Annotated in this window: 48 protein-coding genes and 1 riboswitch (1 of these 49 only partly in view); of the genes, 31 read left to right on the top strand and 17 right to left on the bottom strand. The window is 64.7% G+C overall.

From position 1 onward, the window contains the following. From groL to AC1DE1_RS17065, 5 genes are all read left to right on the top strand, one after another. Window positions 1-1,613, top strand: partial view of a chaperonin GroEL gene (groL, locus tag AC1DE1_RS17085; RefSeq protein ID WP_477166425.1) — the 3' portion only. The gene continues 31 nt to the left of window position 1, outside the view; only the last 1,613 of its 1,644 coding nucleotides appear in the window; its start codon lies beyond the left edge, outside the window; it ends in the stop codon at window positions 1,611-1,613. Window positions 1,614-1,774: 161 nt separating this feature from the next. Further along, window positions 1,775-2,911 (top strand): VirK/YbjX family protein, encoded by a 1,137-nt coding sequence (locus AC1DE1_RS17080; RefSeq protein WP_477176637.1) that lies wholly within the window; start codon window positions 1,775-1,777, stop codon window positions 2,909-2,911. Continuing rightward, window positions 2,911-3,465: an RNA polymerase sigma factor gene (locus tag AC1DE1_RS17075; protein ID WP_477179155.1), complete on the top strand. Its 555-nt coding sequence runs from the start codon at window positions 2,911-2,913 to the stop codon at window positions 3,463-3,465. The genes AC1DE1_RS17080 and AC1DE1_RS17075 overlap by 1 nt, the downstream gene beginning before the upstream one ends. Beyond that, a complete protein-coding gene (locus AC1DE1_RS17070) occupies window positions 3,462-4,454 on the top strand; it encodes a FecR family protein (RefSeq protein ID WP_477176635.1) in 993 nt (330 codons plus the stop codon). Before AC1DE1_RS17075 ends, AC1DE1_RS17070 begins: the two co-directional genes overlap by 4 nt. A 118-nt stretch (window positions 4,455-4,572) precedes the next feature. Continuing rightward, window positions 4,573-6,960, top strand: a complete 2,388-nt coding sequence (locus AC1DE1_RS17065) for a TonB-dependent siderophore receptor (RefSeq protein WP_477176634.1) — start codon at window positions 4,573-4,575, stop codon at window positions 6,958-6,960. 65 nt (window positions 6,961-7,025) lie between these two features. Here AC1DE1_RS17065 and AC1DE1_RS17060 read toward each other — a convergent pair whose 3' ends face one another. Both AC1DE1_RS17060 and AC1DE1_RS17055 read right to left on the bottom strand, forming a co-directional pair. After that, on the bottom strand, window positions 7,026-7,319 hold the full coding sequence (locus AC1DE1_RS17060) for a hypothetical protein (protein ID WP_441604806.1): 294 nt from the start codon (window positions 7,317-7,319) through the stop codon (window positions 7,026-7,028). 243 nt (window positions 7,320-7,562) lie between these two features. After that, window positions 7,563-9,464 (bottom strand): LTA synthase family protein, encoded by a 1,902-nt coding sequence (locus AC1DE1_RS17055; RefSeq protein ID WP_477176633.1) that lies wholly within the window; start codon window positions 9,462-9,464, stop codon window positions 7,563-7,565. A gap of 239 nt (window positions 9,465-9,703) precedes the next feature. Here AC1DE1_RS17055 and glnE point away from each other — a divergent pair, with 239 nt between their 5' ends. Further along, window positions 9,704-12,556: a bifunctional [glutamate--ammonia ligase]-adenylyl-L-tyrosine phosphorylase/[glutamate--ammonia-ligase] adenylyltransferase gene (gene glnE, locus AC1DE1_RS17050; protein WP_477176632.1), complete on the top strand. Its 2,853-nt coding sequence runs from the start codon at window positions 9,704-9,706 to the stop codon at window positions 12,554-12,556. Window positions 12,557-12,562: 6 nt separating this feature from the next. Here glnE and AC1DE1_RS17045 read toward each other — a convergent pair whose 3' ends face one another. Next, the gene (locus tag AC1DE1_RS17045) at window positions 12,563-13,543 is read right to left on the bottom strand and encodes a mitochondrial fission ELM1 family protein (RefSeq protein ID WP_477176631.1); all 981 of its coding nucleotides are present in this window, start codon (window positions 13,541-13,543) and stop codon (window positions 12,563-12,565) included. Between the two features lie 131 nt (window positions 13,544-13,674). Here AC1DE1_RS17045 and AC1DE1_RS17040 point away from each other — a divergent pair, with 131 nt between their 5' ends. Further along, a complete protein-coding gene (locus AC1DE1_RS17040; RefSeq protein WP_441604802.1) occupies window positions 13,675-14,268 on the top strand; it encodes a malonic semialdehyde reductase in 594 nt (197 codons plus the stop codon). A gap of 52 nt (window positions 14,269-14,320) precedes the next feature. Continuing rightward, window positions 14,321-14,914 (top strand): YceI family protein, encoded by a 594-nt coding sequence (locus AC1DE1_RS17035; RefSeq protein ID WP_441604801.1) that lies wholly within the window; start codon window positions 14,321-14,323, stop codon window positions 14,912-14,914. Window positions 14,915-14,972: 58 nt separating this feature from the next. Here the strand turns inward: AC1DE1_RS17035 and AC1DE1_RS17030 are convergent, their stop codons facing one another. Continuing rightward, the gene (locus tag AC1DE1_RS17030; protein WP_477176630.1) at window positions 14,973-16,112 is read right to left on the bottom strand and encodes a Yip1 family protein; all 1,140 of its coding nucleotides are present in this window, start codon (window positions 16,110-16,112) and stop codon (window positions 14,973-14,975) included. Window positions 16,113-16,334: 222 nt separating this feature from the next. Here AC1DE1_RS17030 and AC1DE1_RS17025 point away from each other — a divergent pair, with 222 nt between their 5' ends. From AC1DE1_RS17025 to AC1DE1_RS17005, 5 genes are all read left to right on the top strand, one after another. After that, window positions 16,335-16,541, top strand: coding sequence for a zinc-finger domain-containing protein (locus AC1DE1_RS17025; RefSeq protein ID WP_046970205.1), 207 nt, complete (start codon window positions 16,335-16,337; stop codon window positions 16,539-16,541). Between the two features lie 97 nt (window positions 16,542-16,638). Continuing rightward, window positions 16,639-17,766: a glycosyltransferase gene (locus AC1DE1_RS17020; RefSeq protein WP_477176629.1), complete on the top strand. Its 1,128-nt coding sequence runs from the start codon at window positions 16,639-16,641 to the stop codon at window positions 17,764-17,766. Between the two features lie 69 nt (window positions 17,767-17,835). Beyond that, window positions 17,836-19,107, top strand: a complete 1,272-nt coding sequence (locus tag AC1DE1_RS17015) for an O-antigen ligase family protein (protein WP_477176628.1) — start codon at window positions 17,836-17,838, stop codon at window positions 19,105-19,107. Further along, window positions 19,104-19,883, top strand: a complete 780-nt coding sequence (locus tag AC1DE1_RS17010) for a glycosyltransferase family 2 protein (protein ID WP_477176627.1) — start codon at window positions 19,104-19,106, stop codon at window positions 19,881-19,883. Before AC1DE1_RS17015 ends, AC1DE1_RS17010 begins: the two co-directional genes overlap by 4 nt. 560 nt (window positions 19,884-20,443) lie before the next feature. Beyond that, complete coding sequence (locus tag AC1DE1_RS17005; protein WP_477176626.1) at window positions 20,444-22,732, top strand: S53 family peptidase; 2,289 nt, start codon at window positions 20,444-20,446, stop codon at window positions 22,730-22,732. Window positions 22,733-22,777: 45 nt separating this feature from the next. Here AC1DE1_RS17005 and AC1DE1_RS17000 read toward each other — a convergent pair whose 3' ends face one another. Together AC1DE1_RS17000 and lpxL are read right to left on the bottom strand one after the other, a co-directional pair. Continuing rightward, window positions 22,778-23,692, bottom strand: a complete 915-nt coding sequence (locus AC1DE1_RS17000) for a VirK/YbjX family protein (RefSeq protein ID WP_477176625.1) — start codon at window positions 23,690-23,692, stop codon at window positions 22,778-22,780. 94 nt (window positions 23,693-23,786) lie between these two features. Continuing rightward, window positions 23,787-24,704 (bottom strand): LpxL/LpxP family Kdo(2)-lipid IV(A) lauroyl/palmitoleoyl acyltransferase, encoded by a 918-nt coding sequence (gene lpxL, locus AC1DE1_RS16995; protein ID WP_477176624.1) that lies wholly within the window; start codon window positions 24,702-24,704, stop codon window positions 23,787-23,789. A gap of 115 nt (window positions 24,705-24,819) precedes the next feature. Here lpxL and waaA point away from each other — a divergent pair, with 115 nt between their 5' ends. Beyond that, the gene (gene waaA / locus AC1DE1_RS16990; protein ID WP_441604793.1) at window positions 24,820-26,085 is read left to right on the top strand and encodes a lipid IV(A) 3-deoxy-D-manno-octulosonic acid transferase; all 1,266 of its coding nucleotides are present in this window, start codon (window positions 24,820-24,822) and stop codon (window positions 26,083-26,085) included. An 81-nt stretch (window positions 26,086-26,166) separates the two neighbouring features. On the opposite strand, the gene AC1DE1_RS16985 is transcribed toward waaA, so the two are convergent. Both AC1DE1_RS16985 and AC1DE1_RS16980 read right to left on the bottom strand, forming a co-directional pair. Next, on the bottom strand, window positions 26,167-27,501 hold the full coding sequence (locus AC1DE1_RS16985) for a TolC family outer membrane protein (RefSeq protein ID WP_477176623.1): 1,335 nt from the start codon (window positions 27,499-27,501) through the stop codon (window positions 26,167-26,169). Window positions 27,502-27,528: 27 nt separating this feature from the next. Beyond that, entirely contained in the window at window positions 27,529-28,188 is a 660-nt protein-coding gene (locus AC1DE1_RS16980) for a protein-L-isoaspartate O-methyltransferase family protein (protein WP_441604791.1), read from the bottom strand. Window positions 28,189-28,803: 615 nt separating this feature from the next. Between AC1DE1_RS16980 and AC1DE1_RS16975 the strand changes: the two genes are divergently transcribed. From AC1DE1_RS16975 to AC1DE1_RS16960, 4 genes are all read left to right on the top strand, one after another. After that, window positions 28,804-29,454 (top strand): TetR/AcrR family transcriptional regulator, encoded by a 651-nt coding sequence (locus AC1DE1_RS16975; protein ID WP_477176622.1) that lies wholly within the window; start codon window positions 28,804-28,806, stop codon window positions 29,452-29,454. A 68-nt stretch (window positions 29,455-29,522) separates the two neighbouring features. Further along, a riboswitch (TPP riboswitch) is annotated at window positions 29,523-29,618 on the top strand. A 143-nt stretch (window positions 29,619-29,761) separates the two neighbouring features. Next, complete coding sequence (gene thiC, locus AC1DE1_RS16970; protein WP_477179154.1) at window positions 29,762-31,639, top strand: phosphomethylpyrimidine synthase ThiC; 1,878 nt, start codon at window positions 29,762-29,764, stop codon at window positions 31,637-31,639. A 229-nt stretch (window positions 31,640-31,868) separates the two neighbouring features. Further along, entirely contained in the window at window positions 31,869-32,465 is a 597-nt protein-coding gene (locus tag AC1DE1_RS16965) for a ferritin-like domain-containing protein (RefSeq protein ID WP_441604787.1), read from the top strand. A gap of 63 nt (window positions 32,466-32,528) precedes the next feature. Further along, window positions 32,529-32,714, top strand: a complete 186-nt coding sequence (locus tag AC1DE1_RS16960; protein WP_441604786.1) for a hypothetical protein — start codon at window positions 32,529-32,531, stop codon at window positions 32,712-32,714. Window positions 32,715-32,760: 46 nt separating this feature from the next. On the opposite strand, the gene ppa is transcribed toward AC1DE1_RS16960, so the two are convergent. The 4 genes from ppa to AC1DE1_RS16940 all read right to left on the bottom strand — a co-directional run bounded on the left by ppa (window position 32,761) and on the right by AC1DE1_RS16940 (window position 39,080). Continuing rightward, window positions 32,761-33,300: an inorganic diphosphatase gene (ppa, locus tag AC1DE1_RS16955; RefSeq protein ID WP_441604785.1), complete on the bottom strand. Its 540-nt coding sequence runs from the start codon at window positions 33,298-33,300 to the stop codon at window positions 32,761-32,763. A gap of 124 nt (window positions 33,301-33,424) precedes the next feature. After that, the gene (locus tag AC1DE1_RS16950; protein ID WP_477176620.1) at window positions 33,425-34,261 is read right to left on the bottom strand and encodes a 2OG-Fe(II) oxygenase; all 837 of its coding nucleotides are present in this window, start codon (window positions 34,259-34,261) and stop codon (window positions 33,425-33,427) included. Between the two features lie 58 nt (window positions 34,262-34,319). Further along, complete coding sequence (locus tag AC1DE1_RS16945; RefSeq protein ID WP_477176619.1) at window positions 34,320-36,428, bottom strand: prolyl oligopeptidase family serine peptidase; 2,109 nt, start codon at window positions 36,426-36,428, stop codon at window positions 34,320-34,322. A gap of 603 nt (window positions 36,429-37,031) precedes the next feature. Beyond that, window positions 37,032-39,080: a sodium-translocating pyrophosphatase gene (locus AC1DE1_RS16940; RefSeq protein WP_477178516.1), complete on the bottom strand. Its 2,049-nt coding sequence runs from the start codon at window positions 39,078-39,080 to the stop codon at window positions 37,032-37,034. A 461-nt stretch (window positions 39,081-39,541) separates the two neighbouring features. Between AC1DE1_RS16940 and AC1DE1_RS16935 the strand changes: the two genes are divergently transcribed. Both AC1DE1_RS16935 and AC1DE1_RS16930 read left to right on the top strand, forming a co-directional pair. After that, the gene (locus AC1DE1_RS16935) at window positions 39,542-40,354 is read left to right on the top strand and encodes a class I SAM-dependent methyltransferase (protein WP_477176617.1); all 813 of its coding nucleotides are present in this window, start codon (window positions 39,542-39,544) and stop codon (window positions 40,352-40,354) included. A 506-nt stretch (window positions 40,355-40,860) separates the two neighbouring features. Further along, on the top strand, window positions 40,861-42,786 hold the full coding sequence (locus AC1DE1_RS16930) for a hypothetical protein (RefSeq protein WP_477176616.1): 1,926 nt from the start codon (window positions 40,861-40,863) through the stop codon (window positions 42,784-42,786). Window positions 42,787-42,822: 36 nt separating this feature from the next. Here AC1DE1_RS16930 and AC1DE1_RS16925 read toward each other — a convergent pair whose 3' ends face one another. Then, the gene (locus AC1DE1_RS16925; protein WP_441604779.1) at window positions 42,823-43,230 is read right to left on the bottom strand and encodes an RcnB family protein; all 408 of its coding nucleotides are present in this window, start codon (window positions 43,228-43,230) and stop codon (window positions 42,823-42,825) included. Window positions 43,231-43,402: 172 nt separating this feature from the next. Here AC1DE1_RS16925 and AC1DE1_RS16920 point away from each other — a divergent pair, with 172 nt between their 5' ends. Then, entirely contained in the window at window positions 43,403-44,170 is a 768-nt protein-coding gene (locus AC1DE1_RS16920; RefSeq protein ID WP_477176615.1) for an alpha/beta hydrolase, read from the top strand. Between the two features lie 3 nt (window positions 44,171-44,173). Here AC1DE1_RS16920 and AC1DE1_RS16915 read toward each other — a convergent pair whose 3' ends face one another. Together AC1DE1_RS16915 and AC1DE1_RS16910 are read right to left on the bottom strand one after the other, a co-directional pair. Beyond that, complete coding sequence (locus AC1DE1_RS16915; RefSeq protein ID WP_477176614.1) at window positions 44,174-45,442, bottom strand: 6-phosphofructokinase; 1,269 nt, start codon at window positions 45,440-45,442, stop codon at window positions 44,174-44,176. A 6-nt stretch (window positions 45,443-45,448) separates the two neighbouring features. Next, on the bottom strand, window positions 45,449-45,877 hold the full coding sequence (locus AC1DE1_RS16910; protein ID WP_477176613.1) for a VOC family protein: 429 nt from the start codon (window positions 45,875-45,877) through the stop codon (window positions 45,449-45,451). Window positions 45,878-46,098: 221 nt separating this feature from the next. On the opposite strand from AC1DE1_RS16910, the gene AC1DE1_RS16905 reads away from it, so the two are divergent. From AC1DE1_RS16905 to AC1DE1_RS16870, 8 genes are all read left to right on the top strand, one after another. Next, a complete protein-coding gene (locus AC1DE1_RS16905; protein ID WP_046973153.1) occupies window positions 46,099-46,683 on the top strand; it encodes an adenylate kinase in 585 nt (194 codons plus the stop codon). Window positions 46,684-46,762: 79 nt separating this feature from the next. Then, on the top strand, window positions 46,763-48,118 hold the full coding sequence (gene mpl, locus AC1DE1_RS16900) for a UDP-N-acetylmuramate:L-alanyl-gamma-D-glutamyl-meso-diaminopimelate ligase (RefSeq protein WP_477176612.1): 1,356 nt from the start codon (window positions 46,763-46,765) through the stop codon (window positions 48,116-48,118). Window positions 48,119-48,252: 134 nt separating this feature from the next. Continuing rightward, a complete protein-coding gene (locus AC1DE1_RS16895) occupies window positions 48,253-48,855 on the top strand; it encodes an LON peptidase substrate-binding domain-containing protein (RefSeq protein ID WP_441604774.1) in 603 nt (200 codons plus the stop codon). A 68-nt stretch (window positions 48,856-48,923) separates the two neighbouring features. Continuing rightward, window positions 48,924-49,742, top strand: coding sequence for an SDR family oxidoreductase (locus AC1DE1_RS16890; RefSeq protein ID WP_477176611.1), 819 nt, complete (start codon window positions 48,924-48,926; stop codon window positions 49,740-49,742). A gap of 5 nt (window positions 49,743-49,747) precedes the next feature. Further along, complete coding sequence (locus tag AC1DE1_RS16885) at window positions 49,748-50,203, top strand: HIT family protein (protein ID WP_441604772.1); 456 nt, start codon at window positions 49,748-49,750, stop codon at window positions 50,201-50,203. Then, the gene (locus tag AC1DE1_RS16880) at window positions 50,200-50,619 is read left to right on the top strand and encodes a VOC family protein (protein ID WP_441604771.1); all 420 of its coding nucleotides are present in this window, start codon (window positions 50,200-50,202) and stop codon (window positions 50,617-50,619) included. Before AC1DE1_RS16885 ends, AC1DE1_RS16880 begins: the two co-directional genes overlap by 4 nt. 296 nt (window positions 50,620-50,915) lie before the next feature. Further along, a complete protein-coding gene (locus tag AC1DE1_RS16875) occupies window positions 50,916-52,256 on the top strand; it encodes a sigma-54 dependent transcriptional regulator (RefSeq protein WP_441604770.1) in 1,341 nt (446 codons plus the stop codon). Window positions 52,257-53,108: 852 nt separating this feature from the next. Then, window positions 53,109-54,344 carry an acetylornithine transaminase gene (locus AC1DE1_RS16870; RefSeq protein ID WP_477176610.1) on the top strand — a complete coding sequence of 412 codons (1,236 nt, stop codon included), beginning with the start codon at window positions 53,109-53,111 and terminating at the stop codon, window positions 54,342-54,344. A 51-nt stretch (window positions 54,345-54,395) separates the two neighbouring features. Here the strand turns inward: AC1DE1_RS16870 and hemL are convergent, their stop codons facing one another. Next, window positions 54,396-55,682: a glutamate-1-semialdehyde 2,1-aminomutase gene (hemL, locus tag AC1DE1_RS16865; protein WP_477176609.1), complete on the bottom strand. Its 1,287-nt coding sequence runs from the start codon at window positions 55,680-55,682 to the stop codon at window positions 54,396-54,398. Between the two features lie 10 nt (window positions 55,683-55,692). Continuing rightward, window positions 55,693-56,316, bottom strand: coding sequence for a thiamine phosphate synthase (thiE, locus tag AC1DE1_RS16860; RefSeq protein ID WP_441604767.1), 624 nt, complete (start codon window positions 56,314-56,316; stop codon window positions 55,693-55,695). A gap of 94 nt (window positions 56,317-56,410) precedes the next feature. Here thiE and AC1DE1_RS16855 point away from each other — a divergent pair, with 94 nt between their 5' ends. Then, window positions 56,411-56,608, top strand: a complete 198-nt coding sequence (locus AC1DE1_RS16855) for a rubredoxin (RefSeq protein ID WP_046973142.1) — start codon at window positions 56,411-56,413, stop codon at window positions 56,606-56,608. Between the two features lie 115 nt (window positions 56,609-56,723). Further along, the gene (locus tag AC1DE1_RS16850; protein WP_477176608.1) at window positions 56,724-56,921 is read left to right on the top strand and encodes a hypothetical protein; all 198 of its coding nucleotides are present in this window, start codon (window positions 56,724-56,726) and stop codon (window positions 56,919-56,921) included. Window positions 56,922-57,396 lie beyond the last annotated feature (475 nt).

Below are 57,396 nucleotides of genomic sequence, written 5' to 3'. Positions count from 1 at the left end.
ACGTCCGCGCACGCATGCTCAAGGGTGTGAATACCCTGGCCAACGCTGTGAAGGTCACCCTGGGTCCGAAGGGCCGCAACGTGGTGATCGAGAAGAGCTTCGGCGCACCGACCGTGACCAAGGACGGCGTCTCCGTCGCCAAGGAAATCGAACTGGCCGACAAGTACGAGAACATCGGCGCGCAGATCGTCAAGGAAGCCGCTTCCAAGACCTCCGACGTCGCCGGCGACGGCACCACCACCGCCACCGTGCTGGCCCAGGCGTTCATCCAGGAAGGCCTCAAGGCCGTCGCTGCCGGCATGAACCCGATGGATCTCAAGCGCGGTATCGACCAGGCCGTCAACGCCGCGGTTGCCGAGCTGAAGAAGCTGTCCAACCCGACCGCTGACGACAAGGCGATTGCCCAGGTCGGCACGATCTCCGCCAACTCCGACGCCAACATCGGCGACATCATCGCCACCGCGATGAAGAAGGTCGGCAAGGAAGGCGTGATCACGGTCGAGGAAGGCTCGGGTCTCGAGAACGAACTCGACGTCGTCGAAGGCATGCAGTTCGATCGCGGCTACCTGTCGCCGTACTTCATCAACAACCAGCAGTCGCAGCAGGTTGAACTGGACGACCCGTTCATCCTGATCCACGACAAGAAGGTCTCCAACGTCCGCGAGCTGCTCCCGGTGCTGGAAGCCGTCGCCAAGGCCGGCAAGCCGCTGCTGATCGTGGCCGAGGAAGTGGAAGGCGAAGCCCTCGCCACCCTCGTGGTCAACACCATCCGTGGCATCGTCAAGGTTGCCGCCGTGAAGGCGCCGGGCTTCGGCGACCGTCGCAAGGCCATCCTGGAAGACATCGCCATCCTCACCAATGGCGTGGTGATCTCCGAGGAAGTGGGTCTGGCCCTCGAAAAGGCCACGATCACCGACCTGGGCCGCGCCAAGCGCGTGGTGATCACCAAGGAAAACACCACCATCATCGACGGCGCCGGCGAAGCTGAGCGCATCCAGTCGCGCATCGGCCAGATCAAGGCGCAGATCGAAGAGACCTCTTCGGACTACGACCGCGAGAAGCTGCAGGAGCGCGTGGCCAAGCTGGCTGGCGGCGTGGCCGTCATCAAGGTTGGCGCCGCCACCGAAGTGGAGATGAAGGAAAAGAAGGCCCGCGTCGAAGACGCCCTGCACGCCACGCGCGCAGCCGTTGAAGAAGGCGTGGTCCCGGGCGGCGGCGTCGCGCTGATCCGTTCGCTGAAGGCGCTGGAAGGCCTGAAGGGTCAGAACACCGACCAGGACCTGGGCATCGCCATCACCCGTCGTGCGCTGGAAGCGCCGCTGCGCGCCATCGTCTCCAACGCCGGTGACGAGCCGTCCGTCGTCCTGAACAAGGTGAAGGAAGGCAACGGCAACTTTGGTTACAACGCTGCCAACGGCGAGTTCGGCGACATGATCGCCTTCGGCATCCTGGACCCGACCAAGGTCACCCGTTCGGCCCTGCAGTTCGCCGCCTCGGTGGCCGGCTCGATCATCACGACCGAAGCGGCCGTGACCGAAGTGCCGAAGAAGGACGAAGGCCATTCGCACGGAGCGCCGGGCGGTATGGGCGGCATGGGCGGCATGGACTTCTAAGTCCTCGCCTCCAGGCATCGCAACAGAAGGAAAACCCCGCCTCGTGCGGGGTTTTTCTTTTTGGCGGAAAGAAAATTCAAAAAAATGGCGCTGACCATTTCCGTTTTGACTCGCCTGGCCGTCTTAGTCCTTGTCACAGTCACCATGCGGGTCGGCGAGCCTTGAACGAACGGAATCTTCAGCCAGGAGAGGAGCCCCTGGACGCCGATCTGGTGTTCGCCGCTAGCGGCTGCGCTTACGCGGCGCAACGCTCCCTGGAGCGCGAACTCTGGTGGGCGGGCTTGCCCGACCCGCAGGTGACTGGACCCAAGGAGAGTGCGGCCAAGGAAGGCCACCCTGGGCTGTCCGTATGGTGGCGTTCGTTGTGGGGACGCACCGATTGGCGTGGGCATCTGGGGCAACGCGTGCTGGCAGCGGCGAAATACGTGGCGCGCGCGCTATCGATGCCGGTGTTGCACCAGTGGTACCTCGCGTTCCTGCAGTCGGACCCGCTGTTGCAGGCCTGCGTGGACCGCGATCCGCGGCTGCAGGAGCGACATCTGCATCGTTTCGTCAATCGTCAGTGGCATCGCGTGGATCGCGTGCTGGCCGTGCAGGCGCACTACCGGCTGTTGCTGCAGCGCTGGTCGGCGGAGCTGTTCGAGGCGGTGTACGTGGGCGGCCGCGCCACGCTTGGTTCCCTGCGGCTCAAGGACGGCAGCGAACTGCGCCTGCATCTGTGCCCGAGTGTGCTCAAGTCATGCGAGGGCGAGCTCACCGTCGAGCTGACCGATGCGTACGACCGAACGCTCTATCGCCTAGTGATGACGCTAATCGATGACGACACGCTGGCCCTCGGCTGCATCCAGGGGCCCGCCGGCGTGGATGCGCGCGAGGTCGTGCGCGAGCTCACGCGCCAGATGCACGGCATGCGCCCCAAGCAGCTCTTGTTGGTACTGGCGTATGCATTCGCGGGCCAGTGCGGCCTGCGCCGGATCCTGGCGGTCGGCAACGTGGCGCACCCGTTGCAGGGACGCACGCGGATGTTTTCCGATTACGATGCCTATTGGCTGGAGCAGGGTGGTGTCGCCGTGCAGGGCGGTTGGTTCCTGCTGCCGGCCAGGTTGCACCACCGCACGGAAGTGGAGACGGAAAGCAAGCGCCGCGCCATGTTCAGGCGCCGCGCGGAGCTGCGCTGGGAAGCGGTCAAACTATTGAATGACGCATTGCGCCCGGTACCGTGGTGGCGCGATGCAACGGAGGCAGCGGCCGATCCGGCATCGTTGCCGCCGCTCCCCGACGTAACCAGGGCAGCCTAGTGGATAGACCCTCCAACACGCCTGCCAACGCGGGCGTGAACCTTGATCCGGCGTTCGCGATGCGCATCGCGGACCTGTTTCGCGATCACAACCGCGCGCTCGTGGCGTTCCTGCAGTGCCGCCTCAACTCGATGTCGGATGCCCAGGAAGTCGCGCAGGAGGCCTACGTGCGCCTGGTGACCATGGACCGGCCGGAGCAAGTGGATTCGCTGCGCGCCTACCTGTTTCGCATCGCCTCCAACCTGGCGGTGGATCGCCTGCGCGCGCGCCAGGTGCGCACCGATCATCCGCCGCTTGCACCGGACGAGGACCTGCACCTCGCACCCATTCCCGAGCGCCACGTGCACGCCACGGGTCAATTGCAGCAGCTGTACAAGGCGTTGCGCGAGCTGCCGATCAAGACCGCGCGCGCGTTCGTCATGCACGTTATCGATGGCCGCGAGATCAGTGCGATCGCGCGGGCCATGAAAATCAGCGAGCGCATGGTGCGCTATCACGTCGCCAATGCCCTGGCTCATTGCCGGGCGCGGGTGGACGAACCGGAGATGCCATGATGGCCAATACTTCCAAAGAACAAACCTTGCGCGTCGCCGCCGACTGGTGGGTACGACTGCGCGATCCCGCTGCCACGGACCGGACGACCGAGCAGTGGCTGGCCTGGGCCGAAGAAGACCTCGAGCACCTGGCGGCCTTCGAACGCGTGACCGAGCTGGCGGCACGGCTGCATGCGCTGGGCGAGGTCTCGCGCGAGCAACTGATCGCCGAATTTGCGCCAGCGCATGTAGTTGCGCGTCGCTGGTGGTTGCCGGCCGCCGCCGCGGCTGCGCTGGTGCTGGCGGTTGGCGGTTACGTCGGCTGGGGCGCCTGGCAGGGCGCCGCCACGCCCGAAACGTATGTCAGCGCCCTTGCCGCGCAACGCAAGGTCACGCTTGAAGACGGTACCCGCGTGACGCTGGGCGGCGCCACTCAGCTGAGCACGCGCTTCAGTCGCGGGCGCCGCCTGGTGGAGCTGGCCGAGGGCGAGGCCTATTTCGAGGTGGTGCACGACGCCGCGCGGCCCTTTGAGGTGCGCGCCGGCGATGTGACCATCGAGGACATCGGCACGGCGTTCAATGTTCGCCGCACGGGCAAGTACGTCACCGTCGCCATGGCAGAAGGGCGCGTACGTGTAGCCGACGGCACCGGTGGCGCCCACAACAGCCTGGAGGCCGTGGCCGGACAGTCGGTGATCTACGATCCCTCGCGTGCGGCCATGAACCTGATTGCCAGCGACCCGGCCAATGCCGCGGCCTGGCGCCAGGAGCGACTGGAATTCGACAACGAACCGCTGGCGGTCGTCGTGGCCAATATCAATCGCTATCGCGCGCAGCCGCTGCAGATCGCCGATGCCGATCTGAAAGCGCTGACGTTTACCGGCACGGTCAAGACCGACGCCATCGACGACTGGTTGCACGCGCTGCCCCAGGTGTTGCCGCTGCAGGTGAATGACAGCGGCGGCCAAACGGTGCTGTCCGATGCACGTCGAAAACCGGCCCAACGATGACGCCGGCGTGCTGATCGGACAGCCTCTCGAAAGTCTGCGTTCACGCCGGTGACGTGAGCGCACAAGGGCCGCTGCGCGTGTCAAACTCGCGGTTTTCGCTTGCCATGAAGCGGGGACTATGAGGAAGCGTGCGAAGCTGCTGCTGTCGGGCGGCCTGTGGATGTTTGCGTGCCTGGCCGTGCCGGGCGCTTGCATCGCGCGCGCGTCGGTCATGTCGGACGCTGCGCCCATCGATTTCTCGATACCCGCGCAACCACTCGCCACCGCGCTGATCGCCTTTGGCAAGCAGGCCAATGTGCAGGTGCTCACGGCAGGTTGCACCATTGCGCGTTTTCGTTCTCTCGGCGCCACCGGCAACCTCAGCGCACCGGCGGCGCTTTCGAAGCTCCTTGAGGGCACGGGGCTCGTCTACGAGTTCACTGATCAGGGCACCGTGGTGGTGACCTTGCCCGCGCCTGCGGGGAGCACGGCATCGTCGAAACCGCGACAGGACGCCAAGCAGCTGACGCCGGTCGAGGCCAATGCCTTGCTCGGCCGCGACGTGGGCTTCAAGGCCTCGCTCACCAGCGTGGGTTCGCGCAACGACGCGGACTTGATCGACGTGCCGCAATCGGTGAGCGTGGTGACGCGCGAGCTGATGGATTCGCAGCAGTCGCTCACCGTGGAAGACGCCGTGCGCAACGTAGCGGGCGTGGCCTTCGTCGAAGGCTCCGACGGCCTGCCGTTGTTTCAGATCCGCGGCTTCTATACCGGCAACGGCCTCATCGACGGCATGCCCAACAGCAATGCCGGTTCCGGCGACTTTCCGCCCTTGATCGGCCTGGAACGCGTGGAAGTGATCAAGGGGCCGCAGTCCATCCTGGGCGATTCCACCGGCAACAGCTTTGGCGGCCTGGTCAACGTCACCACCAAGCAGCCGCAAAGCGAACCGGTGCACGAGGTCAGCTACACGCTGGGCCAGCAGGGCATGGTGCAGGCCGGCCTGGACATGACCGGGCCGCTCGGCCACGTGTCGGGGCTTACCTATCGGCTGGTCATGTCGGGCGATTACGCCGACCGCACGCCGCAGGGCTATCGCAATCGTCGCAGCGGCTATCTCGCGCCGTCGATCGGATGGACCAGCGGTGGCACGCAGCTGGTGGTGGGCGCGCAGCGCATCGTCAACCGGCTGCCGATACCCGACCATGTGGTGATGCTTGGCGACACACTGTCCAGCGCCACGCCGTTCGGCTTGCTCACTGGCAATGAGTACGACTACGCCAACTACCAGACCAACCGCCTCTACTACCTGCTCGACCAGCAACTGGGCAACGCCTGGACGTGGCGCAGCCGCGGGCAGTACGTCCAACAGCAGAACGACCTGCAGAGCTGGACGCTCTACAACCCCACGCCGATCGGCAACGTCTCGCCGTATGCGGAAGCCTATCGCTACAACGACACCTACTACTCGCTGCAGAACGATTTCATTCGAGTGTTCGGCATGGGTCCGGTGACGCATACGGTGACACTCGGCATGGACTATTCGCGTTCGCGCGTCGGCCACACCGACGACTTCTGGCATTCGTACAACGACGGTGCCTACAACCTGTTCACTGACGCCGCGCTGCCACGTGTCTCCGCGGTCGTGCAGCCGGAAGACAATGTCCCGCTCTCGGGCACGCCGTGGTCGGTGGACAACGGGCTGTTCCTGCAGGATCAGCTGGCGCTGGGCGAACGCTGGGACATGCTGGTGGGGTTGCGCCGGTCCGCCTACGAAGTGTCGACCACCGATGCGCAAGGCAATCCGTGGACGCCCAAGCGGATCAAGTGGGTACCCAATGCCGGGATTGTCTACAAGCTGACCCCCGATGTCGCCGTCTATGGCTTCACCAGCAATGGCTTCCAGCCGTTGTCCTATCTCGGGGAGAACGGTCGCCCGCTGGTGCCGGCACTGTCACGCCAGCTGGAGACGGGCGCCAAGTTCAACCTGTTCCACGAGCAGGCATGGCTGACGGTGTCGCTGTACCGCATCATGCTCGACCACAGCTATCTGTTTCTCGAAGCCATGCCGAACGTCGCCAGCTTCGGGCCGGGACAGACCAATCGCGGCGTGGAAATCGAATTCTCCGGCCGCCTCGCGCCCGGTCTGGATATCAGCAGCAGCTACACCAACGCCCAGATCACCAACCACGACGGCACGCAGCCGACCGGTGCGCCACGCCAGCGCTTCAACCTGTGGGCCAGCTACTGGTTCCAGGGGGGCGGGCTGCAGGGTTGGGGCATCGCCGGTGGCGTACAGGCGCGTGGCCGATCGCTGGGGCAGAGCGTCGACTACACCACTTACTACGATTCGCCGGGTCAGGCGGAAGTCGACGCCAATGTGTCCTATCGCACCGATCGCTGGCGCATGACGCTGGGCGTCAAGAACCTGTTCGCACGCGACTTGTATTCGGCAGACTTCAACGAAACCTATGTGCCGCTGCGCACGCATCGCAGCGTGATGCTGTCGGGCACGTACGACTTCTGATCGTTGCCCACGAAAAACCCCGGGAGTCGCCTCCCGGGGTTTGGGGTTACATCGTGCGTAGCGACTTACTGCTGGGCGGCGGCCGGAGCGGCTGCCTCGGTCTTGCCGGCGTCGGTCTTGGTGGCGTCCGTCGCCGCAGCCTTGGCCTTGTGGCCGCTGTGCTTGGCAGCCTTGTGCGCAGTGTCGGTGGTCTTGCTGGCGGCCTGATCGGTAGCCTTGGCCGTGTCCTTCGCTGCCGCGCCGGCGGTGGTCGCGCTGGCTTCGGTCTTCGTCGCTGCAGCGGCGTCCTGGGCAAACGCGGGAACGGTCAGGACGGAAGCGGCGGTGACGAGGAGAGCGGCGAGCATGGTCTTGCGCATGAGGTAAACCTCCAGTGTGGGAATGCCAGCGAAGGCGTTGCTTCGTGGCTGGAATCGAAGCTAGACGCACATCGCCATACCGAAGCTGAACCGAACAGGCTCCCTTTAGCGCGCAGACAGATCGCTGAATCGCGGTTATGAAGCAGCGGGGAAAGCGTTTTCGTACCGCTTGAAAAGCGTGGAAAACAGCCGCCACGCTCATTTCGTTTGGACGTCCATTCAATCGGCGACGTTAGATTGCCGTTATTGATGGGCGCCCGCCGACTCGACCTCGCCCGCCCGATTGAGTGGCGTCTCTTCGATCAAACCTGCCGTCTGCGCTTCCGCCTTGGGCCAGAGCGCGTCGAGCTTGCCCTTCATGCGCAGCAGGGCAACGTTGGCCATATCGTCGTCTTCCTGGTGCTCGGCCTTGTCTTCGGCTTCCGGCGGTGCGCCAGGTGCGTGCGTCAAGGCGGCCAGTTGCGGTGCGATCACCTGGGTCAGGGCAAAGTACGCATCGTCACGCACGCCGGCCTGTTCAAGCAGGCGGCCGGGCAGCATCCATGAGGCCAGCGCCTCATGCTTTGGCGCCGAGGGATTGCGTGGATTGACCAGCAGCCAGGTGCCGGCCTGGCTGAGCATGTCCTTGCCGTCGACAAACCCGGTGGTGTTGTAGGTATCGGTCAGCGCGGGCAGATGGTCGCCATAGAACAGCAGCAGGGTGGGACGCTCGCGCTGCGCGAGCAGGTCCGCCAGTCGGCCCAGCTCCTGGTCGGCATGTCGCATGTGGTACAGGTAAGTCTGCAGCTCGAGCTTGTTCTGGCCGGTGACGCCTTCGGGCACGGCGATCGCGTCGCGCTCGGCGGCGTGCGCCGGGGGCACGTCATAGGGGCCGTGCGCTTCGATGCTGATGGCAAACAGGAACTGGGGCGGCCCCGCATTCTTGAGCTGCGCCATGATTTCATCAGTCATCGCGCTGTCGGCCATGTACTGCCCGTCCATCGCGGCATGGGTGGGGAAGGACGAGCGTGACACGAAGCGGTCGAAACCGAGCGCCTGGAACGCGGTGTTGCGATTCCAGAAGCGCGGGTCGTTGCCATGCACCGCGATGGTCTCGTAGCCATGCGAGCGCAGCACGCGCACCATGCTCGGCACCACCTTGTGATTCATCTGCAGATACGGGAACTGCATGTCGTCGAAGTAGCGCAGCGACAAACCCGTCAGCACTTCGAACTCGGTGCGGATGGTGCCCCCGCCAAAGGTGGGCACGTGCAGCGGGCCGCTCTCGCCCTGTGCAGCAAGGCGGTGAAGATTCGGCGTGAGGTCGGCGTGCTCGAATCCCTTCATGATCGACGGATCGAAGAACGATTCGCTTTGCACCACGACGATGTCCGGTTCCTCGCCGTTGTTGCGTATCGGCGCCTGCAGATAGGCGCGCAGAGCAAGATCGGAGCGCTCGATCAGCTGCAGCGCGGCCGCCGGGTCAGGCTTCTTGCGCGCATGGCCCTGATGCAGGTGAAACATCATCAGCGAGCTGACCAGGCCCGAATGCTCCGCGGTGGCCGTGGCGGACCACGGTTCCATCCACAGATGGTGACCCCCATAGAGCTTCATCCAGCCGGGCAGGCCCGCGAACAGCGTGCCGATCAGCAGCAGCAAAGCCACACCCGATACCAGGCGCTTGCCGCGTGTGCGGCGAGCGAACATGGGCGGTTCGATCCGCCATGCGACGACGATGACGGCCATGGCAGCCAGCAGTGCCAGATACGGCCAGGGGCTGGTCGGCAGATAGCTGCCGAGCAACTTCAGGCCGCCGCGTCGGAGCTGGCCCAGCATGCGGAAGTCGGCGGGCATCAATGGTGTATTGAGGTTGCTCACCTTCAGCGCATTGATCGCGTAGAGCACCGTCTGCAGCAGGAAGGCGAGGCCGAACGACAGACATGCCCGGCGGCTCAACACCAGCAGCAGCGACGCCAGCAGCAGGCCGGGCAGGGCGTTGGCGACCAGGAACAGAGGTTGGCTGAGCGCCTGCATCGGGCCAACGCCGATGCCTCCGTCGACCAAACCAGTCAACAGCGTGAAAACCATGGCCAGCGCGAACACCAACGCAAGCCGGGCGGGCAGGGAGCGCGCACGCAGCGCGGCTGGAGTCGTTGAGGTGGTCATGGCACCCTGTGGGTTGGCTGTCATGGCTCGGAAACGGGAATGTAATGTCCTGGATCTGAACCAGTTGTTGGTGGAGCAGGCGTGTGTCCGTAACTGCCTCTATGGCAACGCCCGATGCGTCGTCGGCGTGCACGCGGTCTGTAAACAGTGCGGTATCCGGTCATGCGCCGGTCATACTGCGGAACCCTGGCTTGAGTGCGCGCGCAGCAAGGCGCAGGACTCTGCGGCAGAATGATCGGATGACTGTAATCCATAGGCCCACCGAATCCCCGGCGCTGCGCGCGCTGATCGACGATCGCTACCGCGACCTGATCGCGCGATGCCGCCAGATGGGCGTGCCCTTGCACGACGACGCCGGCGTGGCCGAGCGCATTCGACGCACCTTGCTCGCCAGCGACTTCGCCTTCGATACCTGGCTGCGCCAACCGCAGCTGCTTGCGCCGCAAGGACTCGAGCGCCTGCGTTCGGGCAGCGACGCCAGTGCTCGCATCGACGCGCTGAAGCTCGCCGAGGACGAAGCGGCCTGCCTGACGCAGTTGCGGCGCTTCCGTCACGCCGAGGCATTGCGTCTGGTGTTCCGCGATGTGAACGGCCTCGATGAATTGCCCGAGACGCTGTCCGCCACGAGTGTGCTTTACGAAGTGCTGTTGGCCTCGTCGCTGCAGTGGTCCGAACGCGTGCTGGCAGATCGCTATGGGCATAGCCGCAGCCATGATGGCGAACTGCAACGCATGGTGGTGGTGGGCTTTGGCAAGCTCGGCGGCAGCGAGCTCAATTTCTCCTCCGACATCGACCTGGTGCTGGCTTATCCGCACAGCGGGCAGAGCGACGGCGCGCGTACGCTCGACAACAGCGAGTACTTCGTGCGTCTGGCCCGCCAGCTTGTGCGCCTGCTCAACGAGCCGACCGTCGATGGCATCTGCGCGCGCGTGGACCTGCGCCTGCGTCCGTTCGGCAATGCCGGCCGGCTGGCCTTGCCGTTCTCGGCGATGGAGCAGTACTACCAGAGCGAGGGTCGCGACTGGGAGCGCTATGCGTGGATCAAGGCGCGTCCCGTAGCCGGCGATCGCCATGCAGGCAAGGAGCTGCAGGATCTGCTGCGGCCCTTTGTCTATCGCAAATATCTCGACTACACCGCCTTCGCGGGCCTGCGCGAGATGAAGTCGCTGATCGACGCCGAAGTGGCGCGCAAGGATCTGGCGGACAATCTCAAGCTCGGCCCTGGCGGCATCCGCGAAATCGAATTCATCGTGCAGCTGGTGCAGTTGATACGAGGCGGGCGCGAACCCAGCCTGCGCGTGCGCGGGCTGTTGCCTGCGCTCACCGCCTGCGAAGCGCGTGGCCATATCAGCGCCGCGCGTGCGCGCGAATTGCGCGAGGCCTATGTGTTCCTGCGTCGCGTGGAAAATCGCGTGCAGATGTTGCGCGATGCGCAGACGCACGATATTCCGGCAGACGCTCTCAGTCGTGAGCGCATCGCGCTGGGCCTTGGCCTTGGCAGCTGGGAGGAGCTGGAAGAACAGCTGGCCGCCCATCGCGCCAAGGTCAGCGAAGAGTTCGCCGAAGTGCTGATGCCGCAGGGAGGGCGAACGGCAGCCGCGCCGGTGGCTGATGTGGCCTTGTGGCAGCAGGCGTGCGCTGAATCACTGAATGCCGGCGTGATGGAAGCGTCCGGCTTCACGCCAGGCGGTGAGGCGGCGGAGGCTTTGCTGAAACTCAGTCAGGCCGCTTCCGTGCGCGCCATGTCGCAGCGTTCGCGCGAGCAGCTCGACCGCCTGATGCCGCAGCTGCTGGCCGTGGCACGCAACAGCGTGGCGCCCGTCGCCTGCCTGCTTCGCCTGTGCCGGCTGGTGCAGTCGGTGGCGCGACGTTCGTCCTATCTTGCCCTGCTCGAAGAGCAGCCCGCGGCCCGACTGCGCTTGGCGCGATTATTTGCGGAAAACGCCTTCCTCGCCGAACGCGTGATCGCACAGCCCTTGCTGTTGGACGACGTGCTCGATCCGCGCATCGATCAGTTGCCGCTCAAGCGCGCCGACATCAGCGCAGAAATCACCCGCGTGCTGGCGACGCTGGACGAGCGCGAGGCGGAAGCGGAGCTCGAGCGCCTCAACGAGTTCAAGGCGAGCGTGGCGTTCCGTCTCGGCCTGGCTTTCAGCGACGGACGCGCCGATGCCGTCGCCACGGCCCGGCGCCTGGCGGTACTGGCCGAATCCATCGTCTTGGCAGTCACCGCGCTGGCCGAGCGCGAACTCGCTGCACAGCACGGCCGTCTACCGGGCGACGGCATCGGTTTTGCGGTGCTCGGTTACGGCAGCCTGGGTGGCGAGGAGCTGGGGTTCGCCTCCGACCTGGACCTGGTGTTTGTCTACGACAGCAAGCGCGCGCACGCGATGAGCGATGGTGCGCGTCCGCTGGAAGGCTCGCGCTGGTATCAGCGCCTCGCCCAGCGCGTGATGAACTGGCTGACCGTGCTCACCCGTGCGGGGCGCCTGTATGAAGTGGATACGCGGCTGCGGCCCGACGGCTCCAAAGGCTTGCTGGTGAGCAGCCTCGATGCATTTGAGGCCTACCAGAAGAGCCGCGCATGGACCTGGGAGCATCAGGCGCTGCTGCGCGCCCGCCCTATCGCGGGCGACGCAGGGCTGCACGCCGATCTCGCCACCGTTCGCCGCGACGTGCTGGCGGTGCCGCGCGAGCGCGCCCCGGTGCTGCAGGAAGTCAGCAGCATGCGCCAGCGCTGGCGGGCGGAGCGCGATCGCTCCGATGCGCAGCTGTTTGATCTCAAGCAGGGTCATGGCGGTCTGCTGGATATCGAGTTCGCACTTCAAGGCCTGGTGCTGGCGCACGCGTCAGAACGTTCCGCCCTGCTCAATATCACCGCCAACGCCGGCTTGATCGAAGCCTGCCGCAACGCCGGCCTGCTCGACGGGCGGCAGGCCGGCATATTCGCCGAAGCGCACGCCGAACTGCTGCATCGCGCACTGGCCTGTACGCTCGACCTGCGCTCGCGCATCGCACCGCGTGATGGCGAACTCGACCGCCTCAGCAGCAGTGTGCAGGAGGTGACGACGGAGCTGGGCTTGTGCTTCTGATGCAGCTCACGCCGCCTGGTTTTGCCGGCGCACGATGAGCTCGCGCAGCGTTGCGGCAATCGTGCCGGTGATGCGCAGCGGCGGCACCGGCGGCGTATTGCTGGCATCGAGCGAATGCAGCAGTCCCGCGTCGCGCAGGGCGTGATGGAAACGCTCGAGTTTGTCGGGCAGTGAGCCCAGCACAAAGGTGTGCACCGGGCAGCCCACGGCGCAGGCTTCGGACAGCATATTGACCGAGTCCGGCGTGACGACCAGGCGATCGGCCCAGCCCAGCACTCCGGGATAGGGATTGCCGCCGTCATCATTGCCAGCCCACACCAGCCCTGGCACGTCGCCCAGGCCCTGGCGCATGCGCTCCACCAGGTCCGCCGGTGTGCGTCGCGAGGCGAGCACCATCAGGCTGCCGCCGTCCTGGCGACGCCGCGCATGCAGGCCGCTGATCAACTGGTCGATATAAGCCTCGTTGAAGGTCACGCCCTTGCGCGGGCCGCCCAGCAAGACGCCTATCCGCGGGCGCGGCAATGCCGCAAAGGCAGGATCGGCCTCGCGGCCATCCTGCAGCCAGGCCTCGTCCACCGGATTGAGCGAGCCGAGCGGGCGGATCACGTTGCGGCCGGTCAGCCGATCGTGCTGAGGCGCGATTACCGTGTCCCAGTGCGCCGGATTGACCCGCGGATCAAGAATCTGCACGGTGTAGCAGGCGCCGCCGCTGAGTGAGCGCAGCAGGCGGGTGTAGAGCGCGGCGGATCGGCCGCAACCGATCGCCACGGCCGGCCACGGTGGGGCGAACTGCTGGCGCTGGGTGAGGTCGAGCGCCAGCCGGGCGCCAAGCGTGAGATGAGGCGCCAGCCACGACCAGGGTGCGGCGGGCGCAAGCTGCAGGTGCCGCACAGGCATCTCCAGCAGCTCGGCCAGCGCCAGTGCCTGGCGCTGGTTGCCGGCCGCGCCATCGGTGATGACCCAGCAGTCGCCGCGCGGCTTCAGCATAGTCCTGGCCGCCGCATTGTTTCCCTGGACGGTACAGTTCGTTCCATTGGCCTGGGTCCTGTTTGCCTGCGACCCCGCTTACACTTGAGGTCGTTGCGCCGATGCCGGCGCGCCATGTCCACAGGATACCCATGAGCGAGAAGCTTTCCGAGGCGACCTTCGACCAATTGTTTCGCACGGCGCGCACGTATAACGCGTGGCTGCCGAAAGAAGTAACGGACGCGCAGCTTCACGCGATCTACGAGCTGGCCAAGTTCGGCCCCACCAGCGCCAACTCCTCGCCGATGCGTGTGGTCTTCGTGAAATCCAGGGAGGCCAAGGACAAGCTGGCGCCGTTCCTCTCCGATGGCAATCGCGCCAAGACCCTGGCCGCGCCGGTCACCGCCATCGTCGGTACCGACCACGAGTTCTACGAAAAGCTGCCCCATCTGTTTCCGCATGCCGATGCGCGCAGCTGGTTCGCCGGCAACCAGCCGCTGATCGATATCACCGCCTTCCGCAATGGTTCGCTGCAGGGCGCTTACCTGATGCTCGCCGCGCGCGCGGTGGGCCTCGATTGCGGCCCCATGTCCGGCTTCGACAATGCCGGCGTGGACAACGCCTTCTTTGCGGGCACCACGGTGAAGTCCAACTTCCTGGTCAACATCGGCTACGGCGATGCCAGCCGCGACCTGTTCCCGCGCAGCCCGCGCCTCTCGTTCGAAGAAGCTTGCCAGATCGCCTGACGCCTTCATCGGCCTCGATCCAGCAACCCCCAACCCAATGGAGATTCAACCCATGCGTGCACTTCGTTACCTCGTTCTTGCCGGCCTGATCAGCGCTGCCGTGTCCGTCCAGGCCGCTCCGGTCACCTACAAGATGGACCCGGGCCACACCATGGTCCTGTTCAGCTGGAACCACTTCGGTTTCTCCAACCCCACGGCCAACCTCGGCCTTGGCAACGGCACCATCGTGTTCGACGACAAGGACGCCGCCAAGTCGTCCGTCGACGTCACCCTGCCGCTGGCCAACCTCGACACACACGTGAGCGCGCTCGACGAGCACCTGAAGAAGCCGGATTTCTTCGACGCCGACAAGTACCCGACCGTCACCTTCAAGAGCACCAAGGTGCAGGCTGCTGGCGGCAACAAGTACAAGGTCACGGGTGACCTGACCGTGCACGGCGTGACCAAGCCGGTGACGCTGGACGCCACGCTCAACAAGAGCGGCGAGCATCCGATGCTGAAGACGGCGACGGTGGGCTTCGACGCCACCGCCACGCTGAAGCGTTCCGACTTCGGCGTGGGCGCTTACGTGCCGAACGTCAGCGACGAGATCAAGATCCACATCACCACCGAGGCTTCGGTGCCGAAGGCCGACGCCGCCAAGTAAGCCCAACGCTGGGCATGAGCAGGCCCGCGCTCACGGCGCGGGCCTGTTCTTTTTGGGCTCAACGATTGCTGACGCCTTCGTCTTTCAGTGACGTCAGCTTGTCCAGGTCCATGTCGTTCACGGCCTGCTTCAGGTCATCCATGCTGGCGCCGCTGCCGCTCGCCTTGACCGAGAAACGGTTGGCGACGATCACGCCAAATTCGCCCGTCTTGGTCTGCGAATTCCACGCTTCGTGCATCAGCCGCTCGTGCTCGGTATAGGTCTTTTCGTAACCGTGGTCGGTCTGCTGTTCGGTGGAATGGGCCACTGCGCTGGCCATCGCCATCATGCCCCGCATATTGCCGGTGTCGGCCAGCTCGATCTTGATGTTGCGATCCTTGCCGTCGCTGTAAGTGGCATAGGCAGTGGATATCTGCATGCCTACCGCGCCGGAGCGTTGCGCGTTGAAGTCACTGCGCTTCATGCCATCGAGCTCCTCGGGCAGGAAGCCACGCAAGGTTTCCGGTGATAGCGACACCGCCACGGTCTTGCCTGCCATGCTGTCTGGATCGACAGTCACCGTGGTTCGATCGCTGCTGGTCGCGTGGATGCCGGCCATCGACGCGCCGGTGAGCGCCGCCGTGCCGATGATGCCGGCCATGATCAAGCCCACGATCCAGCTCAGCGCAATCCCGATGATCACGATGACGGCGGTGTAGCCGCCGGCGCGCTCGGGTGGGCAGCGCATGGTGTGCGGCAGTCCGAGATAGAGCAGATAAATGCCGTAGATCACGCCGGCAATCGCCACCAGCCAACCGAGCCACGGAATGATCACGGCGATGCCGGCGACCCATCCTGCGGTCCAGGCATAGGCCACCGTCTTGAGCGCCTGCACGGGGTCCTTGCTGCCGCCAAAACTCGGCGCGAACGCATTGACGATGAGGGCGACCAGGTAGACCACCACCAGGGTCAGCAGGTAATGCAGGATCAGGCCGAGCAAGCCCAGGCCCAGTGGCGTGTGCACATGCATGCCCCAGCCGCCGTGACCGAACAGGCTGCCGCGAATGAAGTAGGCGATCACCGGCAGCGCGGCGACGATGCAGATGTAGTTGCGGAACAGGCCGCCGACGGTGGCGGGCTCGGCAGCGATCACCGGCCACTCGGTCTGTGGCGAACTGAGGATGGCCTTGATGCGACTGAAGATCTTTCCGAAGTCCATGACGGCTCCTGCTTCAGGATGTGCCTGTTCCCGCCATCCACAGACCGCTGGATCGCGGGCCGTTCGTTCCCCGTACGCGAGGGCATTCTCGGCCGCCGGGGCGGCCCCCGACATTGGTCGCCCGCACTATGCCCTAGGTCGCAGTCCGCTGCCCGCCGCGTCGCGATGTGGGGTTGGCCTGCTAACATGGTGGGTCTGGTGTCCTGATGGAGTTTGACCCCCATGTCGCGTTCCCCTGCGGCTGCCCCGCTGATCCCGGCGAATGCCGAAAATCGTTACGAAGTGACGCGCTCGGACCTTCCGCTGTCCTGTCCGATGCCCGGCATGGCGCTGTGGAACTCCCATCCGAAGGTCTATTTGCCGATCGTGGAGGACGGTGGTGAATCCACATGTCCTTATTGCGGCGCGCATTACGTGCTTCGCGACTGATTTCGACCTCGAAAGTTACAACTGAAACCATATCGGCCGCGCATTTCGGCACGATTGCTGCTTGCCTCTAGGAATGAAGGCACCTTTCGAACAAATCATGTCAGCAATCGCTACACCAGCGCGGTCCCTGACCGTGGTCCAGCTGATCCCTGCCCTGCAATCGGGCGGGGCAGAGCGGTCTGCGCTGGAGATTGCCCGTGCCCTGGTGCAGGCCGGCCATCAGTCCATCGTGATTTCCGCCGGTGGCCGCATGGTGTCGCAGCTGGAAGCCGAAGGCAGCCGTCACATCACGCTGGATATCGGCCGCAAGTCGCTGGGCACCTTCATGAAGGTCGGCGCGCTGCGCAAGCTGCTGCGCGAGCTCAAGCCCGACATCGTGCACGCACGCTCGCGCCTGCCGGCCTGGCTGGGCTGGTGGGCCATCAAGGGCATGAAGCCGGCGCCGCATTTCGTGACCACCGTGCACGGCCTCAATTCGCCCGGCCGCTACAGCGCCATCCTGCTGCGTGGCGAGCGCGTCATTGCGGTATCGCAGACCCTGCGCGATTTCATGCTCAGCCATTACCCCTGGCTGGAACCGGCTCGCGTGCGGGTGATCCCGCGCGGCATCGATCCGGACGCGTTTCCCTACGGGCATCGACCGGACGACAACTGGGTCAAGGCGTTCTTCGCGGAGTTTCCGGCGCTCGCCGGCGGCCCGCTGCTGACCCTGCCGGGTCGCGGCACTCGCCTGAAGGGCCACCACGACGCCATCGAACTCGTAGCCGAGCTCAAGCGCCGCGGCATCGATGTACGCCTGTTGTTGCTGGGCGTGATCGAGCCCGGTCGAGAGGCCTACGTGGAAGAGCTCCGCCACCTCGTGCGCACGCGCGGACTGGAATCGCAGGTGGTGATGACGCCGCCGCGTTCCGATGTGCGCGACATCTACGCCGTCTCCTCGCTCGTGCTGCAGTTGTCAAACAAGCCCGAATCGTTCGGCCGTACGGTGATCGAAGCGCTGTCGCTGTGCCGCCCGGTGCTGGGCTACGCGCACGGTGGCGTGGGCGAGTTGCTGGCCGAGCTGTATCCGGCAGGCCGCGTACCTCCCGCCGACCGCGAGCGCCTGGTGGAACGTGCTGCCGAGCTGCTGCGCGTGGCGCCGCCCATCCCGATGCTGCAGAACTACCGCCTCACCGATATGCAGCAGGCCACCCTGGCCTTGTACGACGAGCTCACCGCGGCCTGACGCAGCGTTGAGCGTCGCCCGTACGGTGACTCACCTACAATGCGCGGGTCACCCTTAATTGATCCACGCATGAGCCCTATTGCTGCATTCCTGAAGGCCGCCCTGCGTTCCCCCTTGCTGCCGTTCTGGCTGGTGATCGCCCTGCTGCCGTTCGGGCGCAGTGCCGAGCTGGGGACCTTCCTTTGCCTGATCGGCGTGGTGTTGCTGTTCGTACGCCATCCGTCCGCCTTGCGCGAACACGCCGGTGCACGGCTGTTGCTGTGGCTGCTGGCGGCTTATGTGGGCGCCGCGCTGATCTCCTCGGTGGACTCGCTGGCGCCTGGCAAGAGCTGGGGCACGGTGGCGTCACTGCTGCGCTACGCCCCGTTGGGCTTGTACGCCTGCTTTGCCATCCGCCGCGAAGACAAGCTCGACGCGCTTTACCTGGCCACGGCTGCGGTCGTGGCGTTCTGGGCGCTTGATGCCTGGGTGCAGGCACTGACCGGCTGGAGCCTGGGTGGGCACGCCGAGCCCGAGCGCATCTCCGGCATCTTTGGCGCCGCCAATCTGAAACTCGGCCCGTCGCTGTCGGTGCTGTCGCCATTCGTGCTGTGGGTGGCGCTGCGGCGCTTTGGCCTCAAAGGGCTGCTGATCGCTTTCGTGCTGCTGCTCGGGCCGGTGCTGATGTCCGGATCGCGAGCGTCGTGGGTTTGCTACGCCGTGGTGGCCCTGGGCTTTGCCTGGCGGGTGACGGGCTCGCCCCTGCGATTCGTGGCTGCCGCCGGTGCCTTGGCCGCGGTGATCCTGCTCGCCGGCGGCGTCGCCTGGAAAACCTCCGAGCGCTTCCAGCTGCGCATGGATCGCACGCTGCAGGTGCTGCAAGGTTCGGACAAATCGCTCGATTGGGCGCTGAGCGGTCGCCTGGATATCTGGCGCACCAGCGTGGCGATGTTCGAGGGGCACCCGATCAACGGCGTCGGCGTGCGCGCGTACCGCTATGCGTATCCCGCGTATGCGCCAGCCAATGATCGTTTTGTCGTCACCGCCGACGGCTGTGGCGTTGGCGAAGGCGCCTGCCATGCCCATCAATGGCTGCTCGAGGTACTCACGGAAACCGGCGCGCTCGGCATGGCCTGCTGGCTGGCGGCGATCGGATGGGCGGTGATCGTGTGGCGCAGGGTGGGCGCCGCGGCACGTACGCGCGCCTTCCCGGCCACGCTCGCCCTGGGCACGATGCTGTTCCCGCTCAATACGCATCTGGCCTTCTATTCGGCCTGGTGGGGTTTGTTGTTCGCATGGCTGCTGGGCCTGTGGTGTGCGGCGCTCTACGTGCATCCATCGTCGCAGGGAGCTGCCGCATGACGCGCGAGCCGCTGTCGGTAGTCGTGATCACCTTCAACAACGCGGACACGCTCGACGCGTGCTTGAGTCGCGTCGACTGGGCCGACGAAATCGTCGTGCTCGATTCGGGTTCGACCGACAACACCGTCAACATTGCACGCCAACACGGCGCGCGTGTCGCTGTGCATCCGTTCGACGATTACGGCCCGCAGAAGCAGCGCGCCTATGACATGGCCAGCCACGACTGGATCTTGAACCTCGATGCGGACGAGATCCTCTCGCCTGGCACGCGCGAGGAAATTGAACGTGCCTTGCAGCATCCCCGGCATGCCGGTTTCCGCTTGCCGCGGCGCGAACGCATGTTCTGGACCGTGCAGCATCGCTGGAGCTGGCGCAACGGCCACCTGCGCTTGTTTGATCGTCGTCGCGGCGGCATGAACGATGTCGAGGTGCATTCGGCTGTCGAGGTACGCGGCCCGGTGAAAACCCTGCGGCGCGCGGATTTCGTCAATGACGGCGACGGCGACATCGCCACGCGCGTGGAAAAGATCAACCGTTACACCACCGGCATGGTGGCGTACAAACTCCGCACGCGGCAGCGCTTTACCGGCCTGCGCATGGTGTTCTATCCACCGGTGTTCTTCCTGCGGCAGTACATCGGCAAGCGCTACTTCCTCAACGGCTGGGCTGGTTTCATCGCCAGCGTCACCGGTGCGTTCTACGCCTTCCTCAAGTACGCGAAGTTGCATGAGGCGAGGGAGCAGGCATCGCGCAAATCGCGCGGCGAAGAACATTAGTCGCGCGACGCGAGCCCTTTGATGCGTTGGCCTGCCGGAAAAATTCAGCGCGGATTTAGCTAGCTGTACGAGCTGGCGCAAACTCTTGCACGCCGAAATTACTTGCATGCAAAGCCCGTTTTAGCAGTGCCACCATCGCGCCGTGAATCGTGCGTCAATTCCAGGATTTAGACGAACGAAATTGCGCGCACGGGGTCATGCTCGGCGTCGTGCTGTTACAACGCGCGAGTACGCTGCAACGTGATGATTCTGATGGCGTGCATGAAGTCGTCACGATCTGGCGCACGTTTTCGCGTCGCACTCGTTGTGGCGTCGCCGATCGCCTTCCACACTCGCCTGGTTTTCGTGGGGTGTCATCGCGAGCAGGTTTTGTTGGCTCTCTCTCGCGCCGTTCTAGGGTGACTTTTACTGCAATGGCATCGCGTCGCCAACACGGTGACGCGACGGGCGACTTCGTCTTACGCACAGCGCGAATCTCAAAGGAGGTCATGCGGGGGAAAGCTGTGGCTGATCGAAAACGGGGGGCTTGTTCTCAATGGATCGCATCAGGGAGACATTGCATGAAACACGAGCACCTGAACCTGCTGGGGGTCATGACCCTGGTCCTCGCAGGCATGCCGGTGGTGGCTTCGGCACAATCAAACACTGCGCAAAACGCAGCATTGGCTGGCATCAACACGGCCGAAGCGCCCAGGGTGACGCAGACGGTCGATAGCCGCGCGACATCGACTCTACAGCGCAGTCATCTGAGCCTGGTCGACCGTTCCACGCCGACCAAGGCGGTGGACGATGCGGCCGCCATGAATCACATGAACCTGATCCTGCAGCGCAGCGCAAAGCGGCAGGCGGCGCTGGATGCACTGATTTCCGCCCAGCACGACCCGAGCTCGTCGAAGTTCCGCCAATGGGTGACGCCCGATCAGTTCGGGCAGACCTTCGGCGTATCCGACGCCGATATTGCAGCAACGACCGCGTGGCTGAAATCGCAGGGCTTCACGGTCAACGGCGTCTATCCGAACAAGATGCAGATCGACTTCAGCGGCAACGCAGGGCAGGTGAAGCGCGCGTTCCACACGCAGATGAACCAGTACACCATCAACCAGGCAGCGCACGTGGCCAATGCCAGCGACATCAGCATTCCACAGGCTCTGCAAAGCGTGGTGGCGGGCGTGGCCGGCCTCAATGACATCCATCCTCAGGCACAGCACACGGCGCCGAAGCTGGGCCAGTTCGATGCGAACTCGCAGCGCTTCAAGGTGCAGCAACCGAAAACCGCAGCCGCTGGCATGACGCCACAGGCGGTCAACTTCACCAATGGCTCGCGCGGCCTAGTGCCGTACGACATGGCGAAGATCTATGGCACCGACAAGCTCTATGCGAGCGGCCTGACCGGTACGGGCATCACCATTGCGCTGGTCGAGGACAGCTCGATGGTGCCCGATGACTGGACCAACTTTGTCAGCCAGTTCGGGCTGACCAGTTACGGCGGCACGTTCCAGCAAATCCAGCCTCAGGCGACCGGCTTCACCAACTGCATCGACCCGACCATCAACTTCCCCGGCGAAGACGACTTCGAGGCCTTGCTCGATGCCGAATGGTCGACCGCGATGGCACCCGGCGCCAACATCTGGCTGGCCAGCTGTGACGATTCCAACGCCACCAACTTCTTCGGCGGCGTGGTCACGGCGGCGACCAACCTGATCAATGGCAGCAACCGTCCCAACATCATCAGCGCCAGCTATGGATACGGCGAAGGCTTCGTCGATGCACCGAGCAAAGCGGCCATCGACCAGATGTGGGCGCAGGCAGATGCGGAAGGCATTTCCGTGTTCGTATCGAGCGGCGATTCGGGCTCCAATCCGAGCTTCAACGGCTTCTTCATCAATGGCGCGGGCATCGATGCCAATGCGTTTGGCACATCGCCGAACGACACCGTGGTCGGCGGCACCGATACGGCCGACATCCTCGACGGCAGCACGAAGAAGTATTTCAGCTCGACCTTCAACGCGCAGTACGGCTCGGCACTGTCGTATGTGCCGGAGATTCCGTGGAACGAATCCTGCGGCAATGAAGTGGCAGCCAAGTCGCTGGGCTATGCGACGTCGCTGGCGTTCTGCAAGGCCTATCTGCAGTTCGATCCCTACGGCTACTACATCACTTCCGAATCGGGCAGCGGTGGTCCGTCGTCGGTGAATGCCAAGCCGGCATGGCAACGTCTGGTCTACAACACTGCCAAGGACCAGTCGCGCGACGTGCCCGACGTGGCCTTGTTCGGTGGTTCGTACGGTGGTTCGACCTGGGTGATCGTGTGCTCTTACTACTATCCCTGCACACCGGGATTCACCGGTAGCACGGCGCTGATCGGTGGCACGTCGCTGTCGTCGCCGATGTTCGCCGGCATCCAGGCCTTGATCGACCAGGGCCTTGCAGCGAAGGGCCTGTCCCCGAACCAGGGCAATGCTGCGCCGACGCTCTACACGCTGGCCGCCGATGAGTACGGTGGCCCGAAGGGTGCGCAGCCGGCAACCTTGGCGACCTGCAACTCGGACAATGGCGCCAAGGGCACCGGCAAGTGCGTGTTCCACAACGTCACGCGCGGCAGCATCGCCACGCAGTGCGTGCAGCAGCTGCCGGATGTGGTGACACCCGACTGCTACTACTACGGCACGCTGCCGAACTCCTACCTCGGTGCGATCCAGGTGGGCCTCACTTCGAGCAACGCCAACAAGTACAACGCCAATACGGAGGCGTTTGCGGCGCAGGCGGGCTGGAGTTTTGCGTCGGGCCTGGGTTCGGTCGACGCCAATAATTTGCTGAAGGCGTGGAAGGCCTTCGTCAATGTGAAGTAAGGGGAGTCCCTCGACATCCCCGGCGTTGCGCCGGGGATGTTGTTGTCAGGCTGCCTGCGACAGCGGCAGCGGCTGGTCGCGCAGCGCCGCCAGCAAGCGGGCACACGCTTCGCGACGCAGCATTTCGCGGCGACGGAAGGCGGAGCGATGCTTGCTCTCGACCTGCAGTTCGCTGCGCTCGGGCTCGCTGGTCGGCAAGGCAAAGAAGCCATCCGGCTGCAGCACGCCCTGGCACTCTTCCCAGAAACTGTCGTAGTCGGCCTTGATCTTGTCCGCTTCGCCTGAAAACGGGTGCGCCAGGTTGCTGACACCACGAACCTGCGTGGCGCCGGCAAACGAACCAAAGGCGAGCAGCAGCGAATGCAGCAGGTTTTTCGGCCGCAATCCGTAGCACTGCTTGGTCAGTTCGCGCACGGCCTCGCGCCCCAATTCGGCGGCGGCGCCCTGCAGGCAGCCGATCAACAGCGTGCGGCCCTGGTCGGCGATGCTGAAGATGGCCGACGACAGCACCTGGCCCTGCGTATTGCTAAGGCATAGCGCCAGCTCGCCTTCGCGGCTGCGACCGGTCGGTCGGCGCAATTCCAGCTGCAGCTCGCTGCCGTCCTTCAGGGCGAGCGTTCCCCATCGATGGTGGCCATGCAGATAAACCGCATCCACCATCGCCGCAGGCAGTTGACCAAACACAAAGCGATAGTGCTGGCTGACAATCGACATGCGCTCGGCACGCCCGATCCGACGATTGATGTAGTGATGGTGCCAACGCTCATGCAGGCGCGGATCATGCGCCAGGATCGACGTGAGCCGTGGCGACCCGTACAGCTCGGCCAGCCACGCCGACTGGCGACGCGCCATGCGCACACTGCGGGCAATGTATTTCAGGCCGGCGGCGAGGCGCTTTGAGGGCGAGCCACGCCAATCGCGGCGTTGGCGCAGCGAGCGCAAAAACAGCCGGAAAGTCATGTTGGGTGGGCGGATCGTGGGGATGGTCGGCCGTCTTTTTACCCGCACTGACTGTCATTTATCTGTCAGCGAACAGGACGGCTTCGTGCAAGGCTTAGTAGACCGACGGGCTGCCTTCCGGACGTGTCTTGAAGCGCTTGTGTACCCACAGGTATTGCTCGGGCGCGGCGCGCACCATGTCTTCGATGCACACATTGACGCGCGCGGTGTCATCGAGCACATCCTTGCTCGGCAAGCCCTCGAGCGGAGCGCCCAGCTTCAGCGCATAGCCCGCGTTGCCGGGCAGGCGGCGGTGATAGAACGGAATCACCACGGCGCCGGACATGCGGGCCAGATGATGGGTCGCCGTGATGGTGGCGGCCGGCACGCCGAAGAACGGCACGAACACATTGTCCTTGCTGCGCATGTCCTGATCGGGCGCATACCAGAGCGTGCCGCCGTTGCGCAGATGCTTGACGGTGCCGCGGATATCGTCTTTCTCGAACATCGCCTCGGCGTAATCGAGTCGTGCGCGCAGCACGACCCACTCGAACACTGCTGAATCCATGCGGCGATACATGCCGGAAATGCGGATGCGCTGCGAAACCAGCCGCGCGCAGAGTTCCAGATGCGAGAAATGACCGCCCACCAGCAACACGCCCTTGCCCTGCGCACGCGCCGCTTCGAGATGCTCCAGGCCTTCGATGGTCACCGGTACGTTGGCGATTGCGCGCTCGCTGCCCATCCAGCCCAGCGCGAACTCGGCCATCATCAGGCCGATATCGCGCAGATGCGCATCGACCAGCCTGGCCTGTTCTTGCTTGGACAGTTCGGGAAAGCACAGCGCGATATTCACCTCCGCCACGTGCCGCCGCGGCGAGGGCACGCGCTGCACCAGCCAGCCCAGTCCGCGACCAAAGGCCATCAGCCAGGGGCGTGGCAGGCGGGCGATCAGCCAGATCACGCCGGCACCCAGCCAGGCGGGCCAGTGCGTGGGCGAGAGCAGGGAGCGGGTGAAGCTGGGACGAGGCATGCCGGGCATCGCCCGCATTGTAGGGAACAAGCCAAAACGAGGCGAGCCGCGGCGTGGGGCAGGGCCCGTGCGTCCGAGCCGATATACTGGCGCACCGCGATCGAAAGGCTCTCCGTTGCGCTACATCTACACCCTCGCCATGTACCTGGTGACGCCGCTGATCGTGTTGCGGCTGATGGCGCGTGGCGTGCGCTATGGCGATTATCACAAGCGCTGGCGCGAACGCTTCGGCTTCTTCGAGGCCTCGGGCGTGACCGGCAGCCTGTGGGTGCACGCGGTATCGGTGGGCGAGGTCAATGCAGCCGAGCCGCTGATCAAGGCCTTGCAGACGGACTATCCGAACGCGCCGCTGGTGGTGACCACGGTGACGCCCACCGGCTCCGAACGGGTGCGCCAGCTGTTCGGTGACAGCGTGTTCCACGTCTATCTGCCCTACGACCTGCCGTTCTCGGTATCGCGCTTCCTCAAGCGCGTGCGACCGCGCCTGGCGATCATCGTGGAAACCGAGATCTGGCCGAATCTCTACCTGGCCTGCCGGCGTCGCAGCATCCCGCTGATGATCGTCAACGCGCGCCTGTCCGAGCGCTCGCTGCGCGGCTATAAGCCACTGGGCAACCTGGTGGCGCAGGCCATGCGTTGCGTGTATCAGATCGCCGCCCAGTCGCGTACCGATGCCTCGCGTTATCGCGCGCTGGGCGCCGACCCGGACAAGATCGTAGTCACCGGCAACATGAAGTTCGACATGCCGGTGCCCTACGACGCTGAGCGCAAGGGTGAGGAGCTGCGCCAGCAGTGGGGCCATCTGCGTCCCGTCTGGATCGCGGGCAGCACGCACGAAGGCGAAGAACTGCCGGTGCTCGAAGCCCACCTGGAAGTGCTCACGCGCTGGCCCGACGCCTTGTTGCTGATCGCACCCCGACACCCCGAACGCTTCAAGCTGGTGGAAAACTCCGCGCGCAGCCTGGGTTTCACGGTGGGTACGCGCAGCGCCGACCGCGTGCCGTCGGCGGCTCATCAGGTCTTCGTGATCGATGCGATGGGCGAGCTGATGCCGTTCTACGCTGCCTCCGATCTGGCTTTCGTGGGCGGCAGCCTGGTGCCGATCGGCGGCCACAATGTGCTGGAACCCGCCGCACTTTCCACGCCGGTGCTGGTTGGCCCGAACACCTTCAATTTCGAAGAAATCACCCTCACCCTCATCCGCGAGGGCGGTGCTTCGCGCGTGAACAGCGCCGAGGAACTGGGTCCGGTGGTGCTGCAGCTGTTGCGCGATCCGCCGCAGCGCCAACGCATGGGCGACGCGGCGCGCATCGTGTTCGACAGCGAGCGCGGCGCCGTCAAGCGCGTGATGGGCATGATCGACGACCTGCTGCAGGAATAGACGTCCAGACGGCTGCAAGGCCAAGACGCAACAAGGCCGGGACTTGCCCGGCCTTGTCGGTTGCAGCTTATGCGATGCGCGTTACTGCAGCATCGAGTTGACCATTTCCACGTCTTTCACGTCGATGGAGCCTGCCGACTGCTTGAGCTGCAGCTGGTCGAGCACCAGCTGGTGGCGCGACTGCGAGTAGCTGCTCTCGGCCTGGGTCAGGGTCTGAATCGCGTTGAGCACGTTCAGCATGGTCTGCGTACCCACGTCGAAGCCGGCGCGGGTGGCTTCCAGTGCCTTCTGGCCGGAGTCGACCGAGGCCTTGTTGGCTTCCACCTGGCTGATGCCGGCGGCGACCGAGCGATAGAAGTTCAGCGTGTCGCGGACGACCTGGCGACGCGTCGACTCCAGCGAGTCCTGGGCTTCGTCGCGCTGGTAGATCGACTGACGAACGCGCGACTGCGTGGCGCCGCCGGAGAAGATCGGAATATTCATCGAGATGCCGACCGTGGTGCCATAGGCGCCATTGCCGGGCACGTTGTAGTTGCCGTGCTCGAGCCAGGTGGTGTCCTTGCCGCGCGACACCGAGGCGTTGATCGTCGGCAAGTGGCCGGCGCGAGCCGCGTCGATGTCGTGCTCGGCCGCCTGCACGGTGTACTGGCTGGCATGGATGCTGGCGTTGGACTGCAATGCAGCCTGCACCCAGGCGTTCGGGTCTGCCGGGTTCGGCGGCGTCAGCGGCAGATCCTCGCGCAGCTTCTTGAGCTCGCCCACCGGCTTGCCGGTGATCTGGGTGAGCGCTTCCTTGGCGTCGTTGAGGGTGTTCTGCGCGGCCACAGTCTGGGCCTTGGCCAGTTCGTATTCCGACTTGGCCTGGTAGACGTCGGTGATGGCCGACAGGCCCACCTTGAAGCGCTGATCGGCCTGGTCGTAGGCCTGCTTGAAGGAGTCCTCGCTGGCCTTGGCGAATATCAGCGCATCCTGGCTGGTCAATACGCCGAAGTAGGCCGTGGTGACACGGACATACAGGTTCTGCGCCGCGGCGTCGTAGGTGGCGTCCTGAGAATGCGCGGCGGATCGCGCTGCCGCGAGGTTGGCCCACTGGCTGAGGTCGACAATCGTCTGGGTCAGCGTGGCCGAAAGATCACGCGTGCGCGAATGGCCGAACGAGGAGCCGGTGACCGTGCCGTTGGCAAGGTTGTTGCCCGCCGACTGCTGTTGCAGCCCGTAACTGCCATTGAGCTGCGGCAGCATCAACGCACGCGCCTGGGCAACGCCTTCACCGGTAGCAAGGCGCGTGGCTTCCGCCTGCGACAGCACCGGGTCATTGGCGCGGGCTTCTCGGTATGCATCCAGCAAGTCCTCGCTGTGGCCGGCCAGCGGGAACGCCGACAGGGCCAGGGCGAGGGTCAGAAGCTTCAAGCGCATGGGTTGCCTCATGTATGGGGAAATAGGTCAGAAAACGAAGCGACGCGGCGGCTCGGCGTGCTTCAAATAGGGCAGGTCGGTCTCAAACAGCGATTCTTCGCGGTAGCGACCATTGCCCTCGTGGGTGAGCAGCAGCACGTGCTGCACCGGCGACTCGCCGCGCACCACCAGCAGGCGGCCACCGGGCTTGAGCCAGCCCAGGAAGCGCTGCGGGATCTGGTACACCGCGCCGGTGACAACCAGTGCGTCGAACAATCCGTTCGGCTGCCAGCCATTCACCGCTTCGCCGGCTTCCAGCGTCACGTTGGCGATGCCTGCGCCAGCCAGGCGCTGGCCCGCTGCAGTGACGAAATCGGCATGGATGTCCAGGCTGGTGACGTGACCAGCGAGCTTGGCCATGCAGGCCGTCAGGAAACCCGAACCCGTGCCGATTTCCAGCACCTGGTCGCTCGGGGTGAGTTCCAGCGCCTGCAGCACGCGGCCCTCGACCACCGGCTTCATCATCACTTCGCCGTGACCCAGCGGCAGGCACAGGTCGGCAAAGGCCAGCTTGCGGTGCTCAGGGGCAACGAAGTCCTCGCGGCGCACACTGCCCAGCACGTCGAGCACGCGGGCATCCAGCACCTCCCAGGGGCGCACCTGGTTTTCCACCATGTTCACTCGCGCCTGTTCGAAGTTCATCGCCATGTTGCTTAGGTCCTAATGCGAATCGGGAAAAAGGCTAAAAAGGATAAGCGCTTAGCCATCTTCCGACAATGTGCAAAGCCTGCGGGTTCGTACCAACGACACGAAGTGCCGGAAGTCATCGCGCTTGGTTGACGGAAGTCATGCGTGGCGCGGTGTCCGCGGACACTTCGCCATGCCAAGGTTACGCACTACGTCGATGCTTCCCCGTACGCGCGACCACCGTCTGACCAGGGAGTCGCGTGAGTGCATCTTGCATGGCCTGATGCAAGGATGCGTCAAGGCGCTGAACACGGGCCCGGGGCGAGAGGCTGCCGCGGCTCTGTGCCGCGACCTCCAGCCAGGCCAGCCAGCGGGCGATACGGCTGCGTTCGGTGGGGTCAAGCCCGGACAGCGCGGCGCGCGCCGCGAACGCGGCCCGGCGGGCCTCCGCCTGGCCTGGTTCAAGCCAGCAGGCAAGCGAACGCTGGGCGAGTCGATACGCCGGGCTGAGGGAAAGTTCTGCGATAGTGGTGGACATAAGGGAAGCCGTGTATCTTGGCCATGGAAAATAACTAAACCGCCGCGTATACTAAACGGGCGTTATCCATTTGTGAAGCCATTTGTGAAGGTATAGCCATGAGCACGATCCCGCAGACCAAGCCTCAGGGGCCCGGCCGTCCCAAGGACATGGAAAAGCGCGCGGCGATCCTTGAGGCCGCCAAGGGCCTGTTCATCCGCAACGCCTTTGCCGGAACCAGCATGGATGCGGTAGCGGCAGAGGCCGGCGTGTCCAAACTCACCGTCTACAGCCACTTCGGCGACAAGGACAACCTGTTCCGCGAGGTGATCCGCGCGCGCATCCAGGACCTGATCCCCGAAGACACCTACCACTACGACCCCGCCGAAGACATCCGCGTCGCGCTGGAGCGTATCGCCCTGCATCACGTCCGGCTCGACTGCGACGTGCAGAACGTGGGCACCTTCCGCGCCATCCTCAGCGACTGCCGCCAGGGCAACCCGCGCTACGGCAAGTTGCTCTGGGAAGAAGGCCCGGATCGCACCAATGGTCTGATGAAACGCCTGCTGCAACAGGCGGTTGACGACCGCAAGCTGGATATCGCCAACGTGGCCCGCGCCGCCGGCCAGTTCATCTCCCTGATCAAGGGCGAAATGCTGTTGCGCCGCATGTTCGGTTGCGAAGAGTGCGCCCAGTCCTACGCCGCAGAGCTCGAACAGACCGCCCGCGATGGCGTGGACATGTTCCTGCGCGCCTATCTGCCGCGCTGATCCCCGCCTGATTCAGGCCCGCCAAGGCCGCCGCACTCGCGGCCTCCCTCGCTTCGTGCTCAAATAGCGGCTTGAGGCGGGGGTGCCGGCAACAAGTCGGCTGAGAGAGTCCCTTCGAACCTGATGCGGCTAGTACCGCTGTAGGGAGCTTCGCCGCAATGCCGTAAGGACATTGCGTCCGGTGCCGTCCGCTTCTGTTGCTGAATGCGCGTTTGCATGCGCATCACTCCACACGATCCAGTGTGGACTCCCCAACAAAAGCACGTCCCCTCGGGGACAGCGCCAACGCCCGGACGGACCAAAGCCGATGAATGCCCTGCCCAATGACCTTGCGCGCGCCGCGCAGGAACTCTCCGAAGCCGTGACGCGTCCGATTCCGGGCTCGCGCAAGATCCACGTGCAGGGCAGCCGCCCGGACATCCAGGTGCCGTTGCGCGAAATCTGCCAGGCGCAGACGCCGACCCTGTTCGGCGGCGAAGAGAATCCGCCGATCACCGTGTACGACACTTCAGGCCCGTACACCGACCCCGACTACAAGGTAGACCTGGTCACCGGTCTGCCGGCGCTGCGCGCGGGCTGGATCGCCGAGCGCGGCGACACCGAGCAGTTGAGCGGCCTGAGCTCCGCCTTTGGCCGCCAGCGCGCTGTCGATCCCAAGCTCGATGCCTTCCGCTTCACCGCGACGCGTGCGCCGCATCGCGCCAAAGCCGGCGCCAACGTCACCCAGATGCACTACGCCCGCCAGGGCATCGTGACGCCGGAAATGGAATACATCGCCATCCGCGAGAACCAGCGCATCGAAGCGCTGCAGGGCAGCGCGCTGCGCACCCAGCACCCGGGCGAATCGTTCGGTGCGGCCTTGCCCAAGCTGATCACCCCGGAATTCGTGCGCGATGAAGTGGCGCGCGGCCGCGCCATCATCCCGGCCAACATCAACCACCCGGAAGCGGAGCCGATGATCATCGGCCGCAACTTCCTCACCAAGATCAACGCGAACATCGGCAACTCCGCCGTGTCTTCCGGCATCGCCGAAGAAGTGGAGAAGCTGGTGTGGTCGATCCGCTGGGGCGGCGACACGGTGATGGACCTGTCCACCGGCAAGCACATCCACGAAACGCGCGAGTGGATCATCCGCAATTCGCCGGTGCCGATCGGCACGGTGCCGATCTACCAGGCGCTGGAGAAGGTAAACGGCGTGGCCGAGGACCTTACCTGGGACATCTTCCGCGACACGCTGATCGAACAGGCGGAGCAGGGCGTCGACTACTTCACCATCCACGCCGGCGTGCTGCTGCGCTTCGTGCCGCTGACCGCCAAGCGCGTCACCGGCATCGTCTCGCGCGGCGGTTCGATCATGGCCAAGTGGTGCCTCGCGCATCACAAGGAAAACTTCCTCTATACGCATTTCGAAGACATCTGCGAAATCATGAAGGCGTACGACGTGTCCTTCAGCCTCGGCGATGGTCTGCGTCCGGGCTGCATTGCCGACGCCAACGATGCCGCCCAGTTCGGCGAGCTCGATACGCTGGGTGAACTCACCCAGATCGCCTGGAAGCACGACGTGCAGGTGATGATCGAAGGCCCCGGCCACGTGCCCATGCAGCTCATCAAGGAGAACATGGAGCGCCAGCTGGAGAAGTGCCACGAGGCGCCGTTCTACACGCTGGGGCCACTGACCACCGATATCGCGCCGGGCTACGACCACATCACCAGCGCGATTGGCGCGGCGATGATTGGCTGGTTCGGCACCGCCATGCTCTGCTATGTCACGCCGAAGGAGCACCTGGGCCTGCCGAACAAGCAGGACGTGCGCGACGGCATCATCGCGTACAAGATCGCCGCCCACGCAGCGGATCTCGCCAAGGGTCATCCGGGTGCGCAGGTGCGCGACAACGCGCTGTCGAAGGCGCGCTTCGAGTTTCGCTGGGAAGATCAGTTCAACCTCGGCCTCGATCCGGAAAAGGCGAAGGAATTCCACGACGAAACCATGCCCAAGGATGCACACAAGAGTGCGCATTTCTGCTCGATGTGCGGCCCGAAGTTCTGCTCGATGAAGATCACCCAGGACGTGCGCGACTACGCCGCGGAACACGGCACCGGCGAGGAATCGGCACTGGAAGAGGGCATGGCGGAGAAGTCGGCGGAATTCCGCCAGCAGGGCTCCGAGGTTTATCACAAGGCTTGATGTTTCACCTCGTGCCGGCGGTCACCACCGCCTGCACGAGGTAGAGCACCTTGTGGGAGCGCACCCTGTGCGCGACGGCAACGCTGCGATGTTCCGCTCCGTTGGTTTGTCGCGCACAGGGTGCGCTCCCACACAACGGCCTCACATCCGCACCGCTTTTTTCACCTGCGTTTCGCGCGTCGCCACCTACGGTGCTGGTTCGCCCAGCCAGCCCGATGGAGCCACGCCCATGGCAGCCAAGCCGTTCCTCTCCGATATCGAAACCATCCGCAAGCGCGCCCGCGAACATATCGACAATGGCGCCATCACTTCCGGTTATTCCGCCGATCGCGCGACGGTGGTCAAGATACTCAACGAAGCGCTGGCCACCGAAATCGTCTGCGTGCTCCGCTACAAGTATCACTACTACATGGCCAAGGGCATCCACGCCAAGAGCGTGGCCGCCGAGTTTCTCGAGCATGCGAATGAGGAACAAGGGCACGCCGACCTCATCGCCGAGCGCATCACCCAGCTCGACGGCGCACCCAACTTTTCGCCCGAAGGCCTGCTGTCGCGCAGCCACGCCGATTACGTGGAAGGCGACGACCTGGTCGACATGATCAAGGAAGACCTGGTCGCCGAACGCATCGCCATCGACAGCTATCGCGAGATCATCACCTACCTCGGTGCAGCCGATCCGACGTCGCGCCGCATGATGGAAGGCATTCTTGCGATGGAAGAAGAGCACGCCGAGGATCTGGCGACCTTGCTCGACAATCTCGGCAAGAAGGGCGAGCCGGCCAAGCCGGCCAAGGCGCGACCCGAGAAGAAAGCCACCAAGCACTGAGCACAAGTCATCCCGCAGGCGGGTACGTGCGTTGGACAGACTTATTGCACCGGGAGACGCGCCATGGCGACCACGGACAACAACGCCCGCCAGGGACATGGGCTACTAAGGGCTGTATTGACCACGCTCGCACTGGGCGTGCTGCTTGCCAGCGTCGTGATGGCCTGGTGGGTCCGCCGGGCCGATAACAGCGCCAGCATGACGGGGCAGGCGACGGTTTCGGCCGACGCCGGCAGCACGCAAAGCTGAAGCACCATGAAAAAACGCCGCCCGAAGGCGGCGTTTTTGGCTTCGATCAGGCCTTCTTGTCGGCCTGGTAACGCTTGATGCCTTCTTCGATTTCGGCCTTCGCCTCATCGGCGCCGACCCAGCCTTCGATCTTGACCCACTTGCCCTTCTCCAGATCCTTGTAGTGCTCGAAGAAGTGGCCGATGCGCTCCAGCCAGTGGCCGGAGACGGACTTGATGTCCTTGATGTGGGAGTAGCCGGCAAAGATCTTTTCCACCGGAACCACCACCAGCTTTTCGTCGCTGCCGGCTTCGTCGGTCATCTTCAGCATGCCCACCGGATGGCAGCGGATCACCGAGCCCGGCACCAGCGGAAGCGGCAGGATCACCAGCGCGTCCAGCGGATCGCCGTCGCCGCCCAGGGTGCCAGGCACGTAGCCGTAGTTGCAGGGGTAACGCATCGGGGTCGACAGGATGCGGTCCACGAAAATCGCGCCGCTTTCCTTGTCCACCTCGTACTTGACGGGCTCGGCATCCTTGGGGATTTCGATGATGACGTTGATTTCGTCCGGAACCTTGCGGCCGGCGGGTACGAGATGCAGACCCATGAGCGTGTCCTTGGCTAGTCAGATGCAAAGACTTGAAAGGATACGTCAAAAGCTGCGCCATCGCAGCCGCGGGGCGGCTTTGCGCCCGGTTCCAGTTCAGCGTGAGACGGGTGCCGAAACGTGCTCAGGCCTGATATGGCCGTTCGCGTAACCACTTGGTGGCGATCCACTTTTCACCTTTGAGCACGGGCAGGCCGGCATGCAGCGAGGCCTCGTCGCCGGTGTCGTAAGCGAAATAGACGGCTGAACCGCGCATCGCCGTTACCGTGAGGCCGATGCGCGGAAAGGCCGTGCCGCCGCCTTCGTCCGGCGTATTGAGATACATCACCACGCTGGCGATGCGCTGGCCGCCGCGCGAGGTGACCGCCGAATAGCCGGGCTGGTCGGGATTGAACCAGTCGAAATGCGGCTCGTATTCCTGGCCCGGCTGGTAGTGCAGGATCTGCAGACCTTCGCCGTGGCTGACCGGAATCGCGAGCAAATCGGCAATGCGTTGCTCGATGCGTTGCACCAGCGGCGTCTCGCCGATGGCGAAAAACATGCCCTGGCTGGTGCGGCGCTCATCGGTCTGGTGACGTCCTTCGACATCCACGGTAAGCGAGCGCGCCAGCCGCGGTTTCGCTTCAGCGACCAGCTCGTCGCATTCCTGCAGGGTGAGCAGGTTCTCCAGCACGCGCACGACGGGCGCATCGGTGCTCACCGCAATGCGCACCGGATGTCCGTTGACGGTCTCTACCGGCGCCTGCGGATGACGCGTGCGCAGGCCCACGACCTTGGCCTTGGAGGCAGCCATGACCGTAGCCAGCGGCAGGTTCAGTACACGCGCGACGATCTGGCGGCTCTGCTCGCCGCCATAGCCGGCGTCCTTGAGCATCTTCAGCAGGTCGCTGAGACTGACGCCGGAGCGGCTGGTGGAAACAATCCATTCGCGCAGTTCGGGACGTATCGTGTGATGGTTCATGCGTCTAAAAAAGCGGCGCCGGCTCGGGCCGGCGCCCCATGTTACGCAGGACGCGCGCTTACTTCACGTGATCCCACAGGTAGGTATAGCCCAGGGCGTTCATGAAGGCCGACTGCTTGTTGTCCGCCGCCGCGCCGTGGCCACCCTCGATGTTCTCGTAGAAGCTGGTGTTGTAGCCGAGCGACTCGAGTTTGGCGGCCATCTTGCGTGCATGCACCGGACCCACGCGGTCGTCGCGGGTGGAGGTGGTGAACAGCACGGGCGGATATTTCTGGCCGGCCTTCGCGTTGAAGTACGGCGAGAACGTCTTGATCCACTCCCATTCCTGCGGCTTGTCCGGATCGCCGTATTCGGCAATCCATGAGGCGCCGGCGGAGAGGTGCGTATAGCGCTGCATGTCGAGCAAGGCCACCTGGCTCACGATCGCGCCATAGAACTGCGGATACAGCGTGAGCATATTGCCCATCAGCAGGCCGCCATTACTGCCACCCATGGCGCCCAGGTGCGCGGGCGAGGTCACCTTGCGCTGGATAAGGTCTTCCGAGACCGCCGCGAAGTCCTCGTAGGCACGCAGGCGATTCGCCTTGAGTGCGGCCTTGTGCCAGCGCGGGCCGTATTCGCCGCCGCCACGGATGTTGGCAATCACGTAGACGCCGCCCCTCTCAAGCCACGCGCGTCCCACACTGCCGCTATAGGCCGGCTGCAGCGAAACTTCGAAGCCGCCGTAGCCGTACTGGAGGGTGGGGTTGGTCCCGTCGGCCTTGAGGTTCTTCGGCGCAATCTCGAAGTAGGGCACGCGGGTGCCGTCCTTCGATACGGCGAAGTGCTGGCTCACGTCGTACTTCGAGGCATCGAAGAAACGCGGGCTGTGTTTGATCGCCTGCGCCTCGCCCTGGCCCAGGCTGCCGTAGTAGAGCGTGGTGGGCTGCAGGAAGCCGGTGACAGTCAGGAAGTAGTCGTCACTGGTGTCGTCATCGACGCCGCCGGCGGCGATGGTGGACAAGGCCGGCGCGCCACCCAGCGCTTCACGCTTCCAGTCACCGTCGCCCGGCGTGAGCACCTCAAGCCTGTTCACCACGTTGTCCATCACGTTGAGGATCAAGCGATGACGCGTCCACGAATAGGCGTCCAGCGCCGTGCTGTCGGTGGGTTCGAAAAGCACGGTGAGCTCGCGCTTGCCGGCCATGTAGTCATCGAATTTCGCCGCGATCAGCGAGCCGGACTTGTAGGTCTTGCCGGCCACGGTCCAGTCGTTGCGCGGCTCGATCAACAGCCATTCGCGGTGCACGTCGGTATTGGCATCGTTGGGCACGTCGATCTTGGTGAGCTTGCCGTCCTTGCCGCGCAGATAGGTCTCGCTCTCGTAGAAGGCGATCTGGCGAACCACGAAATCACGTACGAAGCCCGGCGTATTGTCGCGTCCGGCGGACACCGACATATCGTCGTCCCTGGCTTCGTATACCGTGGTCGCGCTCGACAGCGGCGTGCCTCGCTTCCACGCCTTCACGATGCGCGGATAACTCGACTTGGTCATCGAGCCCGGGCCGAAATCGGTGGCGACGTAGAGGTGATCGTTGTCCATCCAGGACACGCGGCTTTTCGCTTCGGGCAGCTCGAAGCCACCCTTCACGAATTGCTTGTCGGTGAGGTCGAACTCGCGCACGACATCCGCGTCGGCACCGCCACGCGATAGCGAGACCAGGCAGCGCTTGTAGTCGGGCTTGAAGCATTCGGCCCCGTGCCAGACCCAGTTTTCCTTTTCGCTGGCGGCGAGCGCATCGAGATCGATCACCGTCTCCCACGCAGGCTTGTCCTTGCGGTATTCATCCAGCGTCGTGCGGCGCCACACGCCCTTGGGGTGATCTTTGTCGCGCCAGAGGTTGTAGTAGCGGTCGCCGATCTTGCTGACCATCGGGATGCGCTCGTTGGAATCGAGCACTTCCAGCAGGCGCGCATCGAGTTGCTTGAACTCGGCGCTGTCGGCGTAGCTCTTCACCGTCTGGGAGTTCTGCTGGCGAACCCAGTCGAGCTGCTTGCTGCCGTCGATGGTTTCGAGCCAGAGGTTGGGGTCTTGGGCGGTGGGGGTGATGTGGTCGGCTGCGTGGGTCATGGTGCTTAGTGTGAGGCCCAGCGCTAGTGCCAGCCAGAGTGTGCTCTTGGAGGTCATGGGGGTCCTTGGGTGGGTGCAGCTGAAGGCTTGAGTTTGGTCGGGCGGTGGGCGTTGGGGCGCGTGACTAAAGTCAGGGGGCGAGGTGTCTTAGCGGTCCATTGGGGCCGTCATCCTTGGGCAGGCCGAGATCCAGAGCCTCGGTTTCTGGTTGTCGCGTTACGGCCAGCGTGCCGCTTACGCGGCGGGCGTTTCGATCGGCTGCCGCCGACCGAGTCACTTTTCTTTTGCTGGCCCAAAAGATCCCACGGGACTAGCTTCGCGTCGAAAGTAACCCAAAGAAAATGGCCTAAAAGCGCCCGCAGCATCGTGCTGGGATAAGCCCGAACGCTCGCGGCGCGCCGTCGTGGGACAACCTCCGAGGGTACACAGCGGGTAGTTCAAAGCGCTGCGCAACGCGCCCGAATCGCTGAGGACTTAAAGCCGCGGCTTGCTTCGCTCGCCTCGAGCTTCGCGGTGCACGCCACTTCTCCCTCTCCCCTCCGAGGAGAGGGCCGGGGTGAGGGGCGGGTGCTCGCGAAAAGCTCTCCAATCCGCTCTTTCTTCGCTTCGAAACTAAGCCCACCCCTCTTCCGAGGAGTGGGCCAGCAACACCATCGAGAGCTACAGCAGCGGAATCAACAACAGCGCCACGATGTTGATGATCTTGATCAGCGGATTCACCGCGGGGCCAGCCGTATCTTTGTACGGGTCGCCCACCGTGTCGCCAGTAACGGCGGCCTTGTGCGCTTCGGAACCCTTGCCGCCGTGGTGATTGTCTTCGATGTACTTCTTCGCGTTGTCCCATGCACCACCACCGGTGGTCATCGAGATGGCCACGAACAGGCCGGTGACGATGGTGCCGATCAGCACGCCGCCCAGTGCCTGCGCACCAGCCTCAGCTCCGCCCAGCCACTTGAAGCCGAACACCACCACCACGGGCACCAGCACGGGCAGCAGTGAGGGCACCAGCATTTCCTTGATCGCCGAGCGGGTGAGCAGGTCCACGGCGCGCGAATAATCCGGGCGGGTGGTGCCTTCCATGATGCCCTTGATCTCGCGGAACTGGCGGCGCACTTCCTCCACCACTGCACCAGCCGAGCGACCGACCGCTTCCATCGCCATCGCGGCGAACAGATACGGAATCAGGCCGCCGATCAGCAGGCCGATGATCACGTACGGATTGGACAGATCGAAGCGGAAGTCAGTGAGGTTGAGGTGTTGGTTGAGGTTGTGCGTGTAGTCGGCAAACAGCACCAGCGCTGCCAGGCCTGCCGAACCGATCGCATAGCCCTTGGTCACCGCCTTGGTGGTGTTGCCCACGGCATCGAGCGGATCGGTGACGCCGCGAACCTCGGGCGGCAGCTCGGCCATTTCGGCGATGCCGCCGGCGTTGTCGGTGATCGGACCGTAGGCATCCAGCGCCACGATCATGCCCGTCATGCTCAGCATGGCTGTCGCTGCGATGGCGATGCCATACAGCCCGGCCAGCTGATACGCGCCCCAGATCGCCGCACACACGGCCAGCACCGGCAATGCAGTGGATTTCATCGACACGCCGATGCCGGCGATGATGTTGGTCGCGTGGCCCGTGGTGGATGCCTGCGCAATGTGTTGCACGGGTTTGTATTCGGTGGCCGTGTAGTACTCGGTGATCACCACCATCGCGCCGGTCAGCACCAGGCCGATCAGGGCGCAGCCGTAGAGGCGACCCACGCCGTAGGCCGAGTCGGCCATCAGCTGGCTGGTGATGGGCCAGAACGCAATCGCGGCCAATACCGCTGACACCGCCACGCCTGCATAGAGTGCGCTCATGATCTTGGTGCTGCGTGCCTTCACGAAAAAGGTGCCGATCACCGAAGCCACGATGGATGCGCCACCCAGCACCAGCGGAAACAGCACGCCGTTGCTGCCGGTTTGTTCAGCCATCACGCCGCCGAGCAGCATGGTGGCGATCAAGGTCACCGCGTAGGTTTCGAACAAGTCGGCGGCCATGCCGGCACAATCACCCACATTGTCGCCCACGTTGTCGGCGATCACGGCCGGATTGCGCGGATCGTCCTCGGGAATGCCCGCTTCCACCTTGCCCACCAGGTCGGCACCCACATCCGCACCTTTGGTGAAGATGCCGCCACCCAGGCGCGCGAAGATGGAAATCAGCGACGAGCCGAATGCCAGGCCGATCAGTGCATGCAGCGCGTGCATGGTCTCGTAGCCCATGCGGCTCAACACCACGTAGTAGCCGGTGACGCCCAGCAGGGCCAGCCCGACCACCAGCATGCCGGTGATGGCGCCGCCGCGAAACGCGACATTCAACGCGGCGGCCAGGCCATGGCGCGCGGCTTCTGCGGTGCGCACGTTGGCGCGCACCGATACGTTCATGCCGATGTAACCGGTGGCGCCGGACAACAATGCGCCGATGGCAAAGCCAATCGCCGTGCCCCAATCCAAGGCCAATCCAATGATGATGAACAACACGATGCCAACGGCGCCGATGGTGGCGTACTGGCGATTGAGATATGCCTTCGCGCCTTCCTGGATCGCGGCGGCGATCTCTTGCATGCGTGCGTTGCCCGGCGACTGCGCCAAGATCCAGCGCACCGACAGTGCGCCATAAAGAATCGCCAGAACCGCACATGCCAGCACGATCCACAAGCCATACTGCTGCAGCATCGGAGCCTCCCCATGAGTGGTAAACCCAACGTCGGGGACGCCACCGGCTCCCCGACACGGCGGCCGCCCTTGCGGGCGGTCCAGGGGAGTATAGGCAATTGGGATGACGTTCCGTGTTGTGCGGCGCAGCGCTAGGAACGTTCTGATGTGAGTGTGCGCAACATGAATTTCCGACGTGGATGACGGATTGGGCCCACAGATCGACCTGTCTCAGGCCTTCATGTCCCATCAGTACCTGTCGGTAAGGTGCGTGAATGTGATGGGCGCACGCCGTGGAGCACTTGTCGGGACGCATCCGCAGGTTCCGGGCGTTGCGCATCGCCGAAAGATCCAGGGGGAGTCGGCATCCGCCAAGCCCGCTCCTGGTTGCTGTACGACCGATGCAAGCTGGCCCGGACGCTATGTTCCGGCGCCACGCCATCTTTCAGGTCCATCTCGTATTCACCTCCTGAGAGATCCACATGAACCAAGAACAGACCGCCACCGACAGCACCGAAACGACGGCCACCGAAGCCGCACAGACTCACGCCGTCTCCCCTGAGAGCAAGCGCAACGGCAAGCCGTCGTTCTGGCAGACCCGTTATGGGCTGCTACTGGCGCAAGAGTCCAAGGCCACCATGGCTCGTTCGCTGGCCGAATACGGCGAGTGGATCGAACAGGAGCTGGACACGCTCGGTGCCTTGCTCGACGAGGGGCACGTGGCGCTCGAGTACGGCGCTGAATACGGCGCGCAGACGTTGTGGTTGTCGCAACTGGTGGGCGCGAACGGTCAGGTGCATGTGGTTGAACCCCGCCGCTTCGAGCACATTGCGCTGTGCTCGACGCTGGCGCTCAACCAGGTTCGCAACGTTTATCCCTTGCATGCCGCCCTCGGCGACAGCCGCCATGCCACCGTGTTCTTTGCCGCCGCCGATGACCAGCCGGAGGAGACCTCCCGCCAGATCGCGCTGGACGCCCTGCGCATGAGCCAGCTCAATCTGATCAAGGTCAATCGCCCGGGCGGCCTGCTGCCGATGCTTGCCGGCGCCGAGGCCACGTTGCGCAGTCATCGACCAAGCATCTATTTCCGCTTGTCCAATACCGACTTGGCCACGGAAGAGATCAACACGCTGAAGTCCATGGGCTACCGCTGCTGGTCGCACCTGCCTTACCTCTACAGCGCGCGCAATTTCGCGGGCAGTACCGCCAACATCTTCCCGGGCTGGGTCAGTCAGAACGTGATTGCGACCCACAAGGAGGTCGCCGCCGAGTTCGTCCACCTCAACGAGCTCTGAGCCAGGTGAGCGCCGCGCGGCCAGCGAAGGGACGATCGCGGGGACGCTCAAGCTGGCGCGTGGTGGAGGCATGCAGCGCGGCTTTGCTGGGGTGCACCGCCCTGGTGGCCTGTTCGCTGGTCAGCCATGTGAACGTGAAGACGCCCCAGCCTGTGCATGAGCTGCCGGAGCCTGCGCCACTGCCCGTCCTGCTGCCGTCCCTGGCCGACGGCGACGGAGTGGCGCAGGTGCCCCCATCAGCGCGTGCGACGGCCTCGGCGGGCGTGCCTGGCGCGCGTGCAGCCGCGGCGCGTCGCACAACGCGGTTTCATTTGTCGCCGCGGGAATCTGCGCCAGAAGGCGCCTCCGTGGATGGGGGCGAGAAGTCGTCATCAGTGGAGCCCGTCGCAAGCATCGCCAGGGCGACACTCGTGCAGCCATCCATATCGGCGGGAAATCAGACGGCCGGCACGCCGCTGGCGTCGTGTTGTGGCGAGGCACATAACCGAACAGGGAAAGTTTCGACGATGTGGCTGCTGGAATGGCGTTATGGGTGGGTTGTGGCGCTGGCCCTGGCCCTGGTGTTGCTGGGTTGCTGGCTGCTTGTGCTGGCGCGTCGCCGCGCGAGGCAGCGGGCCAACAGGCGGGCCTTGCCGCGGCTGACCGATGAGGACATCGCCTTCCTCGCACTCAGCTGGGAAGGCGCACCCGCGCCCGATATGGAAGTGGCTCCAGCGCCCGAGCACGCTGAAGTGCTCGAGGCAGCGGCGGCGAGCGCAAGCGATGACGCCGTGCCCGCAGCTGTGGCCGAGATATCCTCGCCGCTGGACGCGGTCTTCAACCAGCTCTCCACGCCCGGGGGCGTCTGCGCCACGCGTTCGATCGGCCAGGCATTGCGCGAGCAAGAGCCGATCATTCGCGCCGCCGTCGATATGGGCGAAGGGCCGGGCGTCTCCTTCAAGATCGCAGGCGCCGTGGAATGGCCGCTTTGGGCTCGTCTGTATCACACCGCCCCCGAGGTGATGCCGACCCACACCACGTCGCCCTTGCAGCCGCTGGCTGTCGGCAACGGCGAGACGACCTCGCCCATCGTCGAAACCCCCGTGCTGCCCACGCTGGAAACCGTCGCTCCCGCTGAACTGCTGGACGCGCTCGAAGCGTTCCTGCGCCAACGTCCCGACGATCTGGAAACCAGGCGGGCCGTGGGACTCAGCTTGTTGGCCGATGCGCAGGATCAGCTCGATGAGCCGACGCGCGCGGGCATGCTCGACGCCAGCATCCGCATCCTGCGTGACGTGGCGCATGCCGATCACGATAGCCTGCCCGCCGTGAAGCTTGGCGAGGCTTGTTATCTGCGCGCGCTGATCGGGCCTGACATCGACGAGGAACTGTTGAACGAGGCCGAGCAAGTCCTTCGCACGGTCATGCAGCAGGATGTTCGACCGCATTCGGAGGCTGCGTGGCAACTGCAGCGCGTATTGCACGCGGCGCCGCGCGGACTGCCTCGCGAGCGGGTGGCCGAGCGCCTCGAGGAGGCGTGCAGACTGCTGGCCAGAGGCGCGCAAACACCCTGCGGAAACGCGGCCTGGAAGGCAGCGCTGCTGACCACTGAATGGCATTGGCTGATGACCTGTTGCCAGAACGCGACCGAGCGCCGCCTGCGCCTGCGAGAACTGTATGCGCGATGGTTGCCCGCGATGGAGGCTGAAACGACGGCCGAGGTGCTGGCTGCGTGGGTCGGGCTGCTCTGCGCGATGGCCGAATCGCTTAGTGCGCCACTGGCCCTGGAGCGATACACCGAGGCGCGGGACGTGCTGCGCCGACTGCTGGCTGACGACGGCGAGAGTGCGCGTTACGCACGAGCCGTGGCGCAGGTGGCGCTGGGCCGGGCGCGTCTGGAGCGTGGTCCGGCGAGGGCTGCGCTGCTGGATCAGGCCGATACGGTCCTGCATCCGTTCATCGATCGCGACGACAGTCTGCGCCTGGAAGCGTGCCGGGTCGCGTTGACTCATGCCCAGGACAAGGACATGGTCGGCGCGCGCAGCTTCTACTTGCGTGCCATCGAACTCGCGCGCCCGCTGACGGCGGCGCCTACGCTCACCGTCGATGCCCTGCGCTGCATGCTCACGGCCCTCCTCGCGCTCGGCGAGGAAAAGGATCGTCGGGTGTACGCCAAGTGCCTGGAGATCGTCACCGAAGACGACGATGCCGACTCGCAGCTGCTTCTGGCGGAGTGTCACCTGCGCAGCGCGGACCACCGCGCGGGTTGCCTGTGCGCCGAAAGGGCATGGCGTGCAGGCGCCGCTTTGCCGTCGACGGTGCTGGCCTTATGGCAGGCCGCTTATCCGGCCTGGGCGGCGCGGGCCGGGCCGTCGGCCGAGCTCGCCAGCAATCGGCAATCGCTGCGCATGGCATCCAGCGCCGCCGGCATCAGTAACCGCGCGGCGCCATGACCACCGATTTCGTGCTGGCGGTTGAACCGATGCGCGTCAGCGAATGACCAGGTCCAGGATCATGCTGTCGCCGATGGAGACCAGCAGGAAGTTGCCATCGTTGCGCACCCAGCGATAGCCGTAGGGCGGCGGGGCGAGCTGGTAGCCGCGATAGTCGTTGACGATGTACATCGGACCGTCGTAGCGGTAGCCGCGTTCCCAGCGATGCGGGCGGCCGTAATAGCCGCGGTCGCTGTAGTAGCGACGATTCCAGCCGTCGTGACGGTCGCGATCGTGCCAGCCGTCGCGATCATGGCGGCCGCCGTGGTTGTCGTAGCGATCGCCGCGATCATGTCGATCATCATGGCCATGTCCCCGATCGTGGTCGTGCCAGGGGTCGGCCAGCACCGCGCCGCTGCCGGCAAGCAGGGCCAGGGCCACTAGTGCACGGGAAAGGGTCTTCATCGCATCCTCCTGGGATGCCCGCCAACGCCACGGGCGCTGGATCGATCGGGCAGAATCATCGTAAAAATCTGCGTCTGAACGCCGAGCGTGCTTTTTTGAAAGCGTCGTGCAAGCTTTCAGCCTGCGCTTATCGATCTGAATCGCCGTACAGAATCCGCCCGGAGACACCGTGATGTTCCTGCGAGTAATGCTGGTGTTCGTGGCGCTGGCCGTCGTGTTGTACGGCGGCATCTGTCTGGCCATGTTCCTGGGGCAGCGGCAGCAGATCTATCACCCGGAGGCGAGCTGGCGCGTGCAGCAGCCACCGGATTTCGAATTGGTCAACGAGGGTGTCAGGCTGCGCGGATGGGTTATGAACCCAGGGCGTGCAAAGGCCTTGATCTATTTCGGCGGCAACGGCGAGCGCATCGAGGATGCCCGCAATGAACTGGCTCTATGGTTTCCGGATCGCACGATCTATCTGCTGCCCTATCGCAGTTATGCGGCGAGCGCGGGAAAGCCCACCGAGCAGGCCCTGGTCAGCGATGCGCTGGCCTTGTTCGACCATGTGGCGCGCGAGCACGCGAGCCTTGCCGTGATCGGACGCAGTCTGGGCAGCGGCGTGGCCGTGCAACTTGCAGCGCGTCGGCCGGTGGAGCGCTTGGTGCTGGTCACGCCATTCGACAGTCTGGTGCGCGTGGCAGCGGGTTACTTCAGCTGGCTGCCGGTGAACGCGCTGATGCGTGATCGCTACGAATCCTGGCAGTACGTCAACGACATCCACTGTCCGGTACTGGTGATACGTGCCGAAGATGATGAAATCATTCCCGCCGAACGCACCCTGGCCTTGCTGAAGGCATTCAAGCAGGCGCCCATGGTGCAGGTGATCGCCGATGCCGGCCACAACACGGTCCAGGATCACGCGGACTATCGCGTGAGCCTGGAGCGCTTCCTGAAATAAGGCTCAGCGCCCGAACGGTTCGAGCTTGCGCGCCACCATGGTGTTCTTGAGCGTCGCGTACTGCGGTAATCCGTTCTTGCCATACGGGGGAGGCGCTTCGCCCTGGATCAGCGGGCCAAGGTAACGACGTGCGGCGGCCGTGATGCCAAAGCCGTCGCGCGTGATGAAGCTCGCCGGCATTTTCTTCTCGCGATTGGCGATCTTGGTCAGCGGCGCCGGTTCGATCTTCCAGCGATAAGGCGCATCGCTGCTGCGCACGATTACCGGCATCACGGCATTCATGCCGGCCAGGGCGTATTCGACGGCGGCCTTGCCCACGGCGTAGGCCTGATCGGCATCGGTCTTGGAGGCTAGATGACGCGCCGAACGCTGCAGGTAATCAGGCAGTGCCCAGTGGTATTTGTAGCCGAGTTTTTCCTTCACCAGCGCGGCAAGCACCGGTGCCACGCCGCCGAGCTGGCTGTGGCCAAACGCATCGCGTGTGCCTGCCTCGGCGAGAAACTGGCCCTCGGCGTTGAGCAAGCCTTCCGACGCGACGACCGTGCACCAGCCCACGCGTTCCACCGTGGCCTTTACCTTGGCGAGGAACGCGGCTTCGTCGAACGCGCGTTCCGGAAACAGGATGATGTGCGGCGGCGCATCCGCGCCTTCGCCTGCCAGGCCTGCGGCAGCGGCAATCCAGCCGGCGTGGCGGCCCATCACTTCGAGGATAAATACTTTGGTCGAGGTGTCCGCCATCGAGGCCACGTCAAGGCTCGCCTCCAGCGTGGACACGGCGATGTATTTCGCCACCGAGCCAAAGCCGGGACAGCAGTCGGTGACGGCCAGGTCGTTGTCCACCGTCTTGGGCACGCCGATGCAGCGGATGTCGTAATTCATCGCCTTGCCGAGTTGCGAGATCTTCAGCGCGGTATCGGCCGAGTCGTTGCCGCCGTTGTAAAGGAACCAGCGGATGTCGTGCGCGCGGAATACGTCGATGAGCCGCTCGTATTCGGCGCGATTCGTCTCCAGCGATTTGAGCTTGTAGCGGCAGGAGCCGAAGGCGCCACCGGGCGTATGGCGCAGTGCTGCGATGGCGGCCTTGGTTTCCTTGGAGGTGTCGATCAACTCCTCGCGCAAGGCGCCGAGAATGCCGTTATGCCCCGCGTACACGGGCACGCCTTTGGCACGCGCCGCCTCGATCACGCCCGCGGCGGTGGCGTTGATGACGGCAGTGACGCCGCCGGACTGGGCGTAGAGCAGGCGACCGCTGGGCTTGGCTTTTGTCGTCATGAGATCTCAATCCGGTAAGGCGAGGTTGCCCTGGCCATCAAACACGAAGTACGGGTTGAACGCGAATTCCCATAAATGGCCATCGGGATCGGCGAGGTAGCCCGAGTAGCCGCCCCAGAATGCCTCCTGCGGTGTCTTCAATTCGCGTGCGCCGGCGGCCAGCGCCGTGGCGAACCAGGCGTCCACTTCGTCCTTGGAGCTCGCGTTGCGCGCCAGCGTGACGGCGGCAAAGCCCGTGGGCAGGTCTTCGGTGAGCGCGTCTTCGGCCAGCGCATCGCGCCCGTAAAGCGCCAGCACACCGGCGCCGCCCTTGAGGAAGACGATGTTGTCATTGCTGGCCGAGGAGGCCTTCCAGCCCCAGGCCTCGTAGAAACGGCGCGAGCGCGCCAGGTCGCTGACGCCCAGCGTGACGATGTGGATACGGGGTGCAGACACGGCGTTTTCCTCCCAGTGGTCCCGGCGAGCTTAATCCGGCCCGCCCGCGGCGTCCCTGTGACAACAACGTGTCAGGGTTAACTCTTTTGGCAACAACTACTTGCCGTTTCCGAGCCGCTTTCTCGGTTTGACGTTGACGCTGCCAGAAGTTAAGTTGAACGCCATTTTCTTGCATCCCCGGGTCCCGCAGCGTGCGCGGCCTGCGGATACCTTGGAGCACTATGCGACTCGTCCTACTCGGTCCGCCCGGTTCGGGCAAAGGCACCCAGGCTGCGCGTCTGAAGGTGGAACTCGGCGTCCCGCACATCTCGACCGGCGACATGTTGCGCGCGGCGGTGGCCGCGGGTACGCCGACGGGCCTGAAGGCGAAGGCGGTGATGGACGCAGGCAAGCTCGTCTCTGACGACATCCTGCTGGCCATGCTCGAAGAACGCCTCTCGCAGGACGACGTCCGCGGTGGCTTCATCCTCGACGGCTACCCGCGCAACCTGGCCCAGGCCGACGCGCTCGATCATCTGCTGGCCAAGATCGGCCAGCCGCTGGACGCTGTGGTGAAGCTGGACGTGCCCAACGAAGTGATCATCGGCCGCTGCGAAATCCGTTTCGCCGCCGAGCACCGCAAGGACGACGATCCGGTGGTGGTGCGCGATCGCCTGAAGGTCTATGCCGAGCAGACCGCGCCCGTGGCCGATTTCTTCTCCCGCCGCGGCAAGCTGCAGGTGGTCGACGGCGTGGGCGAGCTCAACGAAGTCACCGCGCGCGTCAAGCGTGCGCTGGCTGACGAATCGGCCGCCGCCAACGGCTGACGCTCCGGGCCGCCGCAAGGCGGCCCGATGTTTTTGGGCTGGCGCATCGGCTGGCCGGGTTCTATCGAGCAGGTAACACATGCGTCTGCACATCCTGGGCATCTGCGGCACCTTCATGGGCGGCGTCGCCGCACTGGCGCGCGAGCTTGGACTCACCGTCGAAGGTTCCGACGCGAACGTCTATCCGCCCATGAGCACCCAGCTCGAAGCCTTGGGCATTGGCCTGATGAACGGCTACCGCGCCGACTACCTCAAGCCGGCGCCCGACCTGGTGGTGGTAGGCAACGCCATGACGCGCGGCAACCCGGCCGTGGAATACATGCTCGACGAGCAGCTGCGCTACATCTCCGGGCCGCAGTGGCTGGGCGAGACCCTGCTGCCAGGCCGTGAAGTGCTGGCCGTGGCCGGCACGCACGGCAAGACCACCACGACCAGCCTGCTGGCGCACCTGCTGGAAAGCGCGGGCCTCTCGCCCGGCTTCCTTATCGGCGGCGTGCCCGGCAACTTCGACGTGTCGGCGCGCGTGGGCGGCGGCAAGCCCTTCGTGATCGAAGCGGACGAATACGACAGCGCCTTCTTCGACAAGCGCTCCAAGTTCGTGCACTACCGCCCGCGCATCGCCATCCTCAACAACCTCGAATACGACCACGCGGACATCTTCCCCGACGTCGCCGCGATCCAGCGCCAGTTTCATCATCTGGTGCGCACCGTGCCCGGCAATGGACGTCTGATCGTCAACGCGCACGATCAGCATCTCGACGAAGTGCTGGCAATGGGCTGCTGGACCCCGGTGGAAACCTTTGGCATCGGGCAGGGCGACTGGCAGGCCGAGCTGATCGAGGCCGACGGCTCAGCCTTTCGCGTGCGCCACGGCGCCGATTTGATCGGCGAAATCCATTGGCCGCTGCTCGGCAACCACAGCGTGATGAATGCGCTGGCTGCCTTGGCGGCTGCCGCGGCCGCGGGTGCTGATCCGCGGGCCTTGTTGCCGGCCTTCGCGAGTTTCCAGAGCGTGAAGCGCCGCATGGAAGTCGTGGGCGAGGCGCATGGCGTGCGCGTCTACGACGATTTCGCGCATCACCCTACGGCCATCGCGACCACGCTTGCCGGCTTGCGCGCCAAAGTGGGCAAGGCGCGCATCGTCGTGGCGCTGGAGCCGCGTTCCAATTCCATGCGCCTGGGTGCGCATGCCGAAGCACTGGCGCCATCGCTGGCCGATGCCGATGCGGTGGTCTTCCTGCATCGCCCGGAACTGGCCTGGGATGCCGGCCGCGTGACCGCCGCCTTGAACGGCCGCGGCAGCGCCGTGCCGACCGTGGATGCGTTGATCGACACCTTGCGCAACCAAGTGCGCGCAGGCGATCACGTGGTCTTCATGTCCAACGGCGGCTTCGAAGGCGCACCGCGCCGTTTCGCCGAATCGCTCACCTCGTAACGCGCCCCGGGCTGCCGCTCCCCTCCCTGGTGGGAGCGCACCCTGTGCGCGACTGGCCTCGCGATAGCAAACCGATTTTTCGGTCGCGCACAAGGTGCGCTCCTACAACGCAAGCCCGCGGTTAAACTCATCGCATGGCTGCCAAGACTCCATCGATCGATCTCCCGCTATTCCCGCTGAGCACCGTGCTGTATCCCGGTGGACAGCTGTCACTGCGCATTTTCGAGCCCCGCTATCTGGACATGATTCGCGAGTGCGCACGCACCGGCAGCTCGTTCGGCGTGTGTCTGATTCTTGATGGACGGGAGGCCGGCGCCCCCGCCTTGCCCGCCGCCGTCGGCACACTTGCTCGCATTGTTGATTTCCATAATCGCGAAGATGGCCTGCTGGGCATCCTGGCCGAAGGCGGCGAGCGATTCCGCGTGCTGCGTACGCGGGTGCGTTCGGATGGACTGGTTCGCGGCGACGTCGAACCATGGGCCGCGGAGCCTGCACAAGAAGTACCGGTGGAATTGACGTTGCTGCAATCGATCCTCGAGCGCTTGATCGAGAACCTGGCGCCGCAATGGCGCCACGCCCCCAAGCATCTCTACGAGGACGCCAGCTGGCTTGGCTTTCGCCTGGCGGAACTGCTGCCGTTGCAGACCGACGAACAGCAGCGCCTGCTTGAACTGACTGATCCCGTACGACGACTGGGCGAATTGCGCGACATCCTCCCGCGTTTCCAGCGAGCGTGAACGCGTTGCACTTTGCGCCTGCATGAGGCGCTTCTACACTCGTCCATTCACAAATGAGGTGACCCTCCATGAGCAGTCTGGCCGGCAAGACCCTCTTCATCACTGGCGCCTCGCGCGGCATCGGACTGGCCATTGCGCTGCGCGCCGCGCGCGACGGCGCCCACATCGCCATTGCCGCCAAGAGCAACGTGCCCAATCCGCGACTGCCCGGCACGATCTTCAGCGCCGCGGAAGAGATTGAAGCGGCCGGCGGCAAAGCCTTGCCGATCAAGTGCGATATCCGCGAAGAAGACGAAGTGAAGGCCGCCGTGGCCGCCACCGTCGAGCGCTTCGGCGGCATCGATATCCTGGTCAACAACGCCAGCGCGATCTGGCTGGCCGGCGTGGCAGATACGCCGATGAAACGCTTCGACCTGATGCAGCAGGTGAATGCGCGCGGCAGTTTCCTTTGCGCGCAGGTGTGCCTCCCGCATCTGCTCAAGTCCGACAATCCACACATCCTCACGCTGGCGCCGCCGCCGTCGCTCGATCCGAAGTGGTGGGCACCGCACACCGGTTACACGCTCGCCAAGATGGGCATGAGCTTCGTGACGCTGGGGCTGGCCGGCGAGCTTGGCAGCAAGGGCGTGGCAGTGAATGCACTGTGGCCGCGCACCATCATTGCCACCGATGCGCTCAACATGATTCCGGGTGTGCCGCTGGAGCGCTGCCGCAAGCCGAGCATCGTGGCCGATGCCGCGCATGCCGTGCTCACGCGACCGGCCAAGGGATTCGCAGGCAAATTTCTTATCGATGAAGAGGTGCTGCGCGAGGCGGGTGTCACCGACTTCGCGCAGTACGCGGTCGATCCCTCGCAGTCGCTGCTGCCCGATCTGTTTCTGGATTGAGCGTCGTGTCCTGCCCGTTCTGCGAGATCGTCGCTGGTCGAGGCGCCGCCAGCGTAGTGGCGCAGACGGACAACGCGCTGGCCTTTCTCGATCTTCGGCAAGCGATGCCCGGTCATGTGTTGGTGGTGCCCAAGGCGCATGTGCAGGACATCTACGCCATCGATGCCGCGCTCGCCGGCGAAGTGATGCAACTGGGTGTGCGCGTGGCGCATGCCTTGCGCGAAGTGTTTCATTCGCCCGGGCTCAATCTGTGGCAATCCAATGGCGCGGCCGGCGGGCAGGAAGTGCCGCACTTCCATCTGCACGTGCATCCGCGTCGCGTGGCCGATGGCTTGTTTCGCGTCTATCCGCACGGCGTGCCGACACCGTCGACACGCGACGTGCTGGATGATCTGGCGCAGCGGATTCGACTAGTGCTTCCCCACGATGGCGGCGTCCCCACGCCACGGAGTTCTGCATGAAATACCTGCACACCATGATCCGCGTGCGCGACATCGACGCAAGCCTGCGTTTCTTCTGCGATGGACTCGGGCTGAAGGAAACACGTCGCAGCGAAAACATCGCGGGCAAGTTCACCCTGGTCTTTCTGGCCGCAGCCGATTCGCCGGAGGCGGAAATCGAGCTGACCTACAACTGGGGCTCGAGCGAGGACTATGGCAGCGCACGCAATTTCGGCCATCTGGCGTTCCGCGTGGACGATATCTACCAGACCTGCGCGCACCTGCAATCGATGGGCTACACCATTCATCGGCCGCCACGCGATGGACACATGGCTTTCGTACGCTCGCCGGACCTGATTTCGGTGGAACTGCTGCAGGACGGGCATCTGCCGCCGCAGGAGCCGTGGGCATCGATGCCCAATACGGGCGTCTGGTAGGGCGCTGGCTGTCGCGTGGCTTGCTGGAGGCCCTGGCGGGCCTTCGGCGTGGGTCCAAGGACTCTAGGCCATAGGTGCTAGCCCAACTGCCTGCCTCCGGCTTACGTCCGACGGTTTTGCGCCATTGGTAGGGTGACTGTGAGGCGTAGAGTTGTATATTGTGTGACCCATATCACATTTTTGTAGCGGTCGCGGGTTAGCTTGGCGCGACGGGCGTGGTAACCGGGGGGTAGCCATAGGACATGGCAACGACCGGCCGAAACCTGTGACCCCTAGAGGGGTTGGGGGAGGGAACCATGGCTGTAATGAGGGAGGAGGCCAGGCGATGCGTCGTCTGGTTTGGTCAACCGGCCGGCGAAGAGCGGGCAGGGTTGGCCAATGCGGGATGGATCATCCGCGTCGCCGATGCCGGTACTCAGGGCGGCGTCGGCATGCGAAACAACGATACGGTGGTGGCGCTGGCCGACCTTAGGCACGGCGATCCTGCTTCCGCCCAGGCCATGGCTCAGCTCATGGCTGATCACCCCTGGCTGCCGTGGGTGGCGCTCATACCACCGGCCATGTCGGTGCACGAGCCGCTGATCGATCGCGTGCTCGAAGCGAGCATCGAATACTTCGCCACACCGGTGGATGTCGACCGCCTGGTCGAGGCGCTTGCCCGCGTGGGCGGCGACCAGCCGCGCGCGGCTGAGCCGGGCGACGTCGGCGTGACTGGCCGCAGTGCCGCCATCGGCGCCGTGGTGGCCAGCGTGCGCAAGTACGCACCGGTTGAACTGCCGGTATTGATCACCGGCGAAACGGGCACGGGCAAGGAGGTTGCGGCGCGGGCCCTGCATAGTCTTTCGGCGCGTGCCGATCGGCCGTTCGCCGCGATCAATTGCGGCGCGCTGCCGCCCAACCTGGTGCAGTCCGAACTGTTTGGTCATGAGCGTGGGGCATTCACCGGCGCCAACGCCCGCCGCATCGGCCATTTCGAAACGGCCGCGGGCGGCACCGTGTTTCTCGACGAAGTGGGCGATCTACCGCTCGACGCACAAACCAGCCTGTTGCGCTTCCTGCAGGAAGGCACGCTGGAGCGCGTGGGCAGCAGCCAGTTGATCAAACTGGACGTGCGCGTGCTCGCCGCCACCCACGTGGATCTGGAAAAAGCAGTCGAGCAAGGCCGCTTCCGCGAAGATCTCTATTACCGCCTCAACGTGCTGCGCCTGCGCATGCCGCCGCTGCGTGAGCGCGAGGACGACGTGGTGCTGTTGGCGCAGAAATTCCTCGACGCCTTCCGCGAACAGCATGCCAGCCGCGGGCGCGCCTTCAGTGCCAGCGCGCGGCGAGCCATGCTCGACTTCAGCTGGCCGGGCAACGTGCGAGAGTTGCTCAATCGCGTGCAGCGTGCAGCGGTGGTGGCGGAAGACGCCCTCATCAGCGTCAACGACCTGGATCTGGCCGACGTGCTCACCAAGCAGGCGGCGCGCTCCAGCCTGGGCAGCACGCGCGTGGCGGCCGAGCGCGATGCCGTGATCGCGTGCCTGCGCGAGAGTCGATTCAATGTGAGCGAATGTGCGCGTCGGCTGAAGGTGTCGCGCGTGACCATCTACCGCCTGTGCAAGAAGCATCAGCTCGCGCTCGACGAGCTGCGCTAAGCGTACGTCCGAGCCTCGCAAGGGCGCCCCACGGAAAGAATCATGCTGGCCACCCCTTGGGGTGGGCGGCGCGTGCGCATTCCTTCTAGCCAATGCGGCGATGTGCCGCCCGATGGGCGAGTCCGCCCACGACAAAAAGGAAGGCCCCCGACCCGCAGGGGTCGGGTCGGGGGCTTCCATTGGTGCCCCGGCCACAGGGGTTGCCGGGTTACCGCCCTCATCACCGCCATGCGGCGGAATGCTTTGACGACCTCTCAGCAAGCTGAGAGGCGCGGAAAGGGTGCTTCCAATGCCAGCTGCGAAGTCCGTGCCGACTTGCCCCGGGCCACCCAGAAGCGTCGCCATCCTGTCGTCGCGAGATCCTTATCGCGGCGTCCGGCGCGTTTATCGCAGCTGGCCCTTCCCCCTTCCCGCCTGTACGGGGTTAAGAGAGCAATCGCCGTGCCAACGATCGCCAATGGCTGAAAAACGGGGGTTTTAGCACCTTTGCAGCACAGTGGACGATTTTGAACCGTGCTAAAGGCGTTACAGCCCCAGCCTGAAATGTGGCCTTCGGAAGGCGCTTAACGCGTGCAGTTAAGCGGTTTCGCGCAGGTGTAACAGGTGCTTTACGGCGGACAGGCGAAATGTCACACCTTTTGCCGGCGCAGCCGTGGTCTGGGCAAGTTGGCGGCGTCTCAGTTGCCGCGTCCTCGTTTCTTCCCGTTCAATGCGCACCCACCGGGTCCGGAGCCGTGCAAAGGCGCTACTCAGGGCTTAGGATGCAGGCGCGCCGCTGCTTGCGACGCATCCCCATCCCCGATCCCTCTTTGAGCATGGTGTCGTCGCCTTGGACGATGCCCGGAGTACGACATGCACGCGCAAGACCCGTCCGCCCAGTCCCTGATCGACCTCGGCAAGCGCTACTGGTTGCCGGTGTATCGACCGCGCGATGTGGTGCTGGACCACGGCAAGGGCGCGCGGGTGTGGGATACGCAGGGCCGCGACTACCTCGACTTCGGCGCCGGCATCGCTGTAAACGCGCTCGGCCATCAGGATCCCGATCTGCTCGAGGCCTTGACCACCCAGGCCCACAAGCTCTGGCACACCAGCAACGTCTTCTACACTGAGCCGCCGCTGCGCCTGGCCGAGGAACTGGTGTCGGCGTCAGGCTTTGCCGAGCGCGTGTTCCTGTGCAATTCCGGTACCGAAGCCAATGAAGCGGCCATCAAGCTGGTGCGCAAATGGGCTGCCGCGCAGGGCCGTGCGGCCGATAAGCGGGTGATCATCACCTTCCGCGGCTCCTTCCATGGACGCACCCTGGCGGCCGTCACGGCCACCGCCCAGCCGAAGTACCAGGAAGGCTACGAACCGCTGCCCGGCGGCTTCCGCTATCTCGATTTCAACGATGTGCCGGCCCTGGAAGCGGCATTTGCCCACGGCGACGTAGCCGCCGTGATGCTCGAGCCGGTGCAGGGCGAGGGCGGCGTGCTGCCGGCCGCGCCCGGCTTCGTCCAGCGCGTGCGTGAGTTGTGCGATCAGCACCAGGCGCTGCTGGTGCTGGACGAGATCCAGAGCGGCATGGGCCGCACCGGCACCTTGTTCGCCTACGTGCAGGACGGTGCCAAGCCCGACATCGTCACCATGGCCAAGGCCCTGGGTTGCGGCTTCCCCATCGGCGCCATGCTGGCCGGCCCCAAGGTGGCCGAGGTGATGCAGTTCGGCGCCCACGGCACCACCTTCGGCGGCAATCCGCTGGCGGCCGCCGTGGCGCGCGTAGCGCTGCGCAAGCTGTCGTCGCCTGCGTTGCTGGCCAACGTGGCGCGCCAGTCGCAGGCCTTGCGTGATGGCCTGACGCGCATCAATGCGTCGTTGCAGCTGTTTGATGAGGTTCGCGGCCGCGGCCTGATGCTTGGCGCCGTGCTCAACGAGGCGAACAAGGGCAAGGCTGGCGCCATCCTCGATCACGCTGCAGCCCACGGCTTGCTCGTGTTGCAGGCGGGTCCGGATGTGCTGCGTTTCGTGCCCGCCCTCAATATCAGCGATGAGGATCTGGCAGAAGGCCTTGCGCGCCTCGAAGCGGCGCTACGCAGTTTCGTGGCGGGCTAAGCGACGTCACCCAACAAGCGCTCCTGGCTTCAGGAGCGCTTGCCGAGGGCCTCAGCCTGCTCGCGCCGCGCGCAGCGCACCACGTGCCGCTTCCAGCGTATCGGCAATGTCCTGCTCGCTGTGGGCACTGGAAACAAAGCCCGCTTCGAACGCCGAGGGCGCGAGATAGACGCCACGCTCCAGCATGCCGTGGAAGAAGCGGTTGAACATCGCCGTGTCTGCCGCCGTCGCCTGCGCGTAGCTATCCACCTTCTGCCGGGTGAAGAACAGGCCGAACATGCCGCCCACGCGATTCGTGCTGAAGGCCACCCCTTCGCCATCGGCCACGGCCTGCAGGCCATCCGTGAGCAGGCGCGTGCGCGCGGCGAGCTGATCGTAAAAGCCCGGCGCCTGGATCAATTCCAGCATGGCCAGACCCGCTGCCATCGCCACCGGATTACCCGATAGCGTGCCCGCCTGGTAGATCGGTCCAGAGGGCGCGATCTGCTGCATCAGGTCACGACGACCGCCATAGGCTCCCACCGGCATGCCGCCGCCGATGATCTTGCCGAAGGTGGTGAGATCCGGCGTCACGCCGTAAAAGGCCTGCGCGCCTCCCAGGGCCACGCGGAAACCCGTCATCACCTCGTCGAAGATCAGCAGCGCGCCGTGCTTCGTGCACAGCTCGCGCAGGCCCTGCAGATAGCCGTCCCTGGGCGGAATGCAGTTCATGTTGCCGGCGACCGGCTCGACGATCAGGCCGGCGATATCGTGGCCGTGCTCGTCGAACAGGCGCACGGCAGCATCGAGGTCGTTATAGGCCAGGGTGAGCGTGAGGTCCGCATTGGCCTTGGGCACGCCGGGCGAGGTCGGCACCCCAAAGGTGAGTGCGCCCGAACCTGCCTTCACCAGGAAGCTGTCGCCATGGCCGTGGTAGCAGCCTTCGAACTTCACGATCAGGTTGCGACCGGTGGCGCCGCGCGCCAGGCGGATCGCCGACATGGTCGCTTCCGTGCCGGAATTGACCATGCGCACCATGTCGATCGACGGAATCAGGCGCGTGATGGTCTCCGCCATGGTGACTTCGGCGGGGCAGGGCGTGCCGTACGACAGGCCGTTCTTCACCGCGCGTTCCACCGCCTCACGCACATGCGGGTGGTTATGGCCCACGATCATCGGGCCCCACGAGCCCACGTAGTCGATATAGCGCTTACCTTCGACGTCCCACAGATACGGGCCATCCGCACGCGCCGTGAAGAACGGCTCGCCGCCCACCGACTTGAAAGCGCGCACCGGCGAGTTCACGCCGCCAGGCATCAGCTGCTGCGCGCGTTGGAAGAGTTCGTGGTTGGTGGTCATCGTGGGTGTCTCAAGGCGTAGTGAAGAGTTGGGCGAATCGCGCAGCGGCGCCGCGCACGTCGGGATCGCCGAAAACCGCTGAAATCACGGCGAGATAGTCGGCGCCGGCGTCAATCAGCGACTGCGCATTGTCTGGCGTGATGCCGCCGATCGCCACTCGCGGCACGCCGAGCGCGGCGCTCTGTCGCAGCAGGTCGAAGGAAGCCCTGCGTGCATGCGGCTTTGTGGGCGACGGAAAAAAGGCGCCAAAGGCGATGTAGTCGGCGCCCGCGGCGGCGAGCTCGCGCGCTCGTGCCAGCGAGTCGTAGCAGGACACGCCGATGATGGCGTCTTCACCCAGCACGGCGCGAGCCGCGGCCACATCGCCGTCCTCCTCACCCAGGTGCACCCCCGCGGCGCCTGCTGCGTGGGCTAAGGCCACGTCATCGTTGATGATCAGGGGTACCTGACGGGCGGCGCACAGGGCGCGGATGGCGCGGGCTTCGGTGAGCCGGCGCGCGTCATCGCGCGTCTTGTCGCGGTATTGCAGCAGCCGGGCGCCGCCGGCCAGGGCCTGCGCCACCGCCTGGAACAAGTCGGGGCGCGGGCCATCGGTAATCACATAAAGGCCACGGCCCTGGAGTTTTTCACGCATGCCAATCGATCCTGGAGAGCTGCGCCATACGCTTTCGCATCGGCGGGGGAGTTGCGAGAATGACCTACTTATTCTCCATAGCAAGCCATTGACGATGAATCAGAGCACCAACGAAACCGGCACCCTGCGCAAATGGATGTGTGTCGTTTGCGGCTTCATCTATGACGAGGCGCTGGGCGTGCCCGACGAGGGCATCGAGCCCGGTACGCGTTGGGCCGACGTTCCCGATACCTGGACCTGCCCGGACTGCGGCGCGACCAAGGAAGACTTCGAGATGATCGAAATCGACTGAATCGCTCCACGCATTGCCCTCAAACGGCCCGAATCCGTCATCGTACGGACCGGGCCGTTTGCTTTAATGCTCCTGCGCGCCGGCAAAACCGCGCAACCCCGGCAGGAGCAGCACCATGCAGCAATTCATTCCGTTCGAAGACGAGTGGGACATCCTGGAAAGGCTGAGTCTGGAGTCCCTCATCCCCTATCACGTCGGCGTGCCCTGCCGGCATGACCTGGCGGCCAACGGAGACGGCGCCACGCCCGTGGCGGCCAATGCACCCGTGGCACTTACGCCGATCTCATCCGCAGCCAAGGGCAGCGAGGCGTAAATAGCCCTTCCAGTTCTCCGCGGGCACGGAATCACTGCCAGAGCGCCATGAAATAGCGCCGGTCTTGCCACTGCAAGGCCGGCGTATCCGCGCGTCGTGCGTCGCGTCCTGTCACGAACATGAAAAAAATTCGTATAGACCCCTTCCCAACCCTGTGGAGGGACGCTATAGTTTCGCTCCTCCCCGGACGACTCGCTCTTCAACGGGGTTCCACTGAAAACCCACAGCAAAAAAGATTCACGCTGAGGTGTTGACGGACCGGAAAGATGATGTAAGATGAGCGGCTCACTCGGAACGAAATGTTCCAACGCAGAAACGGCAACGTGCTGCAAGTGATTGAGATCTTTGACAGTGTGCGCAGGTGACTTGTGTGGGCGTCTTGCGACGGACGATTGAATGTCCAATATATGCAAGCGTCTAACCTAAGAGTCAATTCAAAAGCTTGACGTTTATGGTTAGGAACAACGCTTCAGAA

The sequence above is a fragment of the Dyella sp. 05T440 genome, assembly GCF_056395965.1.
This window is presented reverse-complemented; position numbering and strand designations above follow the sequence as displayed.

Bases quoted from the DNA above. Each gene is read 5' to 3' on its own strand.
- AC1DE1_RS16960 (WP_441604786.1), top strand. From the start codon at position 32,529: ATGGCGACCACGGACAACAACGCCCGCCAGGGACATGGGCTACTAAGG.
- thiE (WP_441604767.1), bottom strand. From the start codon at position 56,316: ATGCGTGAAAAACTCCAGGGCCGTGGCCTTTATGTGATTACCGATGGC.
- AC1DE1_RS16915 (WP_477176614.1), bottom strand. From the start codon at position 45,442: ATGACGACAAAAGCCAAGCCCAGCGGTCGCCTGCTCTACGCCCAGTCC.
- glnE (WP_477176632.1), top strand. From the start codon at position 9,704: ATGACTGTAATCCATAGGCCCACCGAATCCCCGGCGCTGCGCGCGCTG.
- AC1DE1_RS17010 (WP_477176627.1), top strand. From the start codon at position 19,104: ATGACGCGCGAGCCGCTGTCGGTAGTCGTGATCACCTTCAACAACGCG.
- hemL (WP_477176609.1), bottom strand. From the start codon at position 55,682: ATGACCACCAACCACGAACTCTTCCAACGCGCGCAGCAGCTGATGCCT.
- lpxL (WP_477176624.1), bottom strand. From the start codon at position 24,704: ATGCCTCGTCCCAGCTTCACCCGCTCCCTGCTCTCGCCCACGCACTGG.
- AC1DE1_RS16945 (WP_477176619.1), bottom strand. From the start codon at position 36,428: ATGACCTCCAAGAGCACACTCTGGCTGGCACTAGCGCTGGGCCTCACA.
- AC1DE1_RS17040 (WP_441604802.1), top strand. From the start codon at position 13,675: ATGAGCGAGAAGCTTTCCGAGGCGACCTTCGACCAATTGTTTCGCACG.
- AC1DE1_RS16895 (WP_441604774.1), top strand. From the start codon at position 48,253: ATGGCTGCCAAGACTCCATCGATCGATCTCCCGCTATTCCCGCTGAGC.
- AC1DE1_RS17045 (WP_477176631.1), bottom strand. From the start codon at position 13,543: ATGCTGAAGCCGCGCGGCGACTGCTGGGTCATCACCGATGGCGCGGCC.
- AC1DE1_RS16980 (WP_441604791.1), bottom strand. From the start codon at position 28,188: ATGGCGATGAACTTCGAACAGGCGCGAGTGAACATGGTGGAAAACCAG.
- AC1DE1_RS17065 (WP_477176634.1), top strand. From the start codon at position 4,573: ATGAGGAAGCGTGCGAAGCTGCTGCTGTCGGGCGGCCTGTGGATGTTT.
- AC1DE1_RS16985 (WP_477176623.1), bottom strand. From the start codon at position 27,501: ATGCGCTTGAAGCTTCTGACCCTCGCCCTGGCCCTGTCGGCGTTCCCG.
- AC1DE1_RS16870 (WP_477176610.1), top strand. From the start codon at position 53,109: ATGCACGCGCAAGACCCGTCCGCCCAGTCCCTGATCGACCTCGGCAAG.
- thiC (WP_477179154.1), top strand. From the start codon at position 29,762: ATGAATGCCCTGCCCAATGACCTTGCGCGCGCCGCGCAGGAACTCTCC.
- AC1DE1_RS16975 (WP_477176622.1), top strand. From the start codon at position 28,804: ATGAGCACGATCCCGCAGACCAAGCCTCAGGGGCCCGGCCGTCCCAAG.
- AC1DE1_RS16855 (WP_046973142.1), top strand. From the start codon at position 56,411: ATGAATCAGAGCACCAACGAAACCGGCACCCTGCGCAAATGGATGTGT.
- AC1DE1_RS16940 (WP_477178516.1), bottom strand. From the start codon at position 39,080: ATGCTGCAGCAGTATGGCTTGTGGATCGTGCTGGCATGTGCGGTTCTG.
- AC1DE1_RS16880 (WP_441604771.1), top strand. From the start codon at position 50,200: ATGAAATACCTGCACACCATGATCCGCGTGCGCGACATCGACGCAAGC.
- AC1DE1_RS16905 (WP_046973153.1), top strand. From the start codon at position 46,099: ATGCGACTCGTCCTACTCGGTCCGCCCGGTTCGGGCAAAGGCACCCAG.
- AC1DE1_RS16890 (WP_477176611.1), top strand. From the start codon at position 48,924: ATGAGCAGTCTGGCCGGCAAGACCCTCTTCATCACTGGCGCCTCGCGC.
- AC1DE1_RS16875 (WP_441604770.1), top strand. From the start codon at position 50,916: ATGGCTGTAATGAGGGAGGAGGCCAGGCGATGCGTCGTCTGGTTTGGT.
- mpl (WP_477176612.1), top strand. From the start codon at position 46,763: ATGCGTCTGCACATCCTGGGCATCTGCGGCACCTTCATGGGCGGCGTC.
- AC1DE1_RS16950 (WP_477176620.1), bottom strand. From the start codon at position 34,261: ATGAACCATCACACGATACGTCCCGAACTGCGCGAATGGATTGTTTCC.
- AC1DE1_RS16925 (WP_441604779.1), bottom strand. From the start codon at position 43,230: ATGAAGACCCTTTCCCGTGCACTAGTGGCCCTGGCCCTGCTTGCCGGC.
- ppa (WP_441604785.1), bottom strand. From the start codon at position 33,300: ATGGGTCTGCATCTCGTACCCGCCGGCCGCAAGGTTCCGGACGAAATC.
- AC1DE1_RS16965 (WP_441604787.1), top strand. From the start codon at position 31,869: ATGGCAGCCAAGCCGTTCCTCTCCGATATCGAAACCATCCGCAAGCGC.
- AC1DE1_RS17070 (WP_477176635.1), top strand. From the start codon at position 3,462: ATGATGGCCAATACTTCCAAAGAACAAACCTTGCGCGTCGCCGCCGAC.
- AC1DE1_RS17055 (WP_477176633.1), bottom strand. From the start codon at position 9,464: ATGACCACCTCAACGACTCCAGCCGCGCTGCGTGCGCGCTCCCTGCCC.
- AC1DE1_RS16930 (WP_477176616.1), top strand. From the start codon at position 40,861: ATGTGGCTGCTGGAATGGCGTTATGGGTGGGTTGTGGCGCTGGCCCTG.
- AC1DE1_RS17025 (WP_046970205.1), top strand. From the start codon at position 16,335: ATGTCGCGTTCCCCTGCGGCTGCCCCGCTGATCCCGGCGAATGCCGAA.
- AC1DE1_RS17005 (WP_477176626.1), top strand. From the start codon at position 20,444: ATGAAACACGAGCACCTGAACCTGCTGGGGGTCATGACCCTGGTCCTC.
- AC1DE1_RS17000 (WP_477176625.1), bottom strand. From the start codon at position 23,692: ATGACTTTCCGGCTGTTTTTGCGCTCGCTGCGCCAACGCCGCGATTGG.
- AC1DE1_RS17020 (WP_477176629.1), top strand. From the start codon at position 16,639: ATGTCAGCAATCGCTACACCAGCGCGGTCCCTGACCGTGGTCCAGCTG.
- AC1DE1_RS17060 (WP_441604806.1), bottom strand. From the start codon at position 7,319: ATGCGCAAGACCATGCTCGCCGCTCTCCTCGTCACCGCCGCTTCCGTC.
- AC1DE1_RS16850 (WP_477176608.1), top strand. From the start codon at position 56,724: ATGCAGCAATTCATTCCGTTCGAAGACGAGTGGGACATCCTGGAAAGG.
- AC1DE1_RS17030 (WP_477176630.1), bottom strand. From the start codon at position 16,112: ATGGACTTCGGAAAGATCTTCAGTCGCATCAAGGCCATCCTCAGTTCG.
- AC1DE1_RS16920 (WP_477176615.1), top strand. From the start codon at position 43,403: ATGTTCCTGCGAGTAATGCTGGTGTTCGTGGCGCTGGCCGTCGTGTTG.
- AC1DE1_RS17035 (WP_441604801.1), top strand. From the start codon at position 14,321: ATGCGTGCACTTCGTTACCTCGTTCTTGCCGGCCTGATCAGCGCTGCC.
- AC1DE1_RS16935 (WP_477176617.1), top strand. From the start codon at position 39,542: ATGAACCAAGAACAGACCGCCACCGACAGCACCGAAACGACGGCCACC.
- AC1DE1_RS17015 (WP_477176628.1), top strand. From the start codon at position 17,836: ATGAGCCCTATTGCTGCATTCCTGAAGGCCGCCCTGCGTTCCCCCTTG.